This window comes from Algibacter lectus (assembly GCF_900112395.1).
Lineage (GTDB): Bacteria > Bacteroidota > Bacteroidia > Flavobacteriales > Flavobacteriaceae > Algibacter > Algibacter lectus.
The window spans coordinates 1-57671 of the sequence record NZ_FOLN01000016.1 but is presented as its reverse complement, the minus strand read 5'-3'; the positions used below and the strand labels follow the sequence as shown (position 1 = coordinate 57671).

The following is a 57671-nucleotide window of genomic DNA, read 5'->3' as shown; positions in this document are numbered from 1 at the left end:
CATTTTTTAAACGCTTTTATAAAAGGCATGGAGATGAACACACCTTTCTCTTTTTTAATACAACCGACTGTAAATTTGTTGGTTTTCTTTTTGGTAGGCTATGTTATAACCGTGAGCATATTTATGTTTCGTAATAAAAAAGTAGCTGTATGAAAAAATGGTTTTCCATATTTAAAAGTGAATTAGCTCTCATTTTTGACGACAAAAGCATACTACTTACGTGTTTAGTAGCACCGATACTCTATGCTTTTTTTATTGGCTCTATTTACGCTGAAAAAAACGTTACAGAAATCCCTATTGCGGTGGTAGATTTTGATCATTCAAATTTATCTAGAAAGGTTTCTCAATTAGTAAATACTTCTGAAAAAATATCTGTAGAAGGACACTATTCGTCTATAGAAGATGCTATGTTTCATTTTAATAATCTAGAGGTTCAGGGTATTCTTGTTTTACCGAAAAACTTTCAAAGGAAAACCATCAATTTAGATGGTTCACAGGTAGAACTCATTTTAAACAACACTAAATTTTTAACTTCAAACGAAATTAATAAAGCCGTTCAAAGTGTTATTTTAACTGTGGCTGGAGGTGTTAGAATGCAATATTTTGTTTCTAATAACATACCCGTAGAACTTGCTAAACAAAAAGCACAGCCCATACTGCCTGTTTTTAAATCGATTTATAATGCTACTAATAATTATGGCGATTATTTATTGCCTATTTTATTAATTTTAATTATTCAACAAACATTAATAATTGGTTTTGGACAAAGCATTGTGCATGAATTTAAACATGGCCTTTTTAATCATTCAGAAAAATTAAACTTCTTTGAGTTTACTAAAATCCTTTCTGCAAAAAGTTCTTATTACATATTGCTTTACATTATATACTTTTTTGTTTTCTACAAATTAATATTTCCGTTTTTCACGCTTAGTTTTAATGGTTCTATCTTTTTACATCTGTTATTGAGTTTACTGTTTATCTCTGTTCTAATTATATACACAACCTTATTTGCATCATTTTTTAAAACAGCCATTGGTTGGACAGAAATTATGGCGTTTTCTACCTACCCGCTATTCTTAGTTTCCGGATATTCTTGGCCTATTGATTCCATGCCGCAAGGTTTACAACTATTTGCAAACTTATTACCGTCTACACCTTATTTCAATATATTTAATGCTTTAGCTACTGAAGGTGCTAAGCTAGATAACATTACCAATGGTTTTGTTCATTTATTGGTGTTGTTATTAGTTGGTTATTTGTTACTTTACGTGAGGTTTCAATTTATAAAAGAAAAAATGATAGTTAAAACTGTTGAAAATTAATTACTTCCACCACTTAAACTACTGGTAAAAAAATACTTACCTATAGTAACTAACAATAATTTAATACGAGTATTGTAACAAAAATTAAAACCCGAATACTAATTACAAAAATCTCATTAAGATGAAAAATACCACCAAGAGAAAAACATTAATTCTAATGTCTATTGGAATGCTCGTTATTTCTACGTCGCAAATATTTTCTCAATTTATGGAATTAACGGATTTAATGAAAGGATCCTTTATGGGTCTTGGAATAGGACTCTTACTTACCTCAATGGTTTTTGGGATTTTTAAAAAAATTTAAATATGCAAACAAAATACGCTCCAATATCCACTAGAATAAAAGCCGTTATAATCGATAGTATTGCCATCATCGTATTAATGTATGCTGCTGTGGAAGTTTTTAATCTTTTTGAAAGTATTCCAAATTATATAAGAATATCTGTTTTTGTTAGTCTATTTATCCTTTACGAACCTCTTTTAGTTTCCATTTTTGGCGCAACTTTAGGTCATTTTTTCAATGATATTGTAGTAAAACAAGAAGCTAACGAGAATAGAAACATCAACTTCCTCATTGCTATAATTCGTTTTATGACTAAATCACTTTTAGGTTGGGTGTCATTACTAACCGTTAACAGCAATTCAAAAAAGAAAGCCATTCATGATTATGTAGCTCAATCTGTTGTGCTTCCATATAAACCAAATAAAAAAGCATCTACCTCATAAAATTTTTATCTTAAACAATTTCACATTTTCCGTCAACAATTCACAACCCTTTGCTTGAAAGCTAAGCACAAATATTTTATCTTTGCTCGCTTAATACGAAAATGATTTATGAAGATTTCATATAACTGGTTAAAGCAATTTTTAAATACAGATTGGACTCCAGAACAAACTAGCGAATTACTTACCGATTTAGGACTTGAAGTTGAAGGTATAGAAGCCTATCAATCTGTAAAAGGAGGATTAGAAGGTGTTGTAGTTGGCGAGGTTTTAACCTGCGTAAAGCACCCAAATGCCGATAAATTAAATATTACCACCGTAGATATTGGTTTAGATGGCCCTGTACAAATTGTTTGTGGCGCACCAAATGTTGCTGCCGGACAAAAAGTACCTGTAGCAACTATAGGAACCACTTTGTATTCTGAAGAAGGTGAAGCATGGACCATTAAAAAAGGAAAAATTAGAGGCGAAGAAAGTTTCGGGATGATTTGTGCTGAAGATGAACTTGGCTTAGGAAAATCTCACGACGGTATTTTAGTTTTAGATGAAACTTTAAAAGTAGGTACGCCTGCAGCCGATATTTTCGATATTGAAAACGATCAAGTTTTCGAAATTGGATTAACACCAAACCGTGCCGATGCCATGAGCCACTATGGAACTGCTCGTGATTTAAAAGCCGGATTAATTCAAAAAGATGTAAACTTAGAACTCATTACGCCATCAGTTAGTGCTTTTCACGTAGAGAACCGCACGCTTAAAATGGATATTGATGTACAAGATAAAGAATTGGCACCTCGCTATTGCGGTGTTACAATTTCTGGTATAAAAGTACAAGAATCTCCAGCTTGGTTACAACACCGTTTAAAAGCTATTGGTTTAAGTCCAATAAATAATATTGTTGATGCTACTAATTACGTTTTACACGAATTAGGCCAACCACTTCACGCCTTTGATGCCGCTAAAATAGCAGGAAATAAAGTTGAAGTAAAAACCTTACCAGCTGGAACAAAATTCACAACACTTGATGGCGTAGAACGTGAATTACATGAAGATGATTTAATGATTTGTGATGCTGAAAAACCAATGTGTATTGCTGGTGTTTTTGGCGGATTAAATTCAGGAGTTTCAGAACATACTACAAGTATCTTTTTAGAAAGTGCTTATTTTAACCCAGTAAGTGTTCGTAAAACAGCAAAAAGACATGCATTAAACACCGATGCTTCTTTTAGATTCGAACGTGGAATAGACCCTAATATTACAGGTTACGCCTTAAAACGCGCGGCTTTATTAATTCAAGAATTAGCTGGCGGAGAAATTACCAGCGATATTATTGATTTCTACCCAAAGAAAATTCAAGATTTTGAGGTGCGTTTAAGCTTTGAAAATGCCGAAAAATTAATTGGAGAAGAAATTCCGAAGGAAACTATAAAACGCATTCTTACGTCTTTAGATATTAAAGTTAATAATGTTACCGAAACTGGATTAGGTTTAACCGTACCAGCATACCGAAATGATGTGCAACGTGAAGCTGATATTATAGAAGAAATTTTACGTGTTTACGGATATAACAATGTAAAAACAACTGAAAAACTTAACGCTTCTATTTCTGCAACATCTCGTTTTGAGGATTATAAAATTCAAAATGTAGTAGGGAATCAATTAGCATCACAAGGGTTTTTCGAAATACTTTCTAACTCGCTAACCACGCCTAATTATGCTGCTTTAAGCGAGCAATTAAAAGAAGAGCACAACATTACCATGTTAAACCCATTGAGTAATGATTTATCTGTAATGAGACAATCTTTATTGTTTTCAGGTTTAGAAGCTATTTCTTTTAACATTAATAGAAAACGTGGAGATTTAAAACTTTTTGAATTTGGTAAAACATATCATGGTTTTCAAGATAAACGTGAAGAATTTAAGCATCTAGCTGTATTCTCAACAGGAAACCAATCTCAAGACAATTGGATTTCACCTAACCAGAAAAGCGATTTCTTTTTTATGAAAGGAAGCATTGTTTCTATTTTAGAACGTTTAGGTATTTCTAGGTTTAATGAAGCACCAACTAAAAACGATTTAATAAGTGAAGGTATAAGCCTAGGTTTAGGAAAAACCACTTTAGTAGATTTCGGGTTAGTTAAAAAACAAGTTTTAAAACATTTTGACATTAACCAAGATGTTATTTTTGCCGATTTTAACTGGGATGCTATTTTAGACGTAGTTAAGCGCAATAAAATTACTTTTAAAGCCATTACTAAGTATCCTGAAGTAAAGCGTGATTTCGCCTTATTATTGGATGATAACGTAACTTTTGAGTCTATTTATAAATTAGCGAAACAAAGCGAAAAACAATTACTAAAATCTGTAAATCTTTTTGACGTTTACCAAGGAAAAAATCTTCCTAAAGGAAAAAAGAGTTATGCGGTGAGTTTTACACTTCAAGATGAAAATAAAACGCTAACCGATAAGCAAATTGATAAAATAATGAACAAACTGCAATCGAGTTTTGAAAGACAACTTGGTGCAGAATTAAGATAGTTAAACACCTGTTAAATATTAAAAGTCGGCCATGGCCGGCTTTTTTTGTGTTTAAAAATGTTGTATATTTAGTTAGAACATTAAACTAAATAATATTATGACAGATTCAAACTATATAAAAGTATTCAGTGGAGATTTTATTGTTGTAAAACGAATTATTTCCGATTTAGAAAACGAAAACATTACTGCTGTAATTAAAGACGAGACCGAATCTGCTAGATTAGCTGGTTTCGGGGCATCGGTATATGGACATCAAGATATTTACGTGCACAAAGACGAACTAGCAAAAGCGACGTCTATTATTGAAAATACAAACTTAGAAATAGAACCTTAACATAACTGTTGGCGCACACAAATAAGCTTAACTGATTTTTAACGCTTTACAACTTTCATTACATTCTATTATTTACTATATTGTAGGAATAAACTTTTAAAAACAAACTAAAATGAAAAACTACATTAAAGTATTTACAGGAAATCTCAATGATGTACAGCGGGTTTACAATGATTTAGCAGAACTAAACATTTGCGCTGTAATTAGAGCCAAATCTAAGTTTGAACGTATTAATTATCCAGGAGATCTAAACCAAACCATACAGGATATTTTAGTACACCAAGACGAAATTGATCGTGCAACGGAAGTTATTGATAATTTAATGGGTAAAAATGCTTCTGCAATAGCCAGAGGTACCAATACTAAACCAAATCGTAATAAACATTATGCTTAATGCCTAATTAATTATTTTGGTTTTTCATTTTTAGAATTTTTATCTCAACTAAACACAAAAAATTTGGTTTTAAGTACAACAGATTAAAACCACAATGACTTACCACGACCCCAAAGGACTTTTATTTTTAAAGGTCCTTTTTTTTTATGCCTATAAATGAAAAACAGAAGTAGGCAGCGCTTCATTTTTAAGTAAAAAAAAAGTTTATTGAAACTAGGTTTCAATAAACTTTAATCACAATTTACATAAAGGTAGCTTAAATATTTAAGCTTTTACCGTGTACATTTTATCACGTAATTCCTTAATTTTCTTGTCTTGCATATATTCATCAAAAGTAGTGTAACGATCTATAACACCATTTGGAGTTAACTCCACTACTCTGTTAGCAACGGTTTGCGCAAACTCGTGATCGTGTGTTGTAAACAACATAGATCCTTTAAAGTTTTTAAGTGAATTATTAAACGCTGTAATACTTTCTAAATCTAAGTGGTTTGTAGGCTCGTCTAGCATTAACACGTTAGCCCGTACCATCATCATTCTACTAAGCATACAACGCACTTTTTCTCCTCCAGATAATACGTTTGATTTTTTAAGCGCTTCTTCTCCACTAAAAATCATTTTACCTAGAAAACCACGAATATGTACTTCTTCACGTTCTTCTTCTGTAGTTGCCCATTGGCGTAACCAATCTACTAATGATAAATCGTTTTCAAAAAACTCACTATTATCTAACGGTAAATAAGATTGCGTGGTTGTTACACCCCAAGCAAATTCACCAGCATCAGCTTTTTCATTGTTATTTATAATTTGATAAAATGCTGTTGTTGCTCTAGAATCTCTAGAGAACACAACTACTTTATCGCCTTTAGCTAAGTTTAAGTCAATATCTTTAAAAAGCAATTCTCCTTCTAACGATGCTGTTAAGCCTTCAATATTTAAAATTTGATCTCCAGCTTCTCTTTCGCGCTCAAAAATAATAGCTGGATAACGACGACTTGTACGTCTAATATCTCCAATATTTAATTTTTCAATCATTTTCTTTCTACTGGTTGCTTGTTTACTTTTTGCAACGTTGGCAGAAAAACGACGTATAAACTCTTCTAATTCTTTTTTCTTCTCTTCAGCCTTTTTGTTTTGTTGTGCATGTTGGCGTGCTGCTAATTGAGACGACTCATACCAAAATGTATAGTTACCTGAGTAATGATTTATTTTTCCGAAGTCAATATCAGAAATATGTGTACAAACTGCATCTAAAAAGTGTCTATCATGCGATACTACAATCACACAATTATCATAATTAGCTAAAAAGTTTTCTAACCAAGAAATAGTTTCGTAATCCAAATCATTGGTAGGCTCATCCATAATAAGCACATCTGGATTTCCAAATAAAGCTTGTGCTAGTAATACACGTACTTTTTGTTTACCATCCAAATCGGCCATTAAAGTATAATGAAATTCTTCTTTAATCCCTAAATTAGAAAGCATAGAGGCAGCATTGCTATCTGCATTCCAACCATCCATTTCTTCAAACTGCACCTGAAGTTCGCCAATTTTCTCAGCATTTTCATCTGTATAATCGGCATATAGTGCATCAATTTGAGTTTTAATGTCGAATAAAGGTTTATTCCCCATTAAAATAGTTTCTAACACTGTGCTCTCATCATATAAGTTGTGGTTTTGTTCTAAAACCGACATACGCTTACCTGCCTCTAAAGAAACATGCCCAGAGGTTGGTTCCATTTTACCCGAAATGATCTTTAAAAAAGTAGATTTTCCCGATCCGTTTGCACCAATAATACCATAGCAATTGCCATTATTGAATGTAGTGCTCACTTCATCAAATAGAATACGTTTTCCGAATTGAACAGAAAGATTTGAAACTGATAACATAGAGTTGTTTATTTTTTTGCAAAAGTAGAAAAATTCATTGGTAAGAAGAAACTTCGAAGCCCTATTTTTTAACTCAACATCTTGTTTAATCTATTATAAGTCTAAATAACTTTTAACAACGCATTAACAGCAGATTATAAAAACAAGACATACTTTTGTTGTACAAACACTTTACCTAATTAAGGATTTTTACATGAGAGTATTATTTTCAATATTATCAATTGTACTTCTAATATCAAGCTGCAAAAATAGCGCTCACAACGAGAGCGATGATTTTGCCTATATTGGAGGTGAAATTATAAATCCTACTGAAAACACCATTATTCTAGAGAGTAAAAACAAAACTATTGACACTATTAAGCTCGATGGACGAAATCGTTTCTTTTACAAAATAGATAACTTCTACCCAGGTATTTACACGTTTAGACACGGTAGCGAATATCAAATGATTATGTTAGAACCTAATGATAGTTTACTATTTAGGTTAAATACTTTTGATTTTGATGAATCGCTAGTTTATACAGGTCGTGGCGCAAAGCAAAACAATTTTTTACTTAACGAGTTTTTAGAAAACAAAAAAACAGAACAAGCCGTTCGTAGATTTAGATCACTAAATCCTCAAGCTTTTACTTCTAAACTAGATTCTATAAAACAATCTCAAATTGCACAATTCAAAAAGTTCAAAAAGAAGAACGATGTTAGTGATGCTTTCGAGAATTTAATTTTACAACACATTAATTACTCATATTACGCGAGTAAAGAAACTTACCCATTTAGAAGTAATAGAAATCAAATAGAAGAAATTTTTAAAACACTACCTAAAGATTTTTATGCTTATAGAAATAATATAGATTATAATAATGCTAAACTAAAAGACTTTATTGCTTATAAATGGTTTTTAAAATCGAATGTTAGCAACCTTGCGCTCAACGAGCATATGGACCATTGCAACAAAGACGACTTTAAAAAAGGTCGCTCGCTTTGTTTTAACCTAGATAGACTAAAACAAATAGACAGTTTAATTTCCGATAAAGGTTTAAAAGAAGAATTGCTATACCATTACACGGTTAAATTTTTATCTTTAAGTGATGATACTGACGAAACCAATACCATTCTTAAAAATTATTTAGCTAAAACTGAAAATGTTAAAGGCAAAAAAATGATTATCAATTTTGCCGAAGCTGTTAGCAAGTTAAATGCTGGAAACAGTTTACCTAATCTGGATATTGTAGATTATAAAAACAACTCTAAAGATTTAAGCGATTTGGTTAATGGCACAACGGTAATTACGTTTTGGTCTAATACGTATTACGATCATTTTAAAAGCAGCCATCACAAGTTAAACCGATTAAAATCAAAATATCCAGAAGTAACATTTGTAAGTATCAATATTGACAGCTATAATGTAAACAAGGCAAAACGCGCATTACAATCTAATGGCTTTGTTAGCGGTAATGAATACTTCTTTAAATCGCCAAAACTAGCTACAGAAGCTTTAGCTATTCACCCTATGACAAAAACCTTCATTATCAATAAAAATAAGAAGATTGTTAATGGGAATACTAATATTTTTTATGGTAAGTTTGAAGAGCAACTTGTTGGGTTACTTAACAAATAAGTTTCTATAATTTATAGTGATTCATTAACATTTTTTCATAAACCTTATCCGGAAGAATACGCTTCAATACAATAGAAAATTTCTGCATAAACGCCCCCACTTTGTAATGTATTTTAGGGTTTTTAGTATTGATAATATTAAAAACTGCCTGAGCCATTTCCCCTGGGTCACTTCCACCTTCAACATGAGAGTCCATTAAGCTTAATGTATCGCCATAAGGCTTTTTGTAAGGTGAATTTTCTAATAATGGCGCATGATATCTACCCGCAGCAATATTAGTTGCAAAATCACCAGGAGCAACATTAGTCATTTTAATATTAAAATCCTTTAACTCCATCCTGAAAGCTTCAGTAATTAATTCTAAAGCACCTTTACTCGCACTATAAACGCCACGATAAGGTAAACCCATATAGCCCGCTATAGAGGTTACATTTATAATTAAGCCTGCATTTTGCTTTCTCATCTGTGGTAAAACCGCTTTTATCACATTTATAGGTCCGAAGAAATTAGTGTCAAAATTATTTTTAATTTCTGCATCCGGAATTTCTTCAATAGGTCCTGTAATTCCAGCACCCGCATTATTAACCACAACATCTAGTCTGCCCTCTTTCTCAATAATTGTAGAAACGGTTTCTAAAATAGTTTGGTTGTCTTTTACATCTAAAGCCAAAATAGGGAATTTACTTTCCTTATATTTTTCTGGATTTCTGCTGGTTCCATAAACAATAAATCCTCTTGTTTTTAAAAACTCACCAATAGATTTACCTATTCCCGAAGAACCTCCTGTAATTAATACAACTTTAGACATAATTTTTAGAATGATATTATGAGTACAAAATTAACAATGAATTTTAATATACCGCTTAATTTACAAGATAGTTTTAAAATGAAGAAACGCTTTAAAACTAAAAAATCTCGATAAGCATAAGCTTTCAAGATTTCAGTTTATTGTATAAAAAAAGGCAAGCTACCTACATCACACTGCTACAACCATTTACCTTTGCTGCGTTCCCGCCCTGGAGGATTCAACAGGAGCTAGTTGTGTAGGACTTGCCGGGTGCAAATATACAACCTTTTAAAAAATTCACAATATTTTTTTACTCTGATTTTAAATAAATATCTTGCTTAAAATTTAAAGCTCAAAATGAAAACATTCAAACACTTAACAATCATATTTTTAAGCACAATTATTATTGCTTGCGGATCTAATAACGGACTCAAAAAAAATGATTTCAGCGTCATAACAAACGCCAAAAAAGGCAATATTTCAGTAAATGAGACTCTAAAACTAAGTTTAGAAAACAAAAAAAGTCATAAAATCGATTCCGTTTCTTATACATTAGATGGCAAACAAATTGATAACAATTTCGATTTAAGCAATTTTAAACTAGGAAAGCAAACTGTAGAAGCTACTGTTTACTTTAATGGTGAAAAGCAAACGATTACGACATCGGTTACTATTTTGAATAATGAATCTCCAAAAATATTTACTTATAATATTTTAAATGAATATCCACATGATATTACATCTTACACGCAAGGTTTAGAATTTTACAAGGATACACTTTACGAAAGTACAGGTCAACACAAAGAATCTAAACTTAGAAAAGTAGATTACAAAACAGGAAAAGTATTTAAAAACATCAATTTAGCCGATGAGTTTTTTGGTGAAGGTTTAACCGTACTAAACGATAAAGTTTACCAATTAACATGGCAAAAAGGAACAGGTTTTGTTTACGATGCCAATACCTTTGAGAAATTAAACAGCTTTAAATACGCTAACAGTAAAGAAGGTTGGGGATTAACACACAACGACAAATCGATTTATAAAAGTGATGGTACCGAAAAAATATGGTTATTAAACCCTGAAACTTTAGTTGAAGAAGAATATATACAAGTATTTACCAATAAAGGTAAAATTATTGGCATCAACGAAATGGAATGGATTGATGGTAAAATTTTCGCAAACCGTTATCAAAAAGATGGTGTAGCTATTATTAACCCAAAAAACGGTGCTGTAATAGGTGTAATAGACTTTTCTCCATTAAAGAAGCTTGTAACCCAACACGATGGTTTAGATGTTTTAAATGGCATTGCTTACAACCCTAAAACTAAAACCATATTTGTAACAGGTAAACGTTGGGATAAATTATTCGAAATAGAAATTGTAGAGAAATAATAACTTATTACGATTCTACTTTTTCTTCAAATCGAAATAGTGCAAAAGCTACTGGAATAAACAGTAAACCAACCACTATAAAGAGCCCAAAAGCATTTTTTAAGCCAAAAGCATGCGCTAAATAACCAATTAATGGCGGCCCGATAAGCATTCCTGCAATGGCGTAGGTTGTTATTATTGAAATTGCCATGCCTGGTGAATATTTTTTAGAACTTCCCGCTAAAGACATGGTAAGCGGAAAAAATGCAGCCGTACCAAAACCAACTAAAAAGAAACCAAATAAAGCGGTCCAGAACTTAGGTAATAACACCGCCATAGAAATACCTATAACAATTAAAGTACTGCTTAAAAGATAGGTTTTTAAAACACCTATTCGGGTTACCAACCTATCTGAAAAGAAACGAGATAATGCCATGGTTGTCATAAACATTAAATAACCATAAGTAAAAACATCTTCCTTTAGAACTTCTTTAAAGTAAACACCACTCCAGTCGAACATGCCACCTTCGCAAATGGCTGCAAAGAAGACAATAATACCCAAACACATAATATATGGATCAGGTTTACTCATTATCAATTTATTCCCTGAAGGTGCTTTATCATTTTTTAAAGTGAATTTGTAAGTTGCTAGAGCCACAGTTATTGTAAAAATGGCTATGCTCAATAAGTGAGTTCCAATAGGCACTTCAAACTTCACCATTAAAGTCGAAAATAAAACCCCAAACAGACCTCCTGTGCTCCAAAGCCCGTGAAAAGCTCCTACTACCCGCTTTTCAAATTTCTTCTGTAAAGTGATGGATTGTGTGTTTATAGAAATATTCAAAATCCGTAAGCAAAATGCAAAGCTAGAAATAGCCAAAACCAAACCTATTGTTGTGGTTGCAAACCCTATCATTGCCAATGATATTGAAAAAAATACAAAGGCAAATATTAACGGAACACGGCTATCAAATTTAGAAACTAACCAACCTGATATAGGTAAACCAATTAAAGAACTTATTGGCATAGCGATAAGTATGGTTCCAAGTTCGGCTTCGTTTAAATTAAAAAACGTTTTTATGGTAGGAATTCGTGATGCCCAAGAAGCAAAACAAATTCCTGATAAAAAAAAGTAAACACTTAAAGCTATACGCTGTTTAGCTCGTAATTCCATTCTAAAAATATTACATTTTTGAAGCTACAAAAGTAGTGTAACATTTTATGATTTAAACAACGTCTAATGCATTACTTATGCACAGCACTTTGCGTACAAGGGCAATTGCTTATACCTTGTAGAAAATCTAAACCAATAGTAATTACATGCGTTCCTGAGTTATAAGACGACAACCCATTCATGGTTACTTGGTACGAATACCCAAAATAAAATATATTCTTTTTAAAACCAGCCATTGGTCCAATATTCAAAGGTTTCATTAATTGATCGTTAAGAAAACGGTATGAAATACCGGCCCAATAATAGTCTTCATTTCTACTAAACTTACGCATTTTGAAGTTGATATCAGTTGCAGAACGTTTATCACTTGCAAACATTTGATAAAAAATTGAAGGCTCGAATTCGATGCCACTTTTCTTTGGTCCTTCAAAAGTATATCCTGAATATATTTGATAGTTTAAAAGTAAATTTGGTTCTAACGCTCTAAAATCTTCAATTTGTTTAGCAAGTACATTGTTTGCATTGAAACTTAAAAAGAAACCATGATTACGATATAAAGCACCAACATCGAAGTTTTGATTTGATGTTTTTCTATCGTCAGTAACAAACGGATCTATTACCGGGTTTTCAATAGTAGTGTTAAACTTATCGACATCAATTCTGAAATTATTAATATTGAAAGAAATACCAAAAGATAAGTATTGCTTAGAATAATAATCTAAAATAAGATGGTGAGCAAACGAGAATTTAGCTCCCGTTTGGATGGTATACCCATTTCTATCATTGTACAAAGACACACCAACACCAGAACGATCGGCAATTCTAAAATCTGCATAAAGCGATTGATTATCGGGTGCATCTTTAATACCAACCCATTGCGTTAAACCATTAGCTCTTAGTCTTAAGTTATCGCCAATTCCTGCATAGGTTGGCGATATTACAAAATCGTTTTCAGCTAAATGTTGCGTAAAAACTGGTAAGTTAAGTTCCTGACTATAAGCGTTTGCAATAACTGTAAGGAATAGATATATAAATATTTTTTTCATTTGAATTTCTTTTGAGCTAAACATTAATAGACTTGTCTTCATTACCTATACAGTGTAAAATGTCCAACAAACTCACGGTTATTTCTACTATGATTAAGTTTTACTACATACCAGTAATCTCCAGAAGGTAGTTCTTTACCATGATATTCTCCGTTCCATTTTTGTCCAGCTTTTAACTTAGCTACCACACGACCATAGCGATCGAAGATATCGAAAGTTAAATCGTTGTAAATTGATGTACAACCTGGTCCCCACTCATCTAAAACACCATCACCATTTGGCGTAAAGTAATTAGTAATACAAACATCAACAAATTCAAAATACAATGTTGCTGTTGCAATACAACCATTTCTATCGGTTACCGTTACCGTGTAATCTCCAGATTCGTAATAAATAAATGAAGTAGCACTACCGAAAGATTCACCGTTTAAAGTAAACTCGTAAGGTGCTTCTCCTCCTGTTGCTGTTGCAACAATTTCATTTAAACCACCAGCTTCTATACCTAATAATAAAGGTTGAATAGCATTAATATCGAAAAGTGCTGTACGCTTGATACAACCATTAGTATGTCTTACATCTATATAATGTCCAAGACCTGCAGGCACATTAGTAAATATGTTACTAGCTTGATATGCACCTCCATCTAATGAGTAGTCTAAATCGGTTAAATCGGTTATGCTTTCGTCTACAGAAACAGTTACTGTATTAGTAGATGCATTGTTTGAACAACCATACTCAACCTCAGCTTCTGGGTTAATTAATACCGCTTCTGGGAATGAAATATTCCATTCAGTTTCACAACCTAAATTATCACGAACATAAACAATATGATCGCCACCACTTAAGTTAGTAAAATCGAATTGTGTTTGAGTTGCTCCTCCTAATGTATAACCAGCAGTAAGATCGTCTAGAACAACGCTATATGGCATTTCGCCACCAACAAGGTCTACACTAAATTCTCCATCCATATCACCATCACAAACTTCAGGGAAAGTAGAATTTGGTACAAGACTTAACACAAGAGGTGTAGCATCTTCAACTTCGAAATCTATAATTACAAAACAACCTAATTCATCTTGAACAATAGCTTGGTAAATTCCTGGAGCTAAATCATCGAAAGTAGGATCGTCAAAGAATTGATCTAATCTAGGTGAAATAGCATATTTAATAATCCCTGTTCCTCCTGTTGCAGTAATATCTAAAACACCATCATCTGAAGCCGGACATGTTACATCTGACACAACATAACTTACAGTTAAAGGATTTGTAGGTCCTGTAATCGCAACTGGAATACTTGTTTCTAAACAATCTCCACTTTCAACCTCAACTAAATAATTCCCTTCAGTAAGTCCTGTGAAAACACCTGGACTATTTTGAGTTGGCGCTGGAGTAATATCGGTTCCAGAACCATCTTGTAAAGTATAGATATAGTTTCCTAAACCACCTGATGCTGTAGCAATAATAACTCCTGTAGTATCACCAGTACAATTAATAGCTGCATTAGTTGTATCTAAATCTACTTCTAAAGGAGGTAATGCATCTACAGTAATCTCGTTTGATACATTTGCTGTACAGCCGTTTGCATCTCTAACAAAATAAGCATAAACTCCTGGAGCAGCATCGAAAGTAACACTAGATACAAACGTACCTAATACTGTTGCAAAATTACTAGTTTCACTATATTCATAAGCCCCAGTTCCTCCTGATGCACTTAAAGTTAACTCGGCACTATCGATACACGTTGGTGATGTAGATTTTGCTAATACTGCTTCTACTTCTGTAGGTGCTGTAATTATAATATCTGCTGAAGTTTCACTACAACTATAACCATCGGTTACTGTTACATTATAAGTTCCTGCGCCTAATCCTGAGAACGATGTTCCCGTTTGTGGGCCAGATGACGTTACTGTTGGTGAAACCATATTAAGTGTATATGTGTAGTTACTACCTTGTCCGCCTACTGTACTAGTAACCGTTATAGTTGAATTACTATCTCCAAAACAGTTTAGCAAAATAATATCTGCACTCGCTGTTAAATTAATTGGCGTTGGGTTTACTAACAACACATCAATAGAATCTTCACAACCAGAGCTATCTTTTACAGTAACTGTATAATTTCCGGCAACTAAACCAGTAAAATTACTTTCAGCTCCAAACGGTACTACAACCGTTCCGCCTGTATTTGATAACTGGTATTCATAAGCACCTGGCCAACCACCTGTAGCACTTGCAGAAATAGAACCATCGTTATTACCCGTTACACAAGTAATAGCTGTATGTGTTTCTGATATAGCTAAAGCTGCTGTTGGTGCAGTAATAGTAAAGTTTTTATTTACTGTACAAAAAGGTGCATTTGTTAAAGTAGCCGTAATGCTATATGTTCCGGATAAAAGTCCTGAAATATTAACTGGCCCAGCGTTTGTTGCTGTTCCGGTTGTAACCGAATTACCTAAATAATCGAATACCTCATAATTAAATGCTCCTGCATTATCTACCGGAGTAGGTGTTCTATCAATAAATGTAACATCTACACTACCATCATTAGCACTAAAACAAGTAACATCAACTACATTATCTACAGTAAGATCGAATGTATCGGGGTTACTAACATAGTGTACATCTTGTACCATACAACCCGTATCCAAATTAACAACTGTAGCTAAATAATTACCAATTGATAAACCTGTAAAGGTTCCTGTTGTATTCACTTGGCTATAAACTCCGCCGTTTACACTACCAACAACATCTTCTAAAGTGAATTGTAAGTTTGTTGGCGTACCACCTGATGTTGTTACAGAAATTGTAACATCTTCATCATTTGTACATGTAATAGCATTATCAATAGTAATCGTTAAATCATCTAAAGAAATAAATGGATTAACCGAAGCCGACGTAGAACCTAAACATCCTTTATCATCATATACATTTATTGTGAATGTTCCTCCTAAAGTATTCGTTACTGTGTAAACATTACTAGAATTAGATTGAACAACAACACCATCGGCATCTCTAATAAATTCATAAGTAATAAAATTACCAGAACCACCAGACACACCTGCTACCGTTATTGTAGCATAGTTTGATGTATTTGTATTTGCTATACAAGCAAACTCTTCAACTGTTGGTGTTGGAACCACAATAGCAGTTGGCGTACCTACTGATACAATTTCTGTTTCGGTACAACCTCTTCCTGAAGTTACCTCAATTGTATAACTTCCTGTTGGTAAACCTGTAAATACATTTGAGCTTTGCGCAGTTACCGTTGTTGGTCCCGCAATAATAGCGTAAGTATATAAAGGATTATCATTAGATGCATCTAAATCTACAGTAATAACACCATCGCTATCACCAAGACACGTAACACCTATTGCTGTTGCTGTAAAGCTAACCGGAGTTGCTTGATCTAAATTAACATCAACTGTATTTGTACAGTTGGTTACTGTATCTGTAATAGTTACAGTATAGTTGGTTAAGGCAGCAAGACCTGAAAATGTGTTTCCTGCTTGTGTTATTCCTGCTGAAGGATTAATACTGAATGCATAAGAACCAGAACCACCAGTACCTGATACTGTAATCTCTCCATCGTTTACATTACAACTTGGTAACGCTTCGATAGTAGATGTAACATCTACAACATCGTAAACAGTTATTGGCGTTGCATTTGTAAATGTACAACCGTTACCATCTTTAATAGTTACAAAATACGTTCCTGGATTGTTAACAGAGAATGTTGTACCTGCTTGAAAGCCTTCCCCTATAGAATACTCAAACGGCACAACACCTGTTGGATTGGTTACTGTAAACGAGTAAACATCCCCTGTTAAATTACATTGATTTGATGCTAAAGTTGGAACATCTACCGTTGGTAAAGCATCGGTAGTAATCACAACATCTATAAAATCTGTACAACCGTTGCTATCCATAACCCAAACATCCCAATTTGTGTTTGTTGCTGGGTCTAAAGTAGCGCTTGCACTATTTGTATAATCTCCTGTACTTGGTACCACACCGTCTTCAACAAAAGCATACTGATATGGAGCTGTACCATTACTTGCCGTTACACTTACTTGTGCACCAACATTACAATTTGCATTAATATTAGTTGCTTCTACAAGCGTTAATAAAGCAGGCTCACTAACATTAATAGTTGCTGTACTTGTACAGTTTGTAGCCTCATCGGTAACTATTATAGTTTGGTTACCAACAGACAATCCTGTTAAATTTATAGTAGAACTTGTTTGTCCTGTTACTGCTGTACCTCCATTTATAGTATAACTATAAGTGCTTGCAAAGTTAGCTACTGTAAAATCTACAGCGCCATCGTTTCCAGATGTACAACTAACATCGTCTACTAATAATCCTGATACTGTAATATTAGTAACTGGGTTTATAGTATAAGATTCTGTGTAATAACACCCACTAGCATCGGTAACTGTAAATACATAATCACCAACTGCTAATCCAGAGAAAACACCTGTTCCGTTTGATGCAACACTTGCTGCAGGAGATATAATTTCAAACGTAAATGGAGCAATACCATTTGTTACTGTTAAAGTTACCTCGCTTGTTGTAACATCACAAGTAATAGCTGTTGCAGCAAAATCTAAATCGGTTGGAGCATCTGTTGGAGGCACCACCACATCTATTGAAGTTGCACTAATACAACCATTGGCATCTTTTACAAAAGCTGAAACTGTTCCAGAATTGTAAGTATTAAATGTATTTGTAGATGTATAATTTGCACCACCATCAAAACTGTAAGTATAAGGTGATGTACCACCGCTACCTGTAACAGTTACAATAGCTTGCTGTGTTGCGTTTCCTGCCCCACATGTTAACTCTTGTGTTAAAACTCCAGAACCTGTAACAATTGTAGGTTCTGTAATAGTCACTGAAACTGGAAGGGACTCACAATTTTTGCTATCTCTAACAACAATATCGTAAGATCCTTGGCTTAAATTACTAAATACATTTGAAGCCTGAAAAGCACCACCATCGATACTATATTCAAAAGGTGCTACGCCTCCTGTTGCTGTAACAGTAATACTTCCGTCTGCACCTAGATTACAAGTTACGTTCGTTTCAACTGTAGTTAATGTTGGAATTATTGCATCTTCAACAACAATTACTCCAGATTCTGCGATACAATTTTGTGTATCTGTAACTCTAAATTGATATGTTCCACTTGTAGCTGCCGTGTAAGGCGAACCTGCTATAGCCGCATAACCAGTACTGTTATAATCAACTTCATAGGTATAAGTTCCTGTTCCTCCAGAAGGTGTTAAATCGATAGTAGCACCAGGTGTTACTGTACAATCTATTTCTTTTGAAAGATTAGCATCTAATAAAATTGGTGCGTTTACAACGTAAGTTTGTGTTGCAATACAACCATTTCCATCTTGGACACTTAAAGTATAAGTTCGCGCTGCCGTAATAGTAAAATTAGGACTAGATTGATATGCGCCACCAATGCTGTAAGTTAAAGGTGTAATAGCTGTACCAGTACCTTCAACTAAAGTTATATTAATTGGTGTTCCATCAAAACATTGCGGAGCCACTGTATTTAATGTTGGTTCCGGATCTTTAATAATAGTTTCTTGTTCAAACCTAACACAACCGTAAGCATCTCGCGTATACACATCGTAAACTCCTGCTGCTAATTTAAACGTATTAGAGGTTCCCCAAGCTGTATCATCTACACTACCTCCTGTTAAAACAGTCTGATATTCGTAAGGTGATGTTCCGTCTTTAGCTATAGCTGAAATAATACCCAACTCATTACAAGTTTCATTTTTTGTAGATGAAGCTGTTATGCTTAATTCAATAGCCGATTCTGTAATGTTAAATGAATTTGTAACCACACTACAACCTACGTTAACTCCAACAGTTTCTTCTATAACTATAATATAATTACCAAAATCTAATAGACCTAAATCTGTAACTGTTAAAGTACCATTGGCTGGTACAGTTCCTGTTCCAGATACACCTGTTGTTGTAACAGATTGAGAATTATAAATTTCATAATTAACAATGGTATCAATACCATAAATACTGTTAATATCAAAAGAGACGGTACCATCTGCACTACCTGTACAGGTAATGTTGTTAGGAACAATTGAAGTTGTTGTTAATGATGAGCTTGTTGGCACTGCTGTATCCGATGTTTCATAATAATAACATCCTGTTAATTCATCAAAAACAATAAATGTATAAGTTGCTCCTGGAATTAAACCTGTAAAAGTTGTTTTTTCACTACCAACAGCGTCTTCATCTTGCCATGGTCCACTTGTTGGTGACGTATACACCATCCCTGGCCCTTCGTAAATGGCAAAATGGTAAGGTCCGTTACCCGTTAAAAGTGATCCTATCGATACCTCAGCAGTTCCGCCTGTCAAACAATCCGCAGTCGTGTTTATATCAATGTCTAAATTATCTGGTGGAGATGCTACCAATATATTTTGTTCAATTACAGAACAACCATTCGCATCGGTAATTATAATTTCATATAAACCAAAATCTACAACTTCAAAAACCTGACTTGTACCTGGTTGATTAGCTATTTCTACATCGTATCCATTTACACCTGTAACATGGTAAGAATAATTAGCTGTACCACCACTAACTGAATTTATAATAATTTGACCTAAAGAAACACCACCTGCTGCACAAGTAATTGGATCTACATCAAAATCTAAAATAATTGGATCTGGCTGTGCTATATTAATAGCTTCAGTATCCGTACAACCTTTAGCATCGGTTACTGTAATTGTATAATCTCCTGCTGCTAAACCTGAAGTTTGCGTTCCATAATCTGTACCTGTAGTTGTATTAGTTACATTTATTTCAAATGGCGCTAAACCAACCGACGGATCTATAGAAATATCTATTGCCGCAGTTTCTTCCGAAGAACATGCAATATCTTGAGTTTGGGTTACACTTAAAATTACTGGGTCTGTAGCTGGTGTAACTGTAACACTATTTGTTACAATATCACAACTGTTGGCATCTGTTATTCTAAATTGATATGTGCCTGCTGTAGTTGTTGTATAAGGTGAACCTGAAATGGTAGAGTAACTAGCACCTCCATCATCACTTACCTCGTAAGTATAAGTTGTATTTCCTCCTGATACTGAAATATCAATAGATGCTTCAACAGGTAAAGAACATGTAAGATCTTCTGTTAATAATACACTTGCACTAAGTGGTGCATAAACATCTGTTGTTGTTGCACTTGTTGCTATACATCCATTACCATCTTTAATTGTGATAGTATAATTTCCTGGAGTATTTACTGTAAATGTAGGACTGGTTTGAAAAGAAGCACCGCCATTAATACTATAAGATAATGGAGCGATTCCTGTACCTGAAACTGTAAACGTAAATCCTGAAGCTGCAGTACATTGGTTAGATACCGCTGGCGCCGTAACTGTTGGACCTGTTTCTGCTATAATGGTAACTGTTGTAAATTCAGTACAACCATTAGCATCTTTAACATACACGTCCCAAATTAAATTGGCTGCCGTACTTGTATTTACAGTAACAACGTTACCACTATTATAATCTGCTGCCGCAGGTATTGCTCCTGTTAAAACTGCCGCATAAGTATAACTTGGTGTTCCGTCATTTGCTGTAACCGTTATTTGTGAATTATAATTATTACAATGTACATTAGTTGCAACTGCAGATAAAGATAAAGGTGTTGCTGGCTCCGTAATGTTAATGGTTTCGGTAGCTGTACAACCCGTAGTTTCATCTGTTACAACAATAGTTTGATTTCCAGCAGGTAAGCCTGTTAGTGTTATTGTTGCATTTGTTTGCGCTGTAAAAGCTGTACCTCCATTAATAGTGTAAGCATAAGTTGAGGCAAATTCCGCTACTGAAAACTGAACACTTCCAGTAGTATCGCCACTACAAAGTACATCGCTTAATTTTAAACCTGTAACGGTAATGTTTGTAACAGGATCGATAGTATAAGATTCTGTATAATAACAACCGTTAACATCTGTTACTCTAAACACATAAGTTCCTGCAGTTAGATTATTAAAAACATTAGATGTTTGTTGTGCTACAATAATTGGTGAAGGAGAAATAGTTTCATATTGTAAAACTCCTACTCCATTGGTAGCCGTTATAGTTGCTGTAGCTTCTGTTGCTAAACACGTAATATCGGTTACTGAAACAGATAAATCTGTTGGAGGGTTTAAAGGTTCAATAGAAATATTTTGAGCTGCTGTTAAACAACCATTAGCATCCTTAACAACATAAGAAAATGTTTGTGTTGTTCCGTTATCATTAATCGTTAATGAATTATTAGATGTAAACGTTGTACCACCATTAAAACTATACTGATAAGGAGATGTTCCCGTTGTTGGAACAGCAATAGTAATTGTGGCATCTTCTTTTGTATTAGTTGCACTACAACTAAACTCCGTTGCATTTGCTGTCGCTGCTAAAGTGGTTGGTTCTGTAATAGTAACACTTACCGTATTTGTACAATCTTTACTATCTTTTACATAAAAACTATAAGTACCAGCCGCTAAACCTGTAAAGGTGTTTGTTGCTGAAAACGTTACATTATCATCACTATAAGTATAACCACCAGATCCTCCTGAGCCTGTTAACTGTACTGATCCATCAGAATTACTGTTGCAAGTAACATTAACTTGAGTAGCTGAAACTGTTGGAGTTGATATCGCATTTACATTAATAACATTAGATGCTACAACACAACCTTCAGAATCGGTTACTTCAAATTGATAAGCACCGGCTATTGCTGTATCTAAGCTAAATGTGTTTCCTGTTAAAGATACCGTTCCTGTACCTTGTAATAAAGCAACTGTATATGGAGCATAACCTTGAGAAATAGTTCCTGAAATTGAAGCTTCTGGAGAAGTTGTACAATCTAATTCTTTTGTTAACTCTACTGCTACAGCTACTTGAGGCGCTATAGTTTCAGCAGGTAAAACAACTGTACATCCGTTAGCATCGCGAACTGTAACTGTATAGTTACCTGGTGCTAAATTGTTAAACGTATTGCTATCTTGATAAACTCCACTTGTAATACTGTATTCATAAGGAGTTTGTCCGCCTGCAGCATCTACAACTAAAGATCCGCCGCTTGTTGGATTATAGCAGAAATTAGAACTCGTACTTATTGTTGCTGTTGGAGCAGTTACACCAGATAGAGTAAGTGTAGTAGTAGCTGTACAATTGTTAGCATCGGTAGCTCTTATTGTATAATCTCCTGCTGAAATATTTGTTAAAATACCATTACTTGGGAAATTAGATACTAAATTTAAAGTTGCTGTTTCTAACAACTCGTAACTATAATCCGCTGTTCCGCCTGAAGCCGATGCTGTTACTGTAGAACCAGTAATACATGTAATTGGTGTTCCTGAAGCGGTAACTTCAAAAAGCCCTGGCTCAGAAATAGTTTGAGAAAAAGGGAAACTACATGTTTCAAAGCGTATCAGCACATCATAAGTGTCTGCACCTAAACCTGTAATTGTATAAGGAGAAGTCATTTGGGTTGTCCAAGTCGCTCCGTTATCTGTAGAATATTCAAATCCTGTAGTGCTATCAAAATTTTGAGCAGCAATACTAATACTACCATCTGTTGCTCCGTTACAACTTACATTTTCAGATCCTGTTATACTTGCAGAAAAAGCTCTACCTGAATCTACAACAAAAGGAAATTCTACTTCTGTTACACAACTTCTTGGTAATTGATATACGGTAATATCATCAACAGCAACATCATTACCTCCATTTTGTTGCACATTAGATCTTAATATAAATCGTAAACTAGTGTTAGCTCCTGGATCTAATGTAATTGGTGTTTTTGGATACTCTTCCCATTGATTACTTTTTGGTATTTCTCCCGTACTGTAAGAAGAAATTTCATTACCAGATGCATCAATTAAAGCAACTGCTAAATCAGGATTAGCTCCTGATGTCCCTGATCTCAATAGATTTATAGCATAAAACTCAACATTAATAGGTTGATTTGGAATTATATTATCTATGAATTTTTCATAAAGTATTTCAGTTGCAGGTATGCTAGAACCAATATTTACAGCCAAATATCTACCATCTGCAGTTGCCGGTGTCGTCGCTGGTGTATGATCTCCAGGTTGAAGCCAAGTGCCATATGGTCTTACAATTTCAGCTGTAACAGAGTAATCACCATCTTGAATATTAATTTGACCTTTACATTCCGACCCTACTACCTGTCTTTCAAAACAATAATAAGTCGGGTTTATCCCAGGTGAAGAGGTATCTTCACCATATCCAAAGTTTTCATATAATAAATTACTATACGTAGTTACACTTCTTAATTGATAATCTACAGTAATAGTATGAGAACCATTTGGCACATCTAAAAACACAGTTGGATCTGCTGTATTTGTATTTGCTACACCATCTAATAAGTAGTTATAAGTAAACATATCTAACTCTGAGTTGGTAACTGTTACAGTTGCATTGGCTGTACCGTCACAGTTAAATTCAGGTTCAGAAATATCTATGGTTGGATCTACTGGCTCAGGATCTAAAGTGATTTCTGGCATTGCATAAATACAATCATTTGCATCCCTAATATATAATGTATAAGTTCCTGGAGTTACAAAAGCTTCGTTTGAAGTTATCCAACTTCCTTGATTATCAAAACTGTACTCATAAGGAGGTGTTCCGCCTTGTGGATTTGTAATACGTACTTTACCTTCTCCTGAAGGTCCACAACCAGCTAATTCAGACACTCCAGATGATGCTGTTAAAGCATTATCTGGTTGGCTTATTGTAATACTTTCTGGGGTTGAAAAACATTCCGACCCATCGAGAGAGTATTTTAGAATAGCTTCATAATCTCCTGCACTAAGATTTGAAAAAACAGGATTAGTAACGTAAGTAACTCCATTATCAATACTATATTCTAGAGTATATCCATTTGCGTTAGTGACATTAAACTCAATTTCTCCAGTATTATTATTGTAACATAAAATATCGTCATGACTTGTATTGAAAACTGGAGCAGGATTATCTTCTACCGTTATAGACGTCGTGGCAACACAGTTATTAGAATCTACTACTCTAATATCAAAAACACCTGCTGCTGTAAAATCTATAGTTGGAACGGTTTGAAAATCTGTTGCGCCATTTATAAAATAAAAATATGGTGCTGTACCTCCATCTGGATAAATTGTAATTTCACCATCAGAACATGTTAAAGGACTTGTTAACGCAGAAGTTGCTGTTAATAATTCTGGATTAATAATTTCTATAATTTCAGAATGAACACAACCATCTTCCGTAGAAATATTAACAGTATAAAAACCAGGGTTAAGGTTTTCAAACTCATGACTACTATCATTTATTGGCCCAACTCCGTTAATAATGGTAACTCCACTATAAATTGAAAAATTATATTGAGCTCTTACATCGTTAGCAGCAAGAATTACATTTCCTTTTTCACCGTAACAAAGTGGTTGCTCTATAATTACTGAAGTTGTAAAATCACGCTCTCTAATTTGTACATCTGGTACTGTAAAAATACATGGGTTTGGAGACACACCTACTTGTCTAATATAAACCGTATAAATATCTGCTGTTGTTACAGAAAACACATTACTATCTTGATAGTTTGTACCATCAATACTGTATTCGTATCCACTAGGTACACCACCTACTACTATTTCTCCTGCAGTGTTACAATATATATCGCGTGATGATACGTTAGGTTCTAATATATTTTCATAAACATTAAAATAATACTGACTGAAACAACCTCCAGCGTAATTTAAAGTTAATCGGTATTGCCCCGCAGTATCGGCATCAAAATTTGGTCCTGTTTGAACTTGATTCCATGTACAAGAATCACTTTCGTTAGCACAATCTTGATTTGTTACAGCATCACAACTAGCTTCGTTTAATTTTTCCCATATCATGGACGATGTATCGGAAATACCTGTTTGAATTGAAGTTGAATCGTTTGCACCACATAAAAAGATATTTGGTAATTCCTTTCCATCATTCGGACAAACAACAACCTCATCTGCAAATGGAATTACAGGGTTAGTAACCGTTGTTCCAAAATTAACAACTCTAAAAACCTGAGTAATAGATTGACAAGGCGCTACAGCCTCATTATAAACATAGTACGTTCCTGTTTCCGAAACCGTAATAGATTGTGTATTTCCTATAACCGGTGTTAATGATTCACTAGTAGACCATGTATAGTTGTTATAACCATCAGCGGCCACTAACTCAGTAGTGGCTCCACATAAAATAACTTCTTCTTCAAAAACACAATCGTTAATATCTGCAAGAAAATTAGTTGCTGCTGGATTTAATAAACAGCCTGTATTTTCAGAAAAACTAGGATCATCAGAAATTGTAAAAATCGGATTTAACGTTCCTTTATAAGTCGCAAAAGCCTGATTATCAATTAAATTAGAACAAGCATTACTTAATAAACTACAAGTTGCAACTACAGTTACTGCAAATCTAATTTCTTGAACCGGATCGTTTTCTTCTACAGCAGATGGATCTACTCTAAAAAGCAACTCTCTTGTAGCTTCGTTATAACTTTCTACCGAAACCCCTGGCGGTAATAAAGCAAGATCACTAGGGTAATCAAAAACCACATTGGTTGGTAATATATCTCTAATAAAAAGCTCGGTTGCATCATCATTACCAGTATTTTGGAAACCGATAACATAATTTAATTGATCACCAAGTTCTACTATTTGTCCACCAATATTAGCACCGGTATTATCTTCAACAATTTTAGTAAGTACAATTTTTGGTTCAATAATTTCTACAGCCATTGCGAAAAAGTATGGAAAATATGTGTCTCCACCAGTTTCTAGACGTACAACAGCTGAAGTTGCATCATTGGCAATAACAGAATTGGAAGGATTAGGAACAGACAAAATACCTGTATCAAAACCTAAAGTATTAGTACTATTTGGATTCCTGTTATTTACAGGTAAAGCACTTAATTGAGTAACAGAACTATTAAAAAAATTATTTGAAGGACGATCTACTGTGGATAAACTTGATCCATTAAGTCTTAAACGGTCACCTGTAATACGTTTATCCCCTTCTAATGTAGCAAATGCAAAATTAGCTCTTACAGGCGCAGGAGCAGGAACGGTTCTAAACCCACTTATTGAAATATCAGCAAAAGGGTTTTGGGCGGCACTAATGGCACTAAACCCATCGAAACTTGTTATTGATTTACCAGGTAATGTAGGATCTTCATATACGATAAAAAGAGACCAACCTGCTGACTGACCTGTTCCGTTTCCAACATTTTGAGATCTACCTACAGCAGATGATACATTGGCAACCGTATAAGTTCCCAAATCAGATACAGAGCCAAAAGCTGTAACAATACTAGTAACATCGGCATGGCATGCATAAGAATAACTATTACCTCCATCAACAGAACTTGTACCCGCATCAAAAATTACAGTACCTGTAATATCATTATACCCCCCTGTTGGACCTTTAAATTTAACATCTGTTATTGGTTCACTTCCCGGATTAACAGCCGCCCAATACAAATCTGCTCTAACTATACGATAACAATCTGGATTAGGAATAGCCAAATCTGCACTAGACGAACTAAACGTTGATGGATCACTATCAATATCAATATATTGCATATTGACCCTATTATTATATTCAAAATTGTTATTAAATGCATTATTACTCGGACCAAGAATATTATTACCAATTAAAACAATATCACCTTTAACATCTTGATCAAATCGAGATGAAAACGGCACATAGTTTTGGGCAAAGGTTTGCAAACTCAATAAAAATAGCAATATTGCTAAACCTTTGTTTTGATAAGTAGTTTTTTTCATAGGGGGTTATAGTTATTTATCTTCTTATTAGATAACTAATGAAGCTGTATAGTATACTTCTTCATTAGTTTTCAATTCTCACCATTGACATTTTACTGTTATATGGAGCGTTATTTTTATTCTTTAATGCTCTTGATGCCGTTTCGATATAATCGAATTTTTGAGAATAAATAAAATATTTACTGCTTGTAACATCATAAAAGAAATCAATATTAGATTGTCCTGCTGCAACTGCTTTAGTTAAAAAGGCATCTCTTTGAGCTTCATCTGCATGTACTGCAATTACCATATAATATCCACTTTCCGCTTTAGCAACATTTTTCACAATTTGAATATTACTTTGAACATCTCCAAAATCGAAATCGCTTTCGGTTAATGGTTCTGCACTTACAGCTGTAGATTCCTTAATATAATTTAAAGCAGCTCTATCCTTATTATATCGATCATCTTCGTTATCATAATTCGCTTTTTTAATACGGCGTTTTCTCTCAATATCTGTAGCAATTTTAATATCCTCTAATGTCGACACCAAACGCTCTTGAGCACGTTTTGCTTCTTGTTGTTCTTTATATAAAAGCTCAATAGCATCTAAATAAATAACATTAACTGGATCTTGCTTACTTTTTACTTTTTTACGTCTTTCGTTATATAATTTTTCAATTTCCTTAATTTTTTCGTCTCTGTTGGTTATAACATTTTCAACATCGGCCTTCAAGGCTTCTAAAGCAGCGTTTTCTGCAGTTACACTTTTAAATGGTTTAGGCGCACTAACAATACCTTGATCTCTTAAATCATTTTCTTGTTTTAATTCATCTAAATCCTTTTGTTTACTAGCCATTTTTTCATTTAATCGGCTTAGTAAATCTTCTTGAATAATTTTAGACTCATCGGTTAATTTTGTTAAATCAATCATTGATTGCGTAGCTACATCCATTGGGGCATTCCCTATAGCTTCAACGATTTCTTCTGCTCTCGATGAATTTTCTATTTGATTTTTAGCTACTGCGTCTGCTTTTGCTAACTCTTCTGCTTTAGCTTTCGCATCGGCCGCTTGTTGTGCTTTTGCTAACTCGTCTGCTCTAGCTTTTGCATCGGCCGCTTGTTGTGCTTTTGCTAACTCGTCTGCTTTAGCTTTCGCATCGGCAGCTTGTTGTGCTTTTGCTAACTCGTCTGCTCTAGCTTTCGCATCGGCTGCTTGTTGTGCTTTTGCTAATTCTTCTGCTCTAGCTTTCGCATCGGCAGCTTGTTGCGCTCTAGCCAATTCTTCTGCTCTAGCTTTCGCATCGGCTGCTTGTTGTGCTTTTGCTAACTCTTCTGCTTTTGCTTTTGCATCGGCTGCTTGTTGTGCTTTTGCTAACTCTTCTGCTTTTGCTTTTGCATCGGCTGCTTGTTGTGCTTTTGCTAATTCTTCTGCTTTTGCTTTTGCATCGGCTGCTTGTTGCGCTCTAGCCAATTCTTCTGCTTTTGCTTTTGCATCGGCTGCTTGTTGCGCTCTAGCCAATTCTTCTGCTTCTGCTTTTGCTTTTGCATCGGCTTCTTGCTGTGCTTTAGCCAATTCTTCTGCATTTGCATCAACTTCAACTTCTTCAGTAACTTCTTCAACTTCTGCCTGCTTCTCTTCTATATCGGCTACTTCCTCCGTTTCGCTTGGCGCTTCAGCTAACTGCTTTGCTTCCTCTTTAGCTTTGGCCTCTGCCTCAAATTGAGCTTTTCTTTCAGTCTTTACTTTTTCACTAGCAACTCTATTAGCTCTAAATCTTTCTTTATCACTTTCCGAAGTTGCTGCACTTGCTTTTCTTTTATTAACAGACTTTCTTTTTTTATTAGATGAAGAAAAAATTGAACCATCTTCCTCGTCATCACTATAATTATATCTATATTTTTTATTGAATTTATAGGCCAAAGTAATTTCATGAGAATTTCCAAATTCAGATAATTCGCCCATAGATTGCTCGTAATTATATTCTACTGCTATTTGCTTACTAATATTTAAACCTATACCAGCCGAAGCCCCATAAAGCGTGTTATAACCAGCTTGTCCCCATATACCTTTTGGAACAGTAAGCATCATAACTCCTGAAATTACAGTTTGATCTTTTTTAAATTCCGATCTTATTAAACCTGAAAATTTACTACTATCGAAAAAACCACTGCCTTGCAAAAAGCCTGTATACATAATATGACCTTGTATACTTTGTTCTGGATTTTCTTCGATGAGCTCGGAAGTGTTTAAGTTATATGATACCAAATTGTTTACAGAAACACCAAAATCGAAAAACATGGTGCCGTAGTTTATTCCTGGATTTATGGTAACTACAGAGCTTTTTTCGGTATTATTTAATGCTGAATCTGGGAAATTTGAAACTATTTTACCTTGGTCTATGCCACTTTGATAAAATGCAACGTTGGTACCAAAAGTTAAATTACTATCCCTATCGAAAACGGCGTTGTATGCAAAGTTTAAAATACCACCAAAATTAGTATACACACCATTACTTTGTTGAAATAAACCAATACCAACTCCGGTATTTTCGCTAAATCGTCCAGAATAACTTACTAAATAATTTTCTGGTGCATTTTCGAACTGAGCCCATTGTTTTTTATTAGTAATACTTATGTATTTGTTTTGTTCTCTTACAAAACTGAAGGTTGGGTTTAATGCATATTTGTTAAACTTCAAAGAGTTTCTAACAGGCAGCGTAAACGCAACAACACCATTCTCTTGAGAATGGAGCTGAGTAATTAAACTAAAAAACAGGACGATATGTAGTATGCTCTTTTTCACTATTTTATGATCGTTATTGATCCCTTTTGCTTTTCACCAGTAGACGTTGTAATGATGTAATAATAAACAGGACTGATATTTGTAAAGTCTAATTGATCTACTGGCCAATTATTTTGATAATCATCACTCTTAAAAACAACTTTACCTTGCGTACTAAATATTACTACTTCGGCATTTGTGCCACTCACATAATCTTGTGGTATAACCCAAGTGTCATTCTCTCCATCATTATTAGGACTAACAATATTTGGAATTAATGCTACATCTGGAAATAAATCGATGGCCTTATCTACTTCAAACAAAAAAGTTTTAGTTGAAACACAACCCGAAGTTTGAGTTACCTCAACTTTATAATTACCAGATTGTGTAGCTTCATAAATATCAGTATTTGCGCTAGCTATAAGCGTTTCATTTAAGTACCACTTAAATTCAGGATCCACAGCTGTTGTACTTGCCGTAACAACTAAAGTTTCTTCCACTTCAAGACTATTAAATTCTGGTACATCTATACTTGCTGTAAAATCTGTATTTACTATTTCTATTGATGCACTACTAGAACAACTTCCAAGATCTACACTCACAGAATACATTCCTTCCGTATTAGTAGTATACATTTGGCTAGTTGCCCCTTCGATTTCTGTACCGTTTAAATACCATTGGTATGCATTACCATTTATAGCACTTAAAGTGGTAGGACCTTCGGTAGCACAATATGGAATATCTAAGCTTGAATTTATAGCAAATGTTGAATTGTTAGAGACTATTTCGCTAACAGTTACTCTATTTGAAAATGAATTTGAAGTACAGGTACCATAATTAGTTTCTACAAAATAAATGCCTGGAGTATCAACAGCTAAAGTGCTTCCCGAAGCAACAAAAACAGATGTTGTTGGGCTAGTTTCTAGATACCAATTAAAACTAAGTGATGGGTATTGTAAAGGAGAATCGTTCAGTAGACCACCGGGATTATCTATAGTTAATAAATAACTTCCGCCGGTACAATAAGAACCTGTATCAATTAAATTATTTATAGAAAAAGGTGTGTCTTGAATTTTATAATAAGCAGGAAATCCATTGGATGCCGAACTTGAAGCTACAGGAGCTGTACTCCTGATTTTAATTTTAAAATTTTCGCCTGTCGTTGTTGTTGGAATAGAAAACTCTAGTGTTGCTGGAGTTTTGATTACACTACCTGCATCTGAAATATAAATATCTGTGGAATTAGTAAAATCACCATTCTCATCAGAAAGTTCTATAATAAATTGATTCGTCGCTTCTAAATTTGCTTCTGGAGAAAAAGAAAACGTAGCATAATACGTATTGAACGAAGGCCCTGCACAAGCTTGAGAAAAACCAAGATTTGGCTTACTTATAACAATTTGAGCACTTACCATACTAGTAAAGCTCAAAACAAAAAAAGCAAAAACACTTAATCTTTTCATTATATATTACTTGTTAATATTTTTATATAATTTCATATCACACTTAACTTCAGTTAGTTAAGAAAACAGTTTTAGCCCGACATAAAGACACCTTATAAATACAAAGCTTATTTTTATTGAGCTATAAACCAATTAGTCAGTACCAACATCGTGAGATGCTATAATTTTATTAATCTGTAAACGGTAATCTGGTCTACGCTCGTTTCTTATGTCAATAAATGTTTCTGCATTATGACTTTTAGAATAAACATTATAAAAAGCTGAGTTTCCATACCAGTTTTCTAAATCTTCGTTATTAGAATTGTGTTCAACAAAAATGTTTCCGTTACAATTGTTGAAATACATGTTTGTGAATTTAATTTTATCTAAATTTTCTTGATTAATATTGATCTTATCTTGTAAAATAACAGCTGGATTAAAACCAGAAATAACACCTTTCTCCATATTTAAAGAAGCGCTCTCTCCTATATATACAGCCTCATTAACTAATCCTTGTTGAATATCGCCTTCTAAATTTTCACTATCATTAAGCATAGTAATGTTTTGAGCAGTTACCGATGTTCCTGGTTTAGAAAAATCTACCTCAGAAATCTCATCGAAACCTAAAACTTGAAAACACCTAGAACCCTCACTACTAGAAATATATGGAGATCTTACAGCTAAAGAATTAGTAAGTTTGCATTGTGCGCCGTAATTAAATTTAAAATCATTACTACTTGTTCTGAATGATACTATTTTATCTAAAGTAACATTACCACCCCATACTTCAATAGCATCTCCACCAGAATAACTTAACATAATATTATCAAATACCGTTTGGCTACCTACTCCTGCTAATAAAAGTCCGTTTAAATATCCAGCACCTTTAACACGTTTACCAGCATATTCAATACGAACATATCTTAAAACACCAGAACAACTTTCTGCATCATTGCCTCCAAAGTTTGTATAAGCATAATCGCTTTGGTTTAAATCCGAATAAAAAGTTGCTACAGAACCATTACCGAACTTATTGCTTGGCGCATCACCAAGTATAGTAATACCTCCCCAATCCCCAGCGCGTTTCACACTTCTATTAGAAGTAAAAACTATTGGATCTGTTTCTAAACCATCTGCCATAAGAACAGCTCCTTTAGTAATGGTAAGTGACGCCTTAGAAGCATAATCACCAATAATAACAGTACCGGGTTCAATAGTTAATGTTGCATTGTTGGTTACAAAAACACTACCTACAAGAAGATAAGTATCTCTCTTACTTAAAGTCGTGTTTTCATTAATGTTACCTGTTAATATTTTGTTTGGCTCTCTATAGTCGGTTTGGTTTGGTTTAAACTCAGTCCAATTATCTAACCAATTATTAACACCTATGATACCTTTTTCTTGTTGCGCAAAAGCGCTTCCCATCAAAAACAAAAAGAAAAGTAATTCTAAAGTAAATTTTTTCATAATAATTAAATTTTAAGCGTGAAACAGCAAACAATGCTTCTAAACTTTAAACAAAAATACAACAATTAAACCATGAAAAGATACATTTTATCGATGAAATGCATTTTTATGTCGTTTGACAGCTCTTTTTTATCGATGAAATGCACCTTTACTCGCTAAAAGCCCTGATAATCAACAAAAACGCAAAAAGCAAAAAAGGGTCATATTATAAGTATTTTCATCTATTTTTTATAAAAAACGAATCTACTTAGGCTAATTTACAAAATTTAACAAGAATATACTTACTCAAAAAGCACTTTAACCTATTAATTTTATATACCTATATAGTAACTCACAATTATCAATTAGAATATGTAAATTAGCACTCATTTTACGACTTAAAACATCCCATTAAACTTCGAATGATACACATTCACGAAAAAACATTACAAGATTTAGAATTTCAAACGGTTTTACAACAAGTAAGCGAGCTTTGTGTTACGCCATTAGGCAATCAAAAAGCATTAGATATTACTCCTTTTAAAACAAAAGAAGATCTTCAAAGCGCTTTACTGCTTACAAACGAATACTTATCTTCTTTTCATAATGATAACCGTATACCAAATCATGGTTTCGATACTATTGTAAACGAACTAAAGCTTTTACGTATAGAAAACACCTATTTAGAGGTACATGGTTTAAAGAAAATTGTATCCATGTCTATTTCTGTAAATGCTATAGTAGTATTTTTAAAGAAGTTTCATGAATACTATCCAAACCTAAATGCATTTGCATCTCATATAGAAGTTACCAAAGTCCTTATTGAAAAAGTAGATGCTATTGTAGATCGCTTTGGAGATATAAAGGATAATGCATCAAATACCTTATTCGATTTAAGACAATCCATAAACAGAATAAAAGGAAAAATTAATGCCAGTTTTAGTTCTGCATTGAATACCTATCATGGATTAGAGTATCTAGATGATATTCGCGAATCGGTAGTAGATAATAAACGTGTACTTGCCGTAAAAGCGATGTATCGCCGTAAGGTTAAAGGTGCCATAATGGGTGGCAGTAAAACCGGAAGCATTGTATATATAGAACCAGAAACTACATTACAATATTCTAGAGAGCTTAATAATTTAGAATATGAAGAGCACGAAGAGGTTATTCGTATTTTAAAAGATGTCACTAATTTTATTCGTCCTTTTTTAACACTTTTAGAAGATTACCAATCTTTTCTAATCGATATCGATGTTATTTCCGCGAAAGCGAAATACGCAAATTCCATGAATGCGATACTTCCGGAATTCACCGAAGATGGCAGCATGAATTTACGAGACGCCTACCACCCACTACTCTATTTAAATAATTTAGCAAAGGAAGAAAAAACATTTCCGCAAAGTATAAAACTAAAAAAAGACAGTCGCATTATTGTTATTTCTGGCCCCAATGCCGGCGGAAAAAGTATTACGTTAAAAACAGTAGGTTTACTGCAAGTTATGCTGCAAAGTGGCATGCTTATTCCGGTGCACGAAAGAAGTACCGTAACTTTATTCGATAGAATTTTAAGTGATATTGGCGATAATCAATCTATAGAAAACCATTTAAGCACCTATAGTTACCGTTTAAAACAAATGAATTATTTCTTGAAGAAGTGTAACAAAAACACGCTTTTTTTAATAGATGAATTCGGAACAGGAAGTGACCCAGAACTTGGTGGCGCTTTAGCGGAAACATTTTTAGAAGAATTTTACCATCGTGAAGCCTTCGGGATTATTACTACACATTATTCTAACCTGAAAATTCTAGCAAACGAAATGCCACACATGTTAAATGCCAATATGTTGTTTGACGAGCGTACACTCGAACCTCTTTTTAAACTCGTTATCGGTCAGGCCGGAAGTAGTTTTACTTTTGAGGTCGCTCAAAAAAACGGTATACCTTATAGTTTAATAAACCGTGCCAAAAAGAAAATTGAACGTAGTAAAGTCCGTTTTGATGCTACCATTGCAAAACTTCAAAAAGAACGTTCTAAACTCGAAAAAACCGGGCAATCTCTAAAAGAAAACGAAAAGAAAAAAGGAGAAGAAGCCGATAAACTAGAAGAAATAAACACCAAAATACAAAAGAAACTAGAAAGCTATCAAGAACTTTACGATAGCAACCAACGCCTTATTTACTTAGGACAAAAAGTAAACGATATTGCCGAAAAATTCTTTAATAACAAGCAGAAAAAAGAAATGATGGGCGAATTGTTTAAAGTAGTTCAAATAGAAAACTCTAAACGCAAACGTGTTACTGTAAAAGAGAAAAAGAAAGTTAAGGCGAAAGAAATTCAAGTTAAAAAAGAAGTAGAAAAGAAAGTTGAAGTTATTCGCGAGAAGAAAAAAGAGGAAAAGAAAAAAGCTATTGAAGCACCTAAACCAAAAGCTATAATTAGGCTTGGCGATCGCGTACGCATGGAAGATGGTCGTGCTGTTGGAACTGTAGATAAAATAGAGAAAAACAAAGCGGTTGTAAATTATGGCATCTTTACTACTAACGTCAGTATCGATCAGTTGGAATTGGTGGAGCATATGAAGAAGTAGTTAAAAGTAAATTTTGATAAAGTTTTCATAACATTTTGTTACAGTCACATGATTACTAGAAAATTTCTAAAATATTCATCAAAAACATATGCAAGTTATGATTTGTGAGTTACATGGAGAGCCATCTGAATTAAAGGAAAGTCATATAATTCCAAAGTTCGTTTTCAAATGGATGAAAAAGACAGGAACGACTAGATTAAGACAATTAAAAAACATTAATGTTCCTATTCAAGACGGTATAAAAAAACATATGCTTTGTCAAAACTGTGAGAATTTATTTTCAATACATGAAAAATGGTTTTGTGAGAAGATTTTTCTCCCTTTCTTAAAAGACAATAGCCTTAATATTCAAAATACAGAAAACTTAAAATACTTCATTATATCCATTCTTTGGAGAGTCGTTAAATATTTCAAAGATGATGGAAATAAATATAACTTTAAATCTGATTTAGATAGAGCTGAAAATATTTGGAAAAATTATCTTTTACATGACAACATTGTTTCAGAATACGAAAATATTCATTTAATTCTGGTTGATAATTCTAATTTTCCAAATAAAGAAACAGATTTATATTTTTCTAGGGCTGTTGATATTGATATTGCGGAAAACGAAAACATGTGTTTTGTTTATGCCAAATTTTCAAAGTTTATTCTTATCGGAGAAATTAAAGGCTTTGAAAATAAATCATTTGAGAAAACAAATATTTCATTAGAAAAAAAGTTTTCATCTTCCAACCAGATAATTAACGATACCACAGTTTTTGATTTTTTTAAAAACAGAATTAATCAAACAAAAAGCTACAGTGATTTATCCGAAAGCCAAAAGAAAAAAAATAATGAATACCACAAAAACAGATATCAAAACTATACAGACGGAGAATACCTCAAAATATTGAATAAACATAAATAAACTGGCTATTATGAAGTTTTATTAAAAACAATCTCATTTTTTGTAGTCTAATCTTTCATACTTTTATATATATTTGCGATAGTAAACTTTAGGAGTAATTAATTATTAAGTTAATTAGTTTGAGAAATATCCTTAGAACCTGATTTGGTTAACACCAACGGAGGGAAAAGTTAACAGTGTCACCACTGCCCTTTTTTCAAATTCCAAAATCTTTTATTGTTTACAAGATTGTTTGGCTAAAATTATTTTAGTCTCCAAAACCGTTTTTGTATGATAAACATAAAAGTAAACAACCAAAATCACAAATTTAAAGTAAATAGCACGCTAGACCAGGTTCTAGAAATGCTAGATATTTCTCCTCAAGGCATTGCGCTAGCCGTAAACCAAGATATTATCACAAAACTACTTTGGTCAACACATACCCTAACAGAGGGCGACAGTGTTTTAATTATTACAGCCACACAAGGCGGTTAACCCCTACTCCAAAAACAAATAATCAAACAAAAATTCAACCATAATATACTAACAGTTACAGCGAAAAAAACCACAAGCCATGAAGCAAAAAGATACCGCTCCAAAACAAGACGGAATTACTAGAAATCCTTTTCCTAATTCTAAAAAAATATATGTAGAAGGCAAAATTCATCCACAAATTAAAGTGGCCATGCGCGAAATTTCTTTGAGCGACACCACCGATTCGATGACCAAAAAGAAAACGCCAAACGAGCCTGTAACTGTTTACGATACCTCGGGGCCATATACCGATCCAAACAAAAAAATAGACATCCACGCCGGTATCGAACGTATTCGTGAAAGCTGGATTAAAGAGCGTGGCGATGTGGAGCAGCTCGATACCTTTTCTTCAGAATATTGCAACCAACGTTTAAACGATAAAAGTTTAGACCACATGCGCTTTTCGCTTCAAAAAAAGCCAATGCGCGCCAAAAGCGGACAAAACGTAACCCAATTACATTACGCTAAAAAAGGTATTATTACTCCAGAAATGGAATACATCGCGATTCGTGAAAACCAACGTATCGACCAGATGACGGAGATTAGAAAACAACACAAAGGCGAACACTTCGGCGCTTCTATTCCCGATAAAATCACACCAGAATTTGTACGCTCAGAAGTAGCCAAAGGTCGCGCCGTAATCCCTTCAAACATTAACCATCCCGAAGCCGAACCTATGATTTTAGGACGTAATTTCTTGGTGAAAATCAATGCCAATATTGGTAATTCTGCCGTAACATCTTCCATTGAAGAAGAAGTAGAAAAAGCTGTTTGGGCATGCCGTTGGGGAGCAGATAATATTATGGACCTTTCTACGGGTGAGAACATTCACGAAACTCGAGAATGGATTATCCGTAACTCACCAGTTCCAGTAGGTACCGTGCCAATTTACCAAGCTTTAGAAAAAGTAAATGGCGTTGCCGAAAATTTAACTTGGGAAATTTTCCGTGACACCCTAATCGAACAAGCCGAACAAGGTGTAGATTATTTCACCATTCACGCTGGCGTTTTATTGCGTTACGTACCCATGACGGCAAAACGTGTTACTGGCATTGTATCTCGTGGTGGCTCTATTATGGCAAAATGGTGTTTAGCACATCATAAAGAAAGTTTTTTATACACCCATTTCGAAGATATTTGCGAAATTTTAAAACAGTACGATGTTGCCTTTTCACTTGGTGATGGTCTGCGTCCTGGCTCAGTTGCCGATGCTAACGACGAGGCACAATTTGCCGAATTAGAAACCCTTGGCGAACTTACACAAATAGCCCGTAAGCACGAAGTACAGTGTTTTATAGAAGGTCCTGGTCACGTACCAATGCACATGATTAAGGAAAATATGGAAAAGCAAATTGAACTTTGCGACGAGGCTCCTTTTTACACCTTAGGCCCTTTAACCACAGACATCGCACCAGGTTACGACCACATTACATCGGGCATCGGTGCCGCCATGATTGGTTGGTACGGTTGTGCCATGCTTTGCTACGTAACGCCAAAAGAACACCTTGGTTTACCTAATAAAGAAGACGTTCGTGTGGGTGTGGTTACCTATAAATTAGCCGCCCATGCTGCGGATTTAGCCAAAGGTCATCCAGGTTCTCAACATCGTGATAACGCCCTAAGTATGGCACGTTTCGAGTTCCGTTGGGAAGATCAATTTAACCTTGGTTTAGACCCCGAACGCGCGCGCGAATATCACGATGAAACCCTACCTGCCGAAGGTGCTAAAATTGCGCATTTCTGTTCTATGTGTGGTCCAAAATTCTGCTCCATGAAAATTTCTCAAGAAGTTAGAGATTTTGCCGCCGAAAACGACATTGTAAACAACGAGGTTATTGCAAAAGGTTTCGAAGAAAAATCGAAAGAATTTAAAGAAAAAGGATCCGAAGTGTATCTTTAACAAATAATTTGGAAGTTCCCGTGCTTTTTCGCAAAAGCACGGTCGGGCTTTCCGTTACAATCTTTTGCAAAAAAGCAAAAGGATTTCCACTGCAATCCCTAACTCAGTGTCACGGCATAGCGCTACGGCATTAGAAGTTACAAAACACAACCATAAAAAATGATAGTCTTAATTTCACCAGAAAACGATATTCCAAACGAAATTGAAATACTTAATCAGTTATTTCAAGAAGGTTTACAATACTATCATTTTAGAAAACCTGAAAAAAATTACGACCAGCATTGTGCTTATTTAAATCAAATAGAGGCGCAATATCATAACCGCATTGTGGTACATTATTGTCATGAACTTGTTAATACATATCCATTAAAAGGTATTCATTTTCAAGAACAAAAACGAATAGACCATATTGATAATCCTGGGCAATATTTTAAAAACTTAAGCATGTATGGAAAAACCATTAGCTCATCTTTTCATGAAATTCAAGACCTTATTGACTGCGAATTCGAATTCGATTATCATTTATTAAGTCCGGTGTTTTCATCCATTTCAAAAGCAGGTTACGAAGGTCGTGGATTCGACGTTAATCATATTGACAAATTTATTGTTGGCATGGGTGGTATCAACACCGATACCTTATTAGAAACTTTCAAACTCGGTTTTAAAGGCGTTGGCGTTTTAGGTGGTGTTTGGAATACCGAAAACCCTGTAAAAAGTTTTATAGAATTACAAACAGCACATAGCAACATAAAACTTTGAAAAACAGACCAAACATATTAACCATTGCAGGTTTCGATCCCACAAACGGAGCCGGATTAACAGCCGATGTTAAAACATTCGAGGCCTTAAAATGTTATGGTTTATCTGTTTGCACGGCAAATACAGTACAAGACGATCAGGAATTTATCTCCTGCCACTGGATACCGGCTTCAATTATTTTAAATCAAATAGACGTTCTTTTTAATCGTTTTGAAATCAACTTTGTTAAAATTGGCATTGTAGAAAACTGGGATACTTTAGAAATTATCATCAATAAATTACACAGTTTAAACCCTGAAATAAAAATCATTTTAGATCCTATTTTAAAATCGAGTTCTAATTTTGATTTTCATAGTAACTATTCAGAAAAATTAGATATTATATTATCTAAAATCTATCTGCTCACGCCTAATTACGAAGAAATTCAACAATTATATCCAAAGAAAACGATTAGCGAAACTATTACACATATTCAATCTAAAACCAATCTGTTTTTAAAAGGCGGTCATCATCCGGAAAAATTAGGACAAGACGCGCTTCATCTTAAAAACAAAAAACATTTTATATTGAATACTAGGTCTAAAAATTGTACTGAAAAACATGGTAGCGGCTGTGTATTATCATCAGCAATAACAAGCTATTTAGCCTTGGAGTTTCCTATATTGAAAGCCTGTTTAAAAGGGAAACAATACACCGAAAAATTTTTAAGTTCTAATAGCACATTATTAGGCTTTCATTCAAAAAAATAACATGAAAACGACATTACATTACATATCGCAAGGTGCTACACCGCAAGACCATTTAAATAATATTCACAGTGCCTGCGCTGCAGGAGCCGAGTTGGTACAGTTACGCTTAAAAAAATCCAATCCTAAAACTATTTTAGAAACCGCGAAAAAGGCAAGAGAAATCACCAATCATTTTCAAACGCGTTTAATTATTAACGACCATTACAAAGTGGCCGTAGAAGTTAAAGCTGACGGTGTGCATTTAGGGAAAAAAGATGTTTGCCCAACCGTGGCTCGAAAAGCATTAGCTTCTTGGCAAATTATTGGTGGCACAGCAAATACGCTAGAAGATTGCCAAACACTTATCGATAAAAAAGTAGATTATATTGGTTTAGGCCCTTTTCGTTTTACAGAAACAAAAGATAATTTAAGTCCGGTATTGGGTGAAAAAGGTTATGCCGAAATCATCACAGCTTTAAACACAAAAACTCCAATTATTGCTATTGGTGGCATCACCTTAAATGATGTGTTAGACCTTATGATTACCGGCGTTTTTGGCATTGCAGTTTCGGGTGAAATTACACGTGATTTTAACAAAATAACAAAGTTTAAAGAACTAATTAACGGAGGAACAGCACCAGAACAACTTTGGAAACCTGAAGAACCCAAAAATTAAAAAAGCTCAACCCTTTAATAAAAGTTACTTTTATTATGAATGATAAATTACAAATAGCAGATAAAACTTTTTCCTCTAGACTGTTTACAGGCACCGGAAAATTTAGCTCCTCGACATTAATGAAATCCGCTTTATTGGCTTCGGAAAGTGAGTTAATCACTGTGGCACTAAAACGCGTCGATGTTCAAGATAAAGACGACGATATTTTGTCGCATTTAAATCATCCAAGAATTAATTTATTACCAAATACATCGGGTGTTCGCAATGCGAAAGAAGCCGTTTTTGCAGCACAATTATCGCGCGAAGCTTTAGAAACCAATTGGATTAAATTAGAAATTCACCCGGATCCAAAATATTTATTACCAGATCCCATTGAAACTCTAAAAGCTGCCGAAGCGTTAGTAAAATTAGGTTTTGTAGTAATGCCCTATATTCATGCCGACCCAGTATTATGCAAACGTTTAGAAGAAGTAGGCACGCAATGTGTAATGCCTTTAGGCGCTCCAATTGGCAGCAATAAAGGTTTAAAAACTCAGGATTTTCTAGAAATTATAATCGATCAAAGTAACGTCCCAGTCATTGTAGATGCAGGAATTGGCTCACCATCGCATGCCGCGTATGCTATGGAATTAGGAGCCGATGCCGTATTAGTAAATACCGCCATAGCCGTTTCGCAAAATCCAACAGCCATGGCCATCGCTTTTAAATTAGCCGTTGAAGCTGGGCGCATGGCACACCAAGCAACATTAGCACCTATTGTACATAAAAAAGCCGAAGCTAGTAGTCCGTTAACCAGTTTTTTGAATTAATAAAACCATGAGCAGCTTTACAGACACTTTTAATACATATAATTGGGATGACACCCTACAAAGCATTTTTTCTAAAACAGAAAGCGATGTACTACGTGCTTTAGGTAATTCTAAACGCGATTTAGAAGATTTTAGAGCCCTAATTTCTCCTGCTGCAAAGCCCTATTTAGAAGATATGGCACAGCTTAGTAGAGCATTAACTAAAAAACGTTTCGGGAATACCATACAAATGTATTCGCCTATGTATTTAAGTAACGAATGCCAAAACATTTGTACTTATTGCGGCTTTAGCATGACGAATAAAATTCCACGTAGAACGTTAACTGATACTGAAATTTTAAAAGAAGTTGCTTATATAAAATCTAAAGGCTACGACCATATTTTACTGGTTACTGGCGAAGCGAATAAAACGGTTGGTGTCGAGTATATAAAAAATGCGCTTCAACTCATCCGTTCACATTTTTCGAATATTACCATTGAAGTACAGCCTTTAGACCAAAAAGACTATGAAGAATTGATAGACAACGGACTATTTGCTGTTTTAGTTTATCAAGAAACGTATCATCGAGACGAGTATAAAAAACATCACCCAAAAGGGAAAAAATCTAACTTCAATTATAGATTAGAAACGCCCGATCGCTTAGGTAAAGCAGGAATTCATAAAATTGGATTAGGAGCTTTATTTGGTTTAGAAGATTGGCGTGCCGATAGTTTTTTTACAGCCTTACATTTAAAATATTTACAAAAAACGTACTGGAAAACAAAATACTCCATTTCTTTCCCGAGACTTCGCCCCCATTCTGGCGGTTTAGATCCTAAGGTAGAAATGACCGATCCCGATTTAGTACAGCTTATTTGCGCTTTTCGATTATTAGACGAAGATGTGGAGTTATCCATGTCGACACGCGAGAGTGAAGTATTTAGAAATAATATTGTAAATCTTGGCGTAACCTCCATAAGTGCCGAATCTAAAACCAACCCTGGTGGTTATGCCGTAGCTCCAGAATCTTTAGAGCAGTTTGAAATTTCGGATGAGCGTTCTACAGAAGCCGTGGCTAGCATGCTAAAATCTAAAGGATTGGAAGTAGTTTGGAAAGATTGGGCTAATAATTGGGAATAAAATAAACGTTGCATTTAAGCGGTTTTAATTGCTTTGAAAGCCATTAAAAATGGTATTTTTGCATTATGAATTTCGGAGTCCCTAAGCAGAAAAAACTGATACTATTTGATGGGGTTTGCAACCTTTGCAACAGTAGTGTACAGTATGTAATAAAACGCGATAAAAAAGAACAATTCTTGTTTACCGCACTACAGAGTGACACTGGAAAACAAATACTTAACCAGTATAAAATTGACACAGCCAAAATAGATTCTATTTTACTTTATACACCAGAAAAAGGGATTAATTACAAATCTACCGCAGCCCTAAAAGTAGCGACTTCTCTTGGTTTTCCTGTAAATTTAATGGCTATATTTTTTATAGTCCCTACTTTTATTAGAAATTGGGTTTACGATTTTATAGCAAAAAACAGATACAAATGGTATGGCAAAAAAGAATCTTGTATGATACCAACTCCTGAATTAAAAAATCGGTTTTTAGATTAAGCTTCTACTCTACCAAATTATTTACTTAAATTAAATATCACTTTTACACGCAACCTTTTTGTTATCTAACTATCTATAAATAAACATAAAGTTATGATGAAAAAAATAGTTTGCTTGGCTTTAATGACGTTATTTATGTCCTGCAACAATAGTGACGACGAGCTCGATTGCTCGGCTGTCTTATGTGTGCAACCTTCTATTTTTATTAATTTGATTGACTCTGAAACCAACGAAAACCTTGTACTTCAAAATAATATTTCTAATGAAGATATTTTGATACTAAACAAAACAGAAACAGAACAAGAGTTTAATATTATAGAATCGAATGGTTTATTATCTATTCCGAAAAGTTTACTTACTGGGAGCTTAGATATTAATATAAACTCAGTACATGTAGCTTTTGTAAATTACGATACATCGATTCCGGAAACCGATACATGCTGTGATTCTGGAAATCTTATTAATGTTTCCGTTACCGATAAAACCTTTGAGTTAGATAACAATACGGTTACTATTTTTTTATAGCACTTACCTCTAGTAGAACTTCTTTTTTTTAGAAATTAAGCCTACAACCATGACGGATTGTTGCGGGAGCGATAGCAGCGGCATCCTTTTTGTAAAGCTTAAAATAGACCGAAACTTCATTCTTTATATAATTTTTAATTAATTGTTTAAATAATAAAATTGGTACTAATCTGCTTTATAAAAAGATACAGCGAATAGCGCGGTTTTTATTTTTCTTAAAAACCCGCCCAAAAAAATTTTGAAATTATGTATCTTCCTTTCCGATTTTGAACAATGATTAATGGCAGATAATAAAGAATTAGAATTGGCTTGGGAATTTGTGAACAACACAAATCGGTCGATTTTTTTAACGGGAAAAGCGGGAACAGGAAAAACAACGTTTTTACACCGACTAAAAATGGATTGCTTGAAGCGTTTAGTGGTGGTAGCACCAACAGGCGTGGCGGCAATAAATGCAAAGGGCGTAACGATACACTCGTTTTTTCAGATGCCTTTTGGTCCTATTTTACCAGACACTGACTTGAATGCCTCAAAAAGTTTTAATCGAAAATTTAATAAAACTAAAATTGATATTATTAGGTCTATGGACCTTTTGGTTATTGATGAAATTAGTATGGTACGTGCCGATTTACTAGATGGTATTGACCGTACTTTGCGCCGTTTTAAAGACAGAAATAAGGTTTTTGGAGGTGTACAAGTACTTATGATTGGTGATTTGCAACAGCTTTCGCCAGTGATTAAAGAAAGTGAATGGCATTTACTAAAACCGTTTTACAAAAACGGGTTCTTTTTTAGCAGCCACGCCTACCAAGAATGCAATGCCGTAACTATTGAATTAAAACATATTTACCGCCAAGATAACCCGACGTTTATTAATATTTTGAATGAAATAAGAAATAATGTGCTTTCGGAAGCTTCGGCAGCGGAATTAAACAAAAGATATATCCCCGATTTTACACCAGAGCCTGATGCTGGGTATATTTCGTTAACCACGCACAATAATAAAGCAGAGGCGACAAATATTACAGAGTTAAACAAAATTGATGGCCAAAACAGGTTTTACCAAGCCAAGGTTGAAGGAAAGTTTCCTGAGTATGCTTACCCAAACAATGAAGCTTTAGAGCTTAAGGTTGGCGCACAGGTAATGTTTGTAAAGAATGACAGTAGCCCTGAGAAGCGCTATTTTAATGGAAAAATTGGAAAAGTTATTCATTTAGATCAGGATGAAGTTATTGTACATTGCCCTGATGATGAGTTTAGCATTGTTACAAAACCTGAAGTTTGGGAAAATATAAATTACACCGTTGATAAGGAAACCAAAGCTATTTCGGAGAACAAAATTGGCTCTTACACCCAAATGCCATTGCGTTTAGCGTGGTCTATTACCATACACAAAAGTCAAGGTTTAACCTTTGAAAAAGCTATAATTGATGCGCAAGGTGCCTTTGCACATGGGCAAACTTATGTGGCGCTAAGTCGATGTAAATCGTTGGAAGGTTTGGTGCTAAAAAGTAAAATACATTCGAGCCAGATTATTAGTGATGCCAACGTCATTACGTTTAATAAAAACGCTGAAGCCAATGAACCAGACGAAGCTGTTTTAGAGCTGTCTCAGAAAAATTTTCAACTGGATTTAATTGTTGAAATGTTTGATTTCTATCCGTTTTTATATCCTGCAAACCGTATTTTGGATATATATTATAAAAACCGAGGTAGTATTGAAGGACAAGTTGAAACTCCACTACTCACCATAAAAACAGCGATTACTAACTTTTTAAAAGTGAGTACAGGTTTTAATGCTCAGTTAAAAGAGTTATCTAAAACAGAGCCTCTACCAGATATAAGTGATGTAATACAAGAACGCTTTAAAAAGGCCGTTGCTTATTTTAAAAATCAAATTGAAACGCATTTTGTAACACCCTTAAAGTCGTTTGGCTATACTACAGACAATAAAGCCATTGATAACGATTTAGCTAAAGCAGTTGATTTATTGGAAGAATTACTGGCTGCGAAACTTTTATTTTTTAACGGTTTAACAGATGGGTTTTCGTCCAAATCATTTTTAGAATTAAGAGCAAAATCTAAATTTTTAGCGAAAGACAAACCTAAAAAATCAAGAAAGACTGTTATTGACGGTACTGCAAATGTAGAATTATTTGAATTACTACGTGTGCTTAGAAATGAAATTGCAGAGAAAAACGATTTAATACATTACCAGGTTTTTAACCAAAAAACTCTTTATGAAATGTGTGAAACCTTGCCTTTAAATAAAGCCGAATTGCTTGAAATAAACGGAATGGGGAAAACACGTGTGGAGAAATACGGTACCGATATTTTGAAGGTAATTAGAGGTTATTGTGATGAAAATGATATTGATACCTCTGCTGATAAAATAGATTTTACTGAGGAAAAAGTAGCAGAAAAACCTAAAGCACCAAAGGTTGACACAAAGAAAGTATCGTTAGATTTATTTAAATCTGGTAAATCTATTGATGAAATTGAGGATGAACGTGAACTTACGAGAACCACAATTCTTAGACATTTATCTCATTTTATTGATTCGGGTGAAGTAAAAATTAGCGATTTAATGCCGATAGAACACTACAATGAATTGAAAAAAATAATTCCGAAGAAAAAATTTGAAAGCCTAACGGAATTAAAACAATTAGTTGACGATAAATATACCTACGAAGAGTTACGTTTGGTATTAAGAGCTTTAAATGATGCTTAACTTAATAGCACGTATTTATTTTTTTGTAAGGAATATGATGTTTAAAGACTAAAAACAACTCATTTCGTACTTAAATTATTATTTTAGTGTCCATGGATATAATTATTGCATCAAGTTTAAAAACATTACAAAAGGCAGAACTACTATTACATAACTTATGCGATGCCAATTTATGTGATGCATCGGTTGCTCCATACTACTCGAGTATTGGCTCTCATATTCGTCATATTTTAGACTTCTATAATTGTATTTTTAATATGAATGAAAATCTAGAGGTTGATTTAACTGCACGATGTAGAAATACAGATGTAGAAAACCAATGCCATGCTGCGTTAAACTATTTAAATATTACTAAAGAAAAATTACAATCTTTAGATATTGATGTAAACTCTAAAATAACTGTTATTGACGATTTAGGCTTGGGTAAAACCGAAATGGCTTATACGTATGCCGCTTTATTATCCCAGGCCAATAGCCATACCATCCATCATTACGCCATTATAAGCTATATTATGAATGGTTTGAAAATTGAGCTAGAAGATTGTGAATTTGGATACAACCCAACGACTCCTAAAGCCGCTTCAGAAAAATGTTAATTGATTAGCCTTGTTATTTTTTAAACATACTATTCATAATTAACCTGATGCCTTTAAAAATTAAAAACACCGCAAAAGCACATATTAAAAGCCCCACAGCTAAAAGCGGAATATAAAGCTTATTTTCTGGTTGACTTAAAGCCATACTCAATATTATGGGTCCCATAAAGAGTGTTAATACTGCAAAAATCATGGTTTTTATACCTTTATAAAGTAATACTTTGTCTGTTCTATTTTCGTCCATCATTATAATTTTGAATTGCTAATCTTACGTTTTTGTATGTTTGAAGTAATTTTTCAGCTTCGGTTCTTGGAATATTAAGTTCCGCCATAATCATTTTTGTTCCACGATCAAAAAGCTTGTTATTGCTTAATTGCATGTCGACCATTTTATTCCCTTTAATATGCCCCAACTGGATCATGGTTGATGTGGTTATCATATTCATCACTAGTTTTTGAGCCGTTCCTGCTTTCATCCTAGAACTCCCCGTTACAAACTCTGGACCTACAATAGGTTCTACAGGAAACTGAGCCGTTAGAGACAACGGGCTATTTTTATTACAAGAAATACATCCTGTAATAATATTATTCTCATTACATTGCTCTAAAGCAGCAATAACGTAAGGCGTTGTGCCCGAGGCAGCAATACCGACAACTACGTCTTTATCTGTAATGTTATGTTGTTTTAAATCTTCCCAACCCTGGGTTAGTGAATCTTCGGCAAACTCCACAGCATGCCTAATAGCATGATCGCCACCAGCTATAAGCCCAATAACTAGATCTGGGGATACACCAAATGTTGGAGGACATTCTGAAGCGTCTAAAATACCCAAACGGCCGCTAGTACCTGCTCCCATGTAAAATAAACGTCCGCCTTGTTTCAATTTAGAAACAATTTGTTCTACTAATTTTTCTATTTGTGGTAATGCTTTCTCAACCGCTAATGGTACACTTTTATCTTCCTTATTTATACTATTTAATAATTCAGAAAGATTCATCTTTTCAAGATGATTATAATTAGAATCTTGTTCTGTAGTTTTTGTGAATTTCATCATATTTCAAAAATATGAATTATTGAGGTCTTAACCGTAAAGAACATCCTCAACTTCTATCTTTTTATCATTTATAAAATCATAGAGCTTAAGTTGTCTCAATATGTAATAATCTTGCCAGAAATTTTCAAGAGAATTTAATTTTTAAATATTATTCCACAGTATAATTCAGCACCGAAACTTCCGAAGCTCTAAAATACCCGAAAGGGTAATTATCTGGATTTGTTTCGTTTACACAATTTCCACGAACTGTAGCTGGTTGTGTTTCAAAAGGATCGCCACCAGTATCATCTGTTTGCTGTAATAAAACCACCATATACTCATAAAACCGTTCGGAAATTCCGTTATTATATACAGTTAATTCTGAGCCAGCCTCCAAATCTTCATCTGTGTAAAAAGCAAAAATCTCATTTCCATCTGTAAATTCATCATCATAAACTTCTAGACTTACACTATTAGTTTCCTGTATATCAAATTCAAATAAATAATAGTTACCCATACCTTCTGGGTCGGTATAATATGCTTTTAACTCTATTTCATCTCCAGAAAAACCGCCATCATTTTTTTGCTCAACGCGATCTATATCTGCCACAGCCATTAACTGCTCTGTGCCTCTATAAATTTCATCGTTATAATTAATACTAAGTGTATAAACGCCATTAATTTCTGGTATAAATGCATTATTGACATAAATACCGGTATCTCCATCTTCAATAAAGTTAAAGTTATTATTGTTTGTATCTGTAACCGTTACAACGGCACCATTTGCAGGCGGTACTTCTAGATCGTAAAAGGGAGCGCTTAATGTTAACCTTATAAATTGATTTTTACCGTCGGTACCTTTAATCCATTTAAGCGAAGCATCAATAACTAAACGTGGCTCGGCAGAGTTTAATTCTAAATCTATAACGTCTTCACAAGCTGTAAAACTTAAACTTATAAGTAATATATATATAATTTTATTCATGATATTAAAATTTGAAATTGTAAGAAACTGAAGGAATAATTCCAAAAATGGCCAATCTATTCGCTTCATTAGCACCCGTATCTTGATTGGCACTAAAGGAAACAGAAGCTGCATTTTTTCTGTTATAAGCATTATAAATTCCAAAAACCCAATAGCTTTGTAAACCCGATTTCTTCTCTGGTTTAGCTGTATAAGTAGCTGAAATATCTAAACGATGATAAACAGGCAATCTATCTGCATTTCTATTATTGTAACTAGGCACAGTTACACCATTGTATTGATATTGACCATTTGGAAATGTAGCCGGTTGCCCAGTTTGAAATAAAAAGTTACCGTTTAATTTCCATTTTTCATTTAAATCATAACTTCCGGTAAGCGAGATATCATGTGTTTTATCATAAGGTGTATTGTACCAATTTCCATTATTAATTCCTATTTCATTGGAAGTCCTTCCTTCTGTTTGCTGTTCTGATTTAGACAACGTATAGGCTAACCATCCTTTAAAACGACCTTCATTTTTTCTGAATAAAACCTCTAAACCATAAGCCCTTGCTTTTCCGTTTAGCACCACTTGCTCAATGGCATTGTTGGCAACCAAATCGGCACCATCTATATAATCAATTCTATTCTTTATCGTTTTATAAAAACTTTCAACTTCCAAAGAATATTTACTATCATTAAATTCTTTAAAATACCCAACAGCATATTGATCTAATAATTGTGGTTTAATATATTTTCCACTCGGCGTCCAAACATCTAAAGGTGTTGGAGAATTTGTGTTGGAAAGCAAGTGCAAATACTGTGTCATTCTATTATAACTAGCCTTTAAGGAAGACACTGTATTAAGTTGGTAAGCCACGGAAGCACGTGGTTCTAGATTAACAAAACGTTCTATAACATCACTCCTATCAAAGGTTTCAGTATCTATAGGGTTTGCCTTTTCGTAAATTTGAAAATCCTCATTAAAAACAACAGCTTGGTCGTTTTCATAAACATTAAGTTCATCTTGACCTAAACGGTGAAACGTGCTTAAACGCAAACCATAAGACAATGATAATTTATCGGAAACCTTATGTTCAGCATCTAAATAGATAGCATTCTCAAAAGCATATTTTTGAGTTAATTTAAATGGGTTAATGCCAGAACTTTCTACCGTTGGCTTGATATCACCTGGATTAAAGGCATAATAAATACTATTTAAACCGTATTGTAATTTTATTTTATTGGTTAGATAATGTTTGAAATCGTACTTTAAATTAAAATTTTGAATGCCAGAATTCCAATCGAATTCTACAAAATTAAGTTTTAGTCCGTAGTAATAATCGGAATAAATTAGTGATAGGTTTGAAAATATTTTATCGGAAAATAAATGATTCCATCTAAAGTTTAAGACTGAATTACCATAGGTATTTTCGAAAGTATCAGCAATACTGAATACATCTCGTCCAAAATACCCCGAGAAATACACATTATTATTATCGTCTATTTTATAACTCAATTTGGTGTTTAAATCGTAGAAATAAGCTTTATTATCTAAATCAAAAAGTGGTAAAAACAAATGCGCATAACTAGATCGTCCTCCTAATAAAAACGAACCTTTATCTTTTTCTAAAGGACCTTCAAGCAATAATCGACTCGATACTATACCAATACCACCATTAGCATGAAACTCTTTACTATTACCTTCTTTTTGATAAATATCTAAAACCGATGAAACACGCCCACCATATCTAGCAGGAATACCTCCTTTATAAAGTTTTAAATCTTTAATTGCATCAGGATTAAATACTGAGAAAAAACCAAATAAATGCGACGAATTATAAATGGTCGCTTCATCTAAAAGAATTAAATTCTGATCGGCCGCACCACCACGAACATTAAATCCGGAAGCCGCTTCTCCAGCTGTTGTAACACCTGGTAACAACGTAATAGCTTTAATAATATCGGCCTCACCTAGTACTACTGGTATTTCTTTTATAGTAGTAGAACTCAATTTATTTACACTCATTTGTGGAGCTTTAATATTGAGCTTTTCGATGTTTTCGGTAATTACAACTTCATCCAAACTTTCTAAAGTATCAGTTAAACTGAAGTTTTTAACCACATCGCCAGTAAGTTCTACCGTTTCAACAATGGTGTTAAAACCTAAATAGCTTACCGCTAGTTTATAAGTACCTTCAGATAGCGTAATGGAATAAAAACCATATTCGTTAGTTGTGGTTCCTGACTGTATTTCGGGAAAAATAATATTGACCCCAATTAAGGTTTCATTACTACTTGCTTCAGAAATGGTTCCGCTTATTGTAAATTTACTTTGTGCATTTAGGGAAAGACTAAAAAAAGAACAAGCTATAATTAGCCACAAGAAAAGGTTTTTCATTAAGGGAATTTTTTATAAAAATAAATAAAAGCATCTAACTTATAATCATTTCCATGTATTATTTCGTTTTATTCAGTAAAAGCAACCACATATCTTGTCTGTAAGATTTAAATAAGAAAACAAACACAATATTGGTTACAAAATGACTTAATAAAAGTGCAAAAGCTGCTCCAATAAGATGATATTTTGGAATGAATAAAAAACACAACAAGGCATTTACTGCACAACCCAAAATAAAGCGGTAAACATTTCGATTTAATTTATTCTGATTCACCAAATGCTTTTCAAACAACATACCTACAAAAACAAATATAGGTGCCCAAGCAAAAATTTTTAGTGGGGTTTTGGCTGCTTCAAAGCTTTTATCATATTGAGTCGATATTACATAATCTCCTAAAAAAGTATAAAATAGTCCAATACAGATACCGAAAACACTAACCACTGTAAGCATAAACTTCAAGCGTTTGGCGTATAAAATTTTATCTTCTAAATAACATTCAGCTAAAGCTGGATATAAGCCATAGATAAAAGCTGCTCCGATACTCCATGTAATAAAAATAACCAAAAAATTTACCACGGAAAACACACCATTTGCTGCGCTTCCTAAATATGTGTTGATAAAAAAATCGTCTATAGCTAAGTAAAAAACTATTATAAAATTAGTGAGTAATAAAGGTAAAGCTGAAACCAATAAATCTTTAGCCAATGGAAAAGACCAAGATAATTTGGTAAGATTTAATTCTTTTGAATAGACAATAACACCAAAATAAATAAGGGTTTGCATAGCGAATTCAAAAAACAAAACTCCTGCAAAATAAAATGCACCAAAATTACGCTCCACTCCATAATACTGAACAATTAATACAAGTATTAATGTTATAACTTTACAGATAAACACGTATTTATATTTTTTCTTAGCAACAAAAAAGTATTCTATAACATCACTAATTCTAAACAGATAACTAAACGCTATAATTAAAACAATAAAAGTGATTTCACTTGTATTTGTAAAATAAGTATAGATTAATAAACACAGTGAAAGTAGCACAAAACTGCATAAGCGAAGTAGTAAAGTGGTGCCAATAATTTGGTTTTTCATTTTAGGTTTAAACACTAATTCACGAATACATATAGCCGATAAACCAAGAAAGAAAAAAGGCGCTAATACACCAACAATGGCCTTTGAAATTTCTAATTCGCCCGAATTGAACGCACCTAAACTATTAAAAATTTTAGGGGTAATATAAATCCCTACAATTAACTGACAAACTTTTTCTATTATATACCATTTGGCATTTGCGAAATCTTTTTTACTGAATAAACTCAACGGGCATTTTTTGGCTAAAATAGCACTATATCATAAGTTTTCAACAAATTTTATTATCTTGGAAACTTCAAACCCCTATTTGATGACCCCAGATTTTATTAGAAAATTTCATATCTATGAAATATTAGCTACCACTTCTATCAATAATTGCAAGTCTAGAAAAGAGATAATCAGCATATTAGAAAAAATATATTTAGATTATCATCTTGGCGATAAGCTATACCAAGGTTTATTGGTAAGTAATGAAAAGACAATAAGCCGAGATGTAAAAGATATCGAATCCTTTTTTGGAGTAGAAATTGAACATATTAGGCACAAAGGCCATTATATGGTCAATCAATCGGTAATAACTAAAACGCACCGTACAGTTTTCGATAAAATGGAATTATTTTTAGCGAGCCACAAAGAGCGCCAATGGTCTCCTTATATTACCACCGAAGAATCCTCTTTAAACACCGAAATCAATATTTTAGGTTTAGTTAAAGCCATAGAACGTAAAGTTTATATTAAAATTAATTATGAAGGCTGGTATGACGACGACCGGTTTACTGAAATTAAACAAGCTAAAGTTCAGCCTCTACATATAAAAGAAGCCAATAAAGCTTGGTATTTATTAGTTTATAATGAAGCTATTGGCGTAAAAGTACTTTGTTTAGATAAACGTGTTTCTAATATTACAATTACTGAAGAATTTGTACAAGAACCTTATTCTTTTGACGAGTCTCTTTACTTTAAAGATGCCTTCGGAATTTTAAATAATGATATTAAAACCGAAACTATTAGACTAAAGGTAGCAAACCACCACTTTAAATATTTAGAATCTAAACCACTCCACCATTCTCAAATTATTATAAGCCGTCCCGTTAAAATGAATACTGACGTTTTAGATTATACAGACGAAGATATCTTTGGTGAAATTTTGGTAACTCTAAAACCAAATTACGAGTTCCTCATTGAGTTATTTAAATTTAATATGTGGGTAAAAGTTATAGAACCACACTGGTTAATAGAAACGATTGTAGAACAACATGATTTTATCTTACAACACTATTATTCTGATTTTATTCGTTAAACAACTTCTTATAAGTCCTCTTTTTTATTTCATTCCTTAACCGGACATGTATTGTCTAGTTGCTCTTTTTATTTGTACAATAAACACTTAAAAAGGATAGCTATGATAAAGTTATATAAAAGTATAACGTCATGCGTTTTGTTTTTATTACTATGTAATTGTGGTTCAAGATTTTCAGAACAAGACCAACTTAGGGTCTACGACTACTATATAAAAAAAGCAAATCAATATAATGCCATAGAAGACTATAGAACAGCAATTAAATATAGTGATAAAGCCATTGACATTACAGACACCTTAGCTATAGCTTTTAAAGTAAAAGGAATTGCTTTATATCACTTAAACGTTCTCGATGATGCACTAGTCAACTTTGATCAAGTTATTAGCTTAGAAGGCGAAAAATCAGATGTTTTTAAAAATCGTGCTATAATTCATTTAAAAAATGATGACACCTATTTTTTAAACGATATTGAAACTTACCTCGATACTCACCCCTATGATGATGAAGCTATAAATATGAGAGCAGCATATTATCAAGATGCTTTCAACTACGCCAATGAAATGGCCTTCAGAACTATTAAGTACAATTAGAAATCAAACCAATTTTTTATAAAACAAAAAAAGCACCCAAATGGGTGCTTTTTTATAATTTGAAACAATTTAAAATGCTCTTAGTTTAAAATAGCATTAAATGTTTTACTTGGTCTCATTGCGTTATTAATTAAATCCTCATTAGGCTCATAATAACCACCTAAATCAACAGATACACCTTGGATATCATTCAATTCTTTTACAATAACAGCTTCATTATCTACTAATTGTTTAGCTATTGGAGCAAACTCTGCTTTTAACTCAGCATCTTCATTTTGATTTGCTAATTCTTGTGCCCAATACATAGCTAAATAAAAGTGACTACCTCTATTATCCAACTCGCCAACTTTTCTAGAAGGTCCTTTTCTGTTTTCTAATAATTTATCAGTAGCATTATCAAGAGCTTCACCTAAAACTTTAGCTTTAGAGTTACTATTTGCTAAACTAAAATGCTCTAAAGAAACGGCAAGCGCCAAAAATTCACCTAAAGAATCCCAACGTAAGTGATTTTCTTCTAGTAGTTGTTGCACGTGCTTTGGTGCAGAACCACCTGCTCCAGTTTCAAATAATCCACCACCATTCATTAATGGTACAATAGATAACATTTTTGCACTAGTACCTACTTCTAAAATCGGAAATAAATCGGTTAAATAATCACGTAATACATTTCCAGAAACAGAAATAGTGTCTTTACCATCTTTTAAGCGTTCGCAAGTAAAAAGGGTAGCATCTATAGGAGATAATATACGTAAATCTAAACCAGTTGTATCATGATCCTTTAGGTATAAATTCACCTTCTTAATAAGTTCAACATCATGCGCTCTATTATCGTCTAACCAAAATACAGCTGGAGTTTCAGATGCTCTAGCACGAGTTACAGCCAATTTAACCCAGTCTTGGATTGGTGCATCTTTAGCTTGGCACATTCTCCAAATATCTCCTGCCTCAACCGTATGCTCCAATAAAGTAGCTCCAAAAGCATCAATAACTTTTACAACACCATTAGAAGGGATTTCAAAAGTTTTATCATGAGAGCCGTATTCTTCAGCTTTTTGAGCCATTAAACCTACATTAGGCACAGTTCCCATTGTAGTTGGATCAAAAGCACCGTGTTTTTTACAGAAATCAATAGTGGCAGTATAAATACCTGCATAACTACTATCAGGAATTACCGCTTTAGTATCCTGAAGTTTACCTGCCGCGTTCCACATTTGTCCAGACGTACGAATCATTGCTGGCATAGACGCATCAATAATAACATCACTAGGTACGTGCAAATTAGTAATACCTTTATCGCTATTTACCATAGCTAAATCTGCACCATTTTCAAAAGCGGCGTCAATAGCTGCCTTAATTTCAGTTTGCTGTGCTTCTGGTAATTCTTTTAAACCATCAACTAAATTTCCATATCCGTTATTTACATCAACTCCAATTTCGTCAAAAGTTTCTCCGTATTTTTCAAAAACATCTTTTAAATATACACGAACTGCGTGACCAAAAATAATAGGATCACTCACCTTCATCATTGTTGCTTTCATGTGTAAAGACAACAATACACCCTCTGCTTTAGCATTTGCAAATTCAGTTTCAAAAAACTCAATTAAAGCTTTTTTACTTAAAACAGTTGCGTCGATAATTTCCCCCTTTAAAAGAGCCAAATTATCTTTTAACACAGTTACATTTCCGTTGGTATCGGTGTGCTCAATTTTTATACTTGTTGCTTCTGGTAATGTTACCGATTTCTCATTGTGAGCAAAATCGCCAGCATCCATAGTTGCTACATGTGTTTTAGAATCGCTAGACCACGCTCCCATTGAATGCGGATTGTTTTTAGCGTAATTTTTAACAGCTTTTGGTGCACGTCGATCACTGTTACCTTCACGTAATACAGGATTTACAGCACTTCCTTTAATTTTATCGTAACGAGACTTAACTTCCTTTTCTGCATCTGTTTTAGGCTCATCTGGGTAACTAGGAATAGCAAAACCTTGGCTTTGTAATTCAGAAATAGCTGCCTTTAACTGCGGTATAGACGCACTAATATTTGGTAATTTAATAATATTAGCCTCAGGTTGTTTTGCTAAATCTCCAAGAAAAGCCAAATCATCCGAAACTTTTTGATCTTCCTTTAAAAAATCAGGAAAAACGGCTAAAATTCTTGCAGCTAACGAAATATCTTTCGTTTCAATTTCAATTCCCGCCGATTTTACAAAAGTTTGAACAATAGGTAAAAAAGAACGTGTTGCTAAAGCCGGAGCTTCGTCCGTTTTCGTGTAAATAATTTTAGACATTCGTGTGATGTTTTGTGAGTTATTATATCTAAAAAATGGATAGTAATAAAAAGATGCCATTTTTTGCGTTGCGAATATACAAAAATTGAGTTTTAAATTGCCTCATTTTTGACACGAAAGGAGATAAAGCATAGCAGATTTGTAACAATTCTTCATAAAACCCATATTATTCACAAAATAAAAATAAAGCAAAAAAAATTTAAGAATTCCACAATAAATCATTATTAAAAGTACGAGTTTTTAAGAAAAATTAAAAAACGCGCTATCCGCTACATCTATTTGTGCATTTACCTTTTCGTATAAGTATTTCGGCTACTTTACTCAATTACAAATAGTAACACTAAAACAGAATAAGCGTTTTACCCAGAAAGGATGCCACTACTATCGCTCTCGCTCCCATCTGCAAAAGTTTGATTTCTATCAAAAATTACAAGACGTTTTTGCTCAAAAAACCTCTTGTTTTTGAAAAGAATTAGCCTAATTTATACGCAAATTTTTCGATTAATTAAATAACTAGATTAGCAAGAAAAAAACAATTTTTTAATTAATTTAAAAACAAAAAAAATATTTAGAATGAAAAGCATGGGGATATAATAAAATTTGATCAAAATGAATCTAATTATAAAAGCAAAATTACATTCTAATAAAATGAAATCATATAAACAACTTTACAATTAAGTTTGGAAGATTATATTACCTAGTATTCAAAATCATCATTAAGCTCCTTAAACGGCCTTATTAGCCCTCTTTTAGTTAGAAAAAATAAATCTTAAACTAACTTCCCTCATAATTAAACAATCTCATCAGGGTTGAACCTCCATGATTACGCAACAAACTCATATTGAAGAAAATAAAAAAGCAATTATAAATTATAAACAACTCATTCAATACACTTTACCTTTGGTTATTTAGGTTGAGTTTAGCACAA

The 57671-nt window shown here is 33.7% G+C and carries 38 protein-coding genes, 1 other RNA gene and 1 riboswitch (1 of these 40 running past the window's edge); of the genes, 24 read left to right on the top strand and 15 right to left on the bottom strand.

Annotated features, from left to right (window positions below):
• The 7 genes from BM246_RS19200 to BM246_RS19170 all read left to right on the top strand — a co-directional run.
• Window positions 1-153: the end of an ABC transporter permease gene (locus BM246_RS19200; RefSeq protein ID WP_175489816.1), read on the top strand. It extends 1011 nt beyond the left edge of the window; the window shows 153 of its 1164 coding nt (coding positions 1012-1164); the start codon falls outside the window, past its left edge; the stop codon is at window positions 151-153.
• Window positions 150-1322: an ABC transporter permease gene (locus BM246_RS19195; protein ID WP_074940540.1), complete on the top strand. Its 1173-nt coding sequence runs from the start codon at window positions 150-152 to the stop codon at window positions 1320-1322. Before BM246_RS19200 ends, BM246_RS19195 begins: the two co-directional genes overlap by 4 nt.
• Before the next feature lie 121 nt (window positions 1323-1443).
• Window positions 1444-1626, top strand: a complete 183-nt coding sequence (locus tag BM246_RS19190; protein WP_074940537.1) for a hypothetical protein — start codon at window positions 1444-1446, stop codon at window positions 1624-1626.
• A gap of 2 nt (window positions 1627-1628) precedes the next feature.
• Complete coding sequence (locus tag BM246_RS19185; RefSeq protein ID WP_042499670.1) at window positions 1629-2048, top strand: RDD family protein; 420 nt, start codon at window positions 1629-1631, stop codon at window positions 2046-2048.
• Between the two features lie 108 nt (window positions 2049-2156).
• Window positions 2157-4583, top strand: a complete 2427-nt coding sequence (gene pheT / locus BM246_RS19180; RefSeq protein WP_074940534.1) for a phenylalanine--tRNA ligase subunit beta — start codon at window positions 2157-2159, stop codon at window positions 4581-4583.
• Window positions 4584-4680: 97 nt separating this feature from the next.
• A complete protein-coding gene (locus tag BM246_RS19175) occupies window positions 4681-4917 on the top strand; it encodes a putative signal transducing protein (RefSeq protein WP_042504966.1) in 237 nt (78 codons plus the stop codon).
• A 112-nt stretch (window positions 4918-5029) separates the two neighbouring features.
• Window positions 5030-5311, top strand: a complete 282-nt coding sequence (locus tag BM246_RS19170; protein WP_052415382.1) for a hypothetical protein — start codon at window positions 5030-5032, stop codon at window positions 5309-5311.
• A gap of 264 nt (window positions 5312-5575) precedes the next feature.
• On the opposite strand, the gene BM246_RS19165 is transcribed toward BM246_RS19170, so the two are convergent.
• On the bottom strand, window positions 5576-7201 hold the full coding sequence (locus BM246_RS19165; protein WP_074940531.1) for an ABC-F family ATP-binding cassette domain-containing protein: 1626 nt from the start codon (window positions 7199-7201) through the stop codon (window positions 5576-5578).
• 193 nt (window positions 7202-7394) lie between these two features.
• Here BM246_RS19165 and BM246_RS19160 point away from each other — a divergent pair, with 193 nt between their 5' ends.
• Complete coding sequence (locus BM246_RS19160; protein ID WP_052415381.1) at window positions 7395-8819, top strand: TlpA family protein disulfide reductase; 1425 nt, start codon at window positions 7395-7397, stop codon at window positions 8817-8819.
• 4 nt (window positions 8820-8823) lie between these two features.
• Here the strand turns inward: BM246_RS19160 and BM246_RS19155 are convergent, their stop codons facing one another.
• Together BM246_RS19155 and ffs are read right to left on the bottom strand one after the other, a co-directional pair.
• Window positions 8824-9627 (bottom strand): SDR family oxidoreductase, encoded by an 804-nt coding sequence (locus BM246_RS19155; protein WP_074940528.1) that lies wholly within the window; start codon window positions 9625-9627, stop codon window positions 8824-8826.
• Window positions 9628-9776: 149 nt separating this feature from the next.
• Window positions 9777-9875, bottom strand: an RNA gene (gene ffs, locus BM246_RS19150) — signal recognition particle sRNA small type.
• Window positions 9876-9963: 88 nt separating this feature from the next.
• Here ffs and BM246_RS19145 point away from each other — a divergent pair.
• A complete protein-coding gene (locus tag BM246_RS19145) occupies window positions 9964-10998 on the top strand; it encodes a glutaminyl-peptide cyclotransferase (protein WP_074940524.1) in 1035 nt (344 codons plus the stop codon).
• A gap of 7 nt (window positions 10999-11005) precedes the next feature.
• On the opposite strand, the gene BM246_RS19140 is transcribed toward BM246_RS19145, so the two are convergent.
• The 6 genes from BM246_RS19140 to BM246_RS19115 all read right to left on the bottom strand — a co-directional run bounded on the left by BM246_RS19140 (window position 11006) and on the right by BM246_RS19115 (window position 32741).
• Entirely contained in the window at window positions 11006-12151 is a 1146-nt protein-coding gene (locus BM246_RS19140; RefSeq protein ID WP_042504960.1) for an MFS transporter, read from the bottom strand.
• A 71-nt stretch (window positions 12152-12222) separates the two neighbouring features.
• Complete coding sequence (locus BM246_RS19135; RefSeq protein ID WP_074940557.1) at window positions 12223-13197, bottom strand: PorP/SprF family type IX secretion system membrane protein; 975 nt, start codon at window positions 13195-13197, stop codon at window positions 12223-12225.
• Between the two features lie 41 nt (window positions 13198-13238).
• On the bottom strand, window positions 13239-27068 hold the full coding sequence (locus BM246_RS19130; RefSeq protein WP_074940521.1) for a T9SS type B sorting domain-containing protein: 13830 nt from the start codon (window positions 27066-27068) through the stop codon (window positions 13239-13241).
• Between the two features lie 64 nt (window positions 27069-27132).
• Window positions 27133-29853 carry a PorP/SprF family type IX secretion system membrane protein gene (locus BM246_RS19125; protein ID WP_083415860.1) on the bottom strand — a complete coding sequence of 907 codons (2721 nt, stop codon included), beginning with the start codon at window positions 29851-29853 and terminating at the stop codon, window positions 27133-27135.
• Entirely contained in the window at window positions 29853-31295 is a 1443-nt protein-coding gene (locus BM246_RS19120) for a T9SS C-terminal target domain-containing protein (RefSeq protein ID WP_042504953.1), read from the bottom strand. The genes BM246_RS19125 and BM246_RS19120 overlap by 1 nt, the downstream gene beginning before the upstream one ends.
• A 132-nt stretch (window positions 31296-31427) precedes the next feature.
• Entirely contained in the window at window positions 31428-32741 is a 1314-nt protein-coding gene (locus BM246_RS19115; RefSeq protein WP_042504951.1) for a hypothetical protein, read from the bottom strand.
• Window positions 32742-33142: 401 nt separating this feature from the next.
• Between BM246_RS19115 and BM246_RS19110 the strand changes: the two genes are divergently transcribed.
• The 13 genes from BM246_RS19110 (at window position 33143) to BM246_RS19050 (ending at window position 47063) form a co-directional block, all read left to right on the top strand.
• Window positions 33143-35311 carry an endonuclease MutS2 gene (locus tag BM246_RS19110; RefSeq protein ID WP_074940502.1) on the top strand — a complete coding sequence of 723 codons (2169 nt, stop codon included), beginning with the start codon at window positions 33143-33145 and terminating at the stop codon, window positions 35309-35311.
• Between the two features lie 172 nt (window positions 35312-35483).
• Window positions 35484-36221 (top strand): hypothetical protein, encoded by a 738-nt coding sequence (locus tag BM246_RS19105; RefSeq protein ID WP_139221937.1) that lies wholly within the window; start codon window positions 35484-35486, stop codon window positions 36219-36221.
• Between the two features lie 80 nt (window positions 36222-36301).
• Window positions 36302-36404, top strand: a riboswitch (TPP riboswitch).
• A gap of 87 nt (window positions 36405-36491) precedes the next feature.
• Window positions 36492-36695 carry a sulfur carrier protein ThiS gene (gene thiS, locus BM246_RS19100; protein WP_042504945.1) on the top strand — a complete coding sequence of 68 codons (204 nt, stop codon included), beginning with the start codon at window positions 36492-36494 and terminating at the stop codon, window positions 36693-36695.
• A gap of 79 nt (window positions 36696-36774) precedes the next feature.
• On the top strand, window positions 36775-38634 hold the full coding sequence (gene thiC, locus BM246_RS19095) for a phosphomethylpyrimidine synthase ThiC (protein ID WP_074940496.1): 1860 nt from the start codon (window positions 36775-36777) through the stop codon (window positions 38632-38634).
• Between the two features lie 159 nt (window positions 38635-38793).
• Window positions 38794-39393: a thiamine phosphate synthase gene (locus BM246_RS19090; protein WP_074940493.1), complete on the top strand. Its 600-nt coding sequence runs from the start codon at window positions 38794-38796 to the stop codon at window positions 39391-39393.
• Window positions 39390-40142 (top strand): hydroxymethylpyrimidine/phosphomethylpyrimidine kinase, encoded by a 753-nt coding sequence (locus BM246_RS19085; RefSeq protein ID WP_074940491.1) that lies wholly within the window; start codon window positions 39390-39392, stop codon window positions 40140-40142. Before BM246_RS19090 ends, BM246_RS19085 begins: the two co-directional genes overlap by 4 nt.
• A gap of 1 nt (window position 40143) precedes the next feature.
• Window positions 40144-40797, top strand: a complete 654-nt coding sequence (thiE, locus tag BM246_RS19080; RefSeq protein ID WP_074940488.1) for a thiamine phosphate synthase — start codon at window positions 40144-40146, stop codon at window positions 40795-40797.
• Between the two features lie 35 nt (window positions 40798-40832).
• Window positions 40833-41606 carry a thiazole synthase gene (locus tag BM246_RS19075; RefSeq protein ID WP_074940484.1) on the top strand — a complete coding sequence of 258 codons (774 nt, stop codon included), beginning with the start codon at window positions 40833-40835 and terminating at the stop codon, window positions 41604-41606.
• 7 nt (window positions 41607-41613) lie between these two features.
• Window positions 41614-42726, top strand: coding sequence for a 2-iminoacetate synthase ThiH (gene thiH, locus BM246_RS19070; RefSeq protein WP_074940481.1), 1113 nt, complete (start codon window positions 41614-41616; stop codon window positions 42724-42726).
• Window positions 42727-42791: 65 nt separating this feature from the next.
• On the top strand, window positions 42792-43211 hold the full coding sequence (locus BM246_RS19065; RefSeq protein WP_042499701.1) for a thiol-disulfide oxidoreductase DCC family protein: 420 nt from the start codon (window positions 42792-42794) through the stop codon (window positions 43209-43211).
• 93 nt (window positions 43212-43304) lie between these two features.
• Entirely contained in the window at window positions 43305-43736 is a 432-nt protein-coding gene (locus tag BM246_RS19060; protein WP_133968606.1) for a hypothetical protein, read from the top strand.
• Between the two features lie 280 nt (window positions 43737-44016).
• On the top strand, window positions 44017-46467 hold the full coding sequence (locus tag BM246_RS19055) for a helix-turn-helix domain-containing protein (protein ID WP_074940478.1): 2451 nt from the start codon (window positions 44017-44019) through the stop codon (window positions 46465-46467).
• 92 nt (window positions 46468-46559) lie between these two features.
• Entirely contained in the window at window positions 46560-47063 is a 504-nt protein-coding gene (locus BM246_RS19050; RefSeq protein ID WP_074940475.1) for a hypothetical protein, read from the top strand.
• Between the two features lie 13 nt (window positions 47064-47076).
• Here the strand turns inward: BM246_RS19050 and BM246_RS19045 are convergent, their stop codons facing one another.
• The 5 genes from BM246_RS19045 to BM246_RS19025 all read right to left on the bottom strand — a co-directional run bounded on the left by BM246_RS19045 (window position 47077) and on the right by BM246_RS19025 (window position 52789).
• Window positions 47077-47310, bottom strand: a complete 234-nt coding sequence (locus tag BM246_RS19045; RefSeq protein ID WP_139221936.1) for a DUF6095 family protein — start codon at window positions 47308-47310, stop codon at window positions 47077-47079.
• The gene (murQ, locus tag BM246_RS19040; protein WP_074940551.1) at window positions 47294-48115 is read right to left on the bottom strand and encodes an N-acetylmuramic acid 6-phosphate etherase; all 822 of its coding nucleotides are present in this window, start codon (window positions 48113-48115) and stop codon (window positions 47294-47296) included. The genes BM246_RS19045 and murQ overlap by 17 nt, the downstream gene beginning before the upstream one ends.
• Window positions 48116-48266: 151 nt before the next feature.
• Window positions 48267-49082 (bottom strand): DUF4249 family protein, encoded by an 816-nt coding sequence (locus tag BM246_RS19035; RefSeq protein WP_074940469.1) that lies wholly within the window; start codon window positions 49080-49082, stop codon window positions 48267-48269.
• A 4-nt stretch (window positions 49083-49086) separates the two neighbouring features.
• Window positions 49087-51462: a TonB-dependent receptor gene (locus BM246_RS19030; protein ID WP_074940466.1), complete on the bottom strand. Its 2376-nt coding sequence runs from the start codon at window positions 51460-51462 to the stop codon at window positions 49087-49089.
• A gap of 58 nt (window positions 51463-51520) precedes the next feature.
• Window positions 51521-52789 carry an MATE family efflux transporter gene (locus tag BM246_RS19025; protein ID WP_074940462.1) on the bottom strand — a complete coding sequence of 423 codons (1269 nt, stop codon included), beginning with the start codon at window positions 52787-52789 and terminating at the stop codon, window positions 51521-51523.
• Window positions 52790-52871: 82 nt separating this feature from the next.
• Here BM246_RS19025 and BM246_RS19020 point away from each other — a divergent pair, with 82 nt between their 5' ends.
• Both BM246_RS19020 and BM246_RS19015 read left to right on the top strand, forming a co-directional pair.
• Window positions 52872-53861, top strand: coding sequence for a helix-turn-helix transcriptional regulator (locus BM246_RS19020; RefSeq protein WP_074940459.1), 990 nt, complete (start codon window positions 52872-52874; stop codon window positions 53859-53861).
• A 102-nt stretch (window positions 53862-53963) separates the two neighbouring features.
• Entirely contained in the window at window positions 53964-54452 is a 489-nt protein-coding gene (locus BM246_RS19015) for a tetratricopeptide repeat protein (protein WP_074940455.1), read from the top strand.
• A gap of 80 nt (window positions 54453-54532) precedes the next feature.
• Here BM246_RS19015 and BM246_RS19010 read toward each other — a convergent pair whose 3' ends face one another.
• Window positions 54533-56743 (bottom strand): NADP-dependent isocitrate dehydrogenase, encoded by a 2211-nt coding sequence (locus BM246_RS19010; protein ID WP_042505133.1) that lies wholly within the window; start codon window positions 56741-56743, stop codon window positions 54533-54535.
• Between the last annotated feature and the right edge of the window lie 928 nt (window positions 56744-57671).

Excerpts from the sequence above, each read along its gene's own strand:
- thiS (WP_042504945.1), top strand. The coding sequence starts at position 36,492 with ATGATAAACATAAAAGTAAACAACCAAAATCACAAATTTAAAGTAAAT.
- BM246_RS19110 (WP_074940502.1), top strand. The coding sequence starts at position 33,143 with ATGATACACATTCACGAAAAAACATTACAAGATTTAGAATTTCAAACG.
- thiC (WP_074940496.1), top strand. The coding sequence starts at position 36,775 with ATGAAGCAAAAAGATACCGCTCCAAAACAAGACGGAATTACTAGAAAT.
- pheT (WP_074940534.1), top strand. The coding sequence starts at position 2,157 with ATGAAGATTTCATATAACTGGTTAAAGCAATTTTTAAATACAGATTGG.
- thiE (WP_074940488.1), top strand. The coding sequence starts at position 40,144 with ATGAAAACGACATTACATTACATATCGCAAGGTGCTACACCGCAAGAC.
- BM246_RS19145 (WP_074940524.1), top strand. The coding sequence starts at position 9,964 with ATGAAAACATTCAAACACTTAACAATCATATTTTTAAGCACAATTATT.
- BM246_RS19035 (WP_074940469.1), bottom strand. The coding sequence starts at position 49,082 with ATGAATAAAATTATATATATATTACTTATAAGTTTAAGTTTTACAGCT.
- BM246_RS19050 (WP_074940475.1), top strand. The coding sequence starts at position 46,560 with ATGGATATAATTATTGCATCAAGTTTAAAAACATTACAAAAGGCAGAA.
- BM246_RS19155 (WP_074940528.1), bottom strand. The coding sequence starts at position 9,627 with ATGTCTAAAGTTGTATTAATTACAGGAGGTTCTTCGGGAATAGGTAAA.
- BM246_RS19170 (WP_052415382.1), top strand. The coding sequence starts at position 5,030 with ATGAAAAACTACATTAAAGTATTTACAGGAAATCTCAATGATGTACAG.
- BM246_RS19130 (WP_074940521.1), bottom strand. The coding sequence starts at position 27,068 with ATGAAAAAAACTACTTATCAAAACAAAGGTTTAGCAATATTGCTATTT.
- BM246_RS19140 (WP_042504960.1), bottom strand. The coding sequence starts at position 12,151 with ATGGAATTACGAGCTAAACAGCGTATAGCTTTAAGTGTTTACTTTTTT.
- BM246_RS19185 (WP_042499670.1), top strand. The coding sequence starts at position 1,629 with ATGCAAACAAAATACGCTCCAATATCCACTAGAATAAAAGCCGTTATA.
- BM246_RS19045 (WP_139221936.1), bottom strand. The coding sequence starts at position 47,310 with ATGATGGACGAAAATAGAACAGACAAAGTATTACTTTATAAAGGTATA.
- BM246_RS19135 (WP_074940557.1), bottom strand. The coding sequence starts at position 13,197 with ATGAAAAAAATATTTATATATCTATTCCTTACAGTTATTGCAAACGCT.
- thiH (WP_074940481.1), top strand. The coding sequence starts at position 41,614 with ATGAGCAGCTTTACAGACACTTTTAATACATATAATTGGGATGACACC.
- BM246_RS19165 (WP_074940531.1), bottom strand. The coding sequence starts at position 7,201 with ATGTTATCAGTTTCAAATCTTTCTGTTCAATTCGGAAAACGTATTCTA.
- BM246_RS19060 (WP_133968606.1), top strand. The coding sequence starts at position 43,305 with ATGATGAAAAAAATAGTTTGCTTGGCTTTAATGACGTTATTTATGTCC.
- BM246_RS19115 (WP_042504951.1), bottom strand. The coding sequence starts at position 32,741 with ATGAAAAAATTTACTTTAGAATTACTTTTCTTTTTGTTTTTGATGGGA.
- BM246_RS19010 (WP_042505133.1), bottom strand. The coding sequence starts at position 56,743 with ATGTCTAAAATTATTTACACGAAAACGGACGAAGCTCCGGCTTTAGCA.
- BM246_RS19055 (WP_074940478.1), top strand. The coding sequence starts at position 44,017 with ATGGCAGATAATAAAGAATTAGAATTGGCTTGGGAATTTGTGAACAAC.
- BM246_RS19065 (WP_042499701.1), top strand. The coding sequence starts at position 42,792 with ATGAATTTCGGAGTCCCTAAGCAGAAAAAACTGATACTATTTGATGGG.
- BM246_RS19075 (WP_074940484.1), top strand. The coding sequence starts at position 40,833 with ATGAATGATAAATTACAAATAGCAGATAAAACTTTTTCCTCTAGACTG.
- BM246_RS19160 (WP_052415381.1), top strand. The coding sequence starts at position 7,395 with ATGAGAGTATTATTTTCAATATTATCAATTGTACTTCTAATATCAAGC.
- BM246_RS19015 (WP_074940455.1), top strand. The coding sequence starts at position 53,964 with ATGATAAAGTTATATAAAAGTATAACGTCATGCGTTTTGTTTTTATTA.
- BM246_RS19105 (WP_139221937.1), top strand. The coding sequence starts at position 35,484 with ATGAAAAAGACAGGAACGACTAGATTAAGACAATTAAAAAACATTAAT.
- BM246_RS19175 (WP_042504966.1), top strand. The coding sequence starts at position 4,681 with ATGACAGATTCAAACTATATAAAAGTATTCAGTGGAGATTTTATTGTT.
- BM246_RS19195 (WP_074940540.1), top strand. The coding sequence starts at position 150 with ATGAAAAAATGGTTTTCCATATTTAAAAGTGAATTAGCTCTCATTTTT.
- BM246_RS19020 (WP_074940459.1), top strand. The coding sequence starts at position 52,872 with ATGACCCCAGATTTTATTAGAAAATTTCATATCTATGAAATATTAGCT.
- BM246_RS19030 (WP_074940466.1), bottom strand. The coding sequence starts at position 51,462 with ATGAAAAACCTTTTCTTGTGGCTAATTATAGCTTGTTCTTTTTTTAGT.
- BM246_RS19120 (WP_042504953.1), bottom strand. The coding sequence starts at position 31,295 with ATGAAAAGATTAAGTGTTTTTGCTTTTTTTGTTTTGAGCTTTACTAGT.
- BM246_RS19090 (WP_074940493.1), top strand. The coding sequence starts at position 38,794 with ATGATAGTCTTAATTTCACCAGAAAACGATATTCCAAACGAAATTGAA.
- murQ (WP_074940551.1), bottom strand. The coding sequence starts at position 48,115 with ATGAAATTCACAAAAACTACAGAACAAGATTCTAATTATAATCATCTT.
- BM246_RS19190 (WP_074940537.1), top strand. The coding sequence starts at position 1,444 with ATGAAAAATACCACCAAGAGAAAAACATTAATTCTAATGTCTATTGGA.